This window comes from Microbispora sp. NPDC004025 (assembly GCF_053604425.1).
Genome location: NZ_JBSGHN010000024.1, coordinates 1 through 56,224, shown reverse-complemented (window position 1 = coordinate 56,224; position 56,224 = coordinate 1). Strand labels below are relative to the sequence as shown.

At 71.5% G+C, this 56,224-nt stretch carries 55 protein-coding genes (1 of these 55 cut by a window edge); 26 read left to right on the top strand and 29 right to left on the bottom strand.

The genetic code is table 11. The features are described 5' to 3' along the window. The 3 genes in view from ACWEQG_RS37230 to ACWEQG_RS37220 are tightly spaced (at most 41 nt apart) and all read right to left on the bottom strand, a layout consistent with a single transcriptional unit that may run on beyond the window. Positions 1–74 carry the 5' portion of a YlbL family protein gene (locus tag ACWEQG_RS37230; protein WP_452292135.1) on the bottom strand. The gene continues 973 nt to the left of window position 1, outside the view, so 74 of the gene's 1,047 nt are visible here — the first part of the coding sequence; its start codon is at positions 72–74; its stop codon lies off the left edge, out of view. Between the two features lie 28 nt (positions 75–102). After that, complete coding sequence (locus ACWEQG_RS37225) at positions 103–528, bottom strand: molybdenum cofactor biosynthesis protein MoaE (protein WP_452292133.1); 426 nt, start codon at positions 526–528, stop codon at positions 103–105. A gap of 41 nt (positions 529–569) precedes the next feature. Further along, positions 570–1,640 (bottom strand): NAD-dependent epimerase/dehydratase family protein, encoded by a 1,071-nt coding sequence (locus tag ACWEQG_RS37220; protein WP_363465065.1) that lies wholly within the window; start codon positions 1,638–1,640, stop codon positions 570–572. 82 nt (positions 1,641–1,722) lie between these two features. On the opposite strand from ACWEQG_RS37220, the gene ACWEQG_RS37215 reads away from it, so the two are divergent. The 3 genes from ACWEQG_RS37215 to ACWEQG_RS37205 all read left to right on the top strand — a co-directional run bounded on the left by ACWEQG_RS37215 (position 1,723) and on the right by ACWEQG_RS37205 (position 4,650). Beyond that, entirely contained in the window at positions 1,723–3,012 is a 1,290-nt protein-coding gene (locus ACWEQG_RS37215; RefSeq protein WP_452292131.1) for a zinc-dependent metalloprotease, read from the top strand. Positions 3,013–3,042: 30 nt separating this feature from the next. Beyond that, positions 3,043–3,585, top strand: coding sequence for an NUDIX hydrolase (locus tag ACWEQG_RS37210; protein WP_363465062.1), 543 nt, complete (start codon positions 3,043–3,045; stop codon positions 3,583–3,585). 66 nt (positions 3,586–3,651) lie between these two features. Then, on the top strand, positions 3,652–4,650 hold the full coding sequence (locus ACWEQG_RS37205; protein ID WP_452292129.1) for an endonuclease/exonuclease/phosphatase family protein: 999 nt from the start codon (positions 3,652–3,654) through the stop codon (positions 4,648–4,650). Position 4,651: 1 nt separating this feature from the next. On the opposite strand, the gene ACWEQG_RS37200 is transcribed toward ACWEQG_RS37205, so the two are convergent. Beyond that, complete coding sequence (locus tag ACWEQG_RS37200; RefSeq protein WP_363465057.1) at positions 4,652–5,227, bottom strand: glycosyltransferase family protein; 576 nt, start codon at positions 5,225–5,227, stop codon at positions 4,652–4,654. Continuing rightward, positions 5,224–5,739 carry a M48 metallopeptidase family protein gene (locus ACWEQG_RS37195; RefSeq protein WP_452292127.1) on the bottom strand — a complete coding sequence of 172 codons (516 nt, stop codon included), beginning with the start codon at positions 5,737–5,739 and terminating at the stop codon, positions 5,224–5,226. Before ACWEQG_RS37195 ends, ACWEQG_RS37200 begins: the two co-directional genes overlap by 4 nt. A 200-nt stretch (positions 5,740–5,939) precedes the next feature. Between ACWEQG_RS37195 and ACWEQG_RS37190 the strand changes: the two genes are divergently transcribed. After that, positions 5,940–6,998, top strand: coding sequence for a ThiF family adenylyltransferase (locus ACWEQG_RS37190; protein ID WP_452292125.1), 1,059 nt, complete (start codon positions 5,940–5,942; stop codon positions 6,996–6,998). Between the two features lie 131 nt (positions 6,999–7,129). Then, positions 7,130–8,473 carry an ABC1 kinase family protein gene (locus ACWEQG_RS37185; RefSeq protein ID WP_363465048.1) on the top strand — a complete coding sequence of 448 codons (1,344 nt, stop codon included), beginning with the start codon at positions 7,130–7,132 and terminating at the stop codon, positions 8,471–8,473. 3 nt (positions 8,474–8,476) lie between these two features. Here ACWEQG_RS37185 and ACWEQG_RS37180 read toward each other — a convergent pair whose 3' ends face one another. From ACWEQG_RS37180 to ACWEQG_RS37155, 6 genes are all read right to left on the bottom strand, one after another. Further along, positions 8,477–8,947: a hypothetical protein gene (locus ACWEQG_RS37180; RefSeq protein ID WP_452292123.1), complete on the bottom strand. Its 471-nt coding sequence runs from the start codon at positions 8,945–8,947 to the stop codon at positions 8,477–8,479. Between the two features lie 297 nt (positions 8,948–9,244). Then, a complete protein-coding gene (locus tag ACWEQG_RS37175) occupies positions 9,245–9,427 on the bottom strand; it encodes a hypothetical protein (protein WP_169987078.1) in 183 nt (60 codons plus the stop codon). Between the two features lie 41 nt (positions 9,428–9,468). Continuing rightward, the gene (locus ACWEQG_RS37170; RefSeq protein ID WP_055480724.1) at positions 9,469–9,732 is read right to left on the bottom strand and encodes a WhiB family transcriptional regulator; all 264 of its coding nucleotides are present in this window, start codon (positions 9,730–9,732) and stop codon (positions 9,469–9,471) included. A gap of 121 nt (positions 9,733–9,853) precedes the next feature. Further along, on the bottom strand, positions 9,854–10,135 hold the full coding sequence (locus tag ACWEQG_RS37165; protein WP_452292121.1) for a hypothetical protein: 282 nt from the start codon (positions 10,133–10,135) through the stop codon (positions 9,854–9,856). A 119-nt stretch (positions 10,136–10,254) separates the two neighbouring features. After that, entirely contained in the window at positions 10,255–11,151 is an 897-nt protein-coding gene (locus ACWEQG_RS37160) for an acyl-CoA thioesterase (RefSeq protein WP_363465037.1), read from the bottom strand. A gap of 24 nt (positions 11,152–11,175) precedes the next feature. After that, positions 11,176–13,242, bottom strand: a complete 2,067-nt coding sequence (locus ACWEQG_RS37155; protein WP_452292119.1) for an ATP-dependent DNA helicase UvrD2 — start codon at positions 13,240–13,242, stop codon at positions 11,176–11,178. 147 nt (positions 13,243–13,389) lie between these two features. On the opposite strand from ACWEQG_RS37155, the gene ACWEQG_RS37150 reads away from it, so the two are divergent. Together ACWEQG_RS37150 and ACWEQG_RS37145 are read left to right on the top strand one after the other, a co-directional pair. Then, the gene (locus ACWEQG_RS37150) at positions 13,390–14,382 is read left to right on the top strand and encodes an alpha/beta hydrolase (RefSeq protein ID WP_452292117.1); all 993 of its coding nucleotides are present in this window, start codon (positions 13,390–13,392) and stop codon (positions 14,380–14,382) included. Positions 14,383–14,458: 76 nt separating this feature from the next. After that, the gene (locus tag ACWEQG_RS37145; protein ID WP_452292115.1) at positions 14,459–14,698 is read left to right on the top strand and encodes a mycoredoxin; all 240 of its coding nucleotides are present in this window, start codon (positions 14,459–14,461) and stop codon (positions 14,696–14,698) included. 20 nt (positions 14,699–14,718) lie between these two features. Here ACWEQG_RS37145 and nudC read toward each other — a convergent pair whose 3' ends face one another. Next, a complete protein-coding gene (gene nudC / locus ACWEQG_RS37140; RefSeq protein ID WP_452292173.1) occupies positions 14,719–15,618 on the bottom strand; it encodes an NAD(+) diphosphatase in 900 nt (299 codons plus the stop codon). 127 nt (positions 15,619–15,745) lie between these two features. Here nudC and ACWEQG_RS37135 point away from each other — a divergent pair, with 127 nt between their 5' ends. The 4 genes from ACWEQG_RS37135 to ACWEQG_RS37120 are packed head-to-tail and all read left to right on the top strand — an operon-like array spanning position 15,746 to position 21,272. Then, complete coding sequence (locus ACWEQG_RS37135) at positions 15,746–16,909, top strand: ATP-grasp domain-containing protein (protein ID WP_452292113.1); 1,164 nt, start codon at positions 15,746–15,748, stop codon at positions 16,907–16,909. After that, positions 16,894–18,513 (top strand): IucA/IucC family protein, encoded by a 1,620-nt coding sequence (locus ACWEQG_RS37130; RefSeq protein ID WP_452292111.1) that lies wholly within the window; start codon positions 16,894–16,896, stop codon positions 18,511–18,513. The genes ACWEQG_RS37135 and ACWEQG_RS37130 overlap by 16 nt, the downstream gene beginning before the upstream one ends. A 3-nt stretch (positions 18,514–18,516) precedes the next feature. Further along, positions 18,517–20,181: an IucA/IucC family protein gene (locus ACWEQG_RS37125; protein ID WP_452292109.1), complete on the top strand. Its 1,665-nt coding sequence runs from the start codon at positions 18,517–18,519 to the stop codon at positions 20,179–20,181. Continuing rightward, complete coding sequence (locus ACWEQG_RS37120) at positions 20,178–21,272, top strand: type III PLP-dependent enzyme (RefSeq protein ID WP_452292108.1); 1,095 nt, start codon at positions 20,178–20,180, stop codon at positions 21,270–21,272. Before ACWEQG_RS37125 ends, ACWEQG_RS37120 begins: the two co-directional genes overlap by 4 nt. A gap of 3 nt (positions 21,273–21,275) precedes the next feature. Here ACWEQG_RS37120 and ACWEQG_RS37115 read toward each other — a convergent pair whose 3' ends face one another. After that, complete coding sequence (locus ACWEQG_RS37115; RefSeq protein WP_452292106.1) at positions 21,276–22,007, bottom strand: hypothetical protein; 732 nt, start codon at positions 22,005–22,007, stop codon at positions 21,276–21,278. A gap of 440 nt (positions 22,008–22,447) precedes the next feature. On the opposite strand from ACWEQG_RS37115, the gene ACWEQG_RS37110 reads away from it, so the two are divergent. Next, the gene (locus ACWEQG_RS37110; protein WP_452292104.1) at positions 22,448–23,185 is read left to right on the top strand and encodes a Uma2 family endonuclease; all 738 of its coding nucleotides are present in this window, start codon (positions 22,448–22,450) and stop codon (positions 23,183–23,185) included. Here ACWEQG_RS37110 and ACWEQG_RS37105 read toward each other — a convergent pair. The 3 genes from ACWEQG_RS37105 to ACWEQG_RS37095 all read right to left on the bottom strand — a co-directional run bounded on the left by ACWEQG_RS37105 (position 23,160) and on the right by ACWEQG_RS37095 (position 30,540). Then, the gene (locus ACWEQG_RS37105) at positions 23,160–26,417 is read right to left on the bottom strand and encodes an ATP-dependent helicase (protein ID WP_452292102.1); all 3,258 of its coding nucleotides are present in this window, start codon (positions 26,415–26,417) and stop codon (positions 23,160–23,162) included. The genes ACWEQG_RS37110 and ACWEQG_RS37105 overlap by 26 nt on opposite strands. Beyond that, positions 26,411–29,569, bottom strand: a complete 3,159-nt coding sequence (locus ACWEQG_RS37100) for an ATP-dependent helicase (protein ID WP_452292100.1) — start codon at positions 29,567–29,569, stop codon at positions 26,411–26,413. Before ACWEQG_RS37100 ends, ACWEQG_RS37105 begins: the two co-directional genes overlap by 7 nt. Before the next feature lie 131 nt (positions 29,570–29,700). Further along, positions 29,701–30,540, bottom strand: coding sequence for a helix-turn-helix transcriptional regulator (locus ACWEQG_RS37095; protein WP_452292098.1), 840 nt, complete (start codon positions 30,538–30,540; stop codon positions 29,701–29,703). Between the two features lie 108 nt (positions 30,541–30,648). Here ACWEQG_RS37095 and ACWEQG_RS37090 point away from each other — a divergent pair, with 108 nt between their 5' ends. Further along, positions 30,649–31,410 carry an SDR family oxidoreductase gene (locus tag ACWEQG_RS37090; RefSeq protein ID WP_452292096.1) on the top strand — a complete coding sequence of 254 codons (762 nt, stop codon included), beginning with the start codon at positions 30,649–30,651 and terminating at the stop codon, positions 31,408–31,410. A 251-nt stretch (positions 31,411–31,661) separates the two neighbouring features. On the opposite strand, the gene ACWEQG_RS37085 is transcribed toward ACWEQG_RS37090, so the two are convergent. From ACWEQG_RS37085 to ACWEQG_RS37040, 10 genes are all read right to left on the bottom strand, one after another. Continuing rightward, a complete protein-coding gene (locus tag ACWEQG_RS37085; RefSeq protein ID WP_363462190.1) occupies positions 31,662–31,886 on the bottom strand; it encodes a hypothetical protein in 225 nt (74 codons plus the stop codon). A gap of 213 nt (positions 31,887–32,099) precedes the next feature. Further along, a complete protein-coding gene (locus ACWEQG_RS37080; protein ID WP_363462188.1) occupies positions 32,100–32,522 on the bottom strand; it encodes a DUF6010 family protein in 423 nt (140 codons plus the stop codon). Positions 32,523–32,702: 180 nt separating this feature from the next. Further along, positions 32,703–33,197, bottom strand: coding sequence for a signal peptidase II (locus ACWEQG_RS37075; RefSeq protein ID WP_452292094.1), 495 nt, complete (start codon positions 33,195–33,197; stop codon positions 32,703–32,705). Between the two features lie 74 nt (positions 33,198–33,271). Then, positions 33,272–36,169 carry a CDP-glycerol glycerophosphotransferase family protein gene (locus tag ACWEQG_RS37070; RefSeq protein ID WP_452292092.1) on the bottom strand — a complete coding sequence of 966 codons (2,898 nt, stop codon included), beginning with the start codon at positions 36,167–36,169 and terminating at the stop codon, positions 33,272–33,274. A gap of 239 nt (positions 36,170–36,408) precedes the next feature. Beyond that, positions 36,409–36,720: an MGMT family protein gene (locus ACWEQG_RS37065; RefSeq protein ID WP_452292090.1), complete on the bottom strand. Its 312-nt coding sequence runs from the start codon at positions 36,718–36,720 to the stop codon at positions 36,409–36,411. Further along, positions 36,717–37,085, bottom strand: a complete 369-nt coding sequence (locus ACWEQG_RS37060) for a hypothetical protein (RefSeq protein ID WP_363462180.1) — start codon at positions 37,083–37,085, stop codon at positions 36,717–36,719. The genes ACWEQG_RS37065 and ACWEQG_RS37060 overlap by 4 nt, the downstream gene beginning before the upstream one ends. A 118-nt stretch (positions 37,086–37,203) precedes the next feature. After that, positions 37,204–38,373 (bottom strand): S8 family serine peptidase, encoded by a 1,170-nt coding sequence (locus ACWEQG_RS37055; protein ID WP_452292088.1) that lies wholly within the window; start codon positions 38,371–38,373, stop codon positions 37,204–37,206. Further along, the gene (locus ACWEQG_RS37050; RefSeq protein WP_452292086.1) at positions 38,367–39,272 is read right to left on the bottom strand and encodes a hypothetical protein; all 906 of its coding nucleotides are present in this window, start codon (positions 39,270–39,272) and stop codon (positions 38,367–38,369) included. Before ACWEQG_RS37050 ends, ACWEQG_RS37055 begins: the two co-directional genes overlap by 7 nt. 9 nt (positions 39,273–39,281) lie before the next feature. Continuing rightward, positions 39,282–40,550: a S8 family peptidase gene (locus ACWEQG_RS37045; protein WP_363462174.1), complete on the bottom strand. Its 1,269-nt coding sequence runs from the start codon at positions 40,548–40,550 to the stop codon at positions 39,282–39,284. After that, positions 40,544–41,263, bottom strand: a complete 720-nt coding sequence (locus ACWEQG_RS37040; protein WP_452292084.1) for a hypothetical protein — start codon at positions 41,261–41,263, stop codon at positions 40,544–40,546. The genes ACWEQG_RS37045 and ACWEQG_RS37040 overlap by 7 nt, the downstream gene beginning before the upstream one ends. A gap of 151 nt (positions 41,264–41,414) precedes the next feature. Here ACWEQG_RS37040 and ACWEQG_RS37035 point away from each other — a divergent pair, with 151 nt between their 5' ends. Next, entirely contained in the window at positions 41,415–41,879 is a 465-nt protein-coding gene (locus ACWEQG_RS37035; protein ID WP_452292082.1) for a hypothetical protein, read from the top strand. Beyond that, complete coding sequence (locus ACWEQG_RS37030) at positions 41,879–42,190, top strand: winged helix-turn-helix domain-containing protein (protein ID WP_363462169.1); 312 nt, start codon at positions 41,879–41,881, stop codon at positions 42,188–42,190. Before ACWEQG_RS37035 ends, ACWEQG_RS37030 begins: the two co-directional genes overlap by 1 nt. A 68-nt stretch (positions 42,191–42,258) precedes the next feature. On the opposite strand, the gene moeZ is transcribed toward ACWEQG_RS37030, so the two are convergent. After that, a complete protein-coding gene (gene moeZ / locus ACWEQG_RS37025; protein WP_363462167.1) occupies positions 42,259–43,437 on the bottom strand; it encodes an adenylyltransferase/sulfurtransferase MoeZ in 1,179 nt (392 codons plus the stop codon). A 98-nt stretch (positions 43,438–43,535) separates the two neighbouring features. After that, a complete protein-coding gene (locus ACWEQG_RS37020; RefSeq protein WP_452292080.1) occupies positions 43,536–44,450 on the bottom strand; it encodes an alpha/beta fold hydrolase in 915 nt (304 codons plus the stop codon). Between the two features lie 392 nt (positions 44,451–44,842). Between ACWEQG_RS37020 and ACWEQG_RS37015 the strand changes: the two genes are divergently transcribed. The 6 genes from ACWEQG_RS37015 (at position 44,843) to ACWEQG_RS36990 (ending at position 51,101) form a co-directional block, all read left to right on the top strand. Next, entirely contained in the window at positions 44,843–45,433 is a 591-nt protein-coding gene (locus tag ACWEQG_RS37015) for a hypothetical protein (protein ID WP_452292079.1), read from the top strand. 404 nt (positions 45,434–45,837) lie between these two features. Then, the gene (locus ACWEQG_RS37010) at positions 45,838–46,443 is read left to right on the top strand and encodes a hypothetical protein (RefSeq protein ID WP_452292077.1); all 606 of its coding nucleotides are present in this window, start codon (positions 45,838–45,840) and stop codon (positions 46,441–46,443) included. An 808-nt stretch (positions 46,444–47,251) separates the two neighbouring features. Further along, a complete protein-coding gene (locus tag ACWEQG_RS37005) occupies positions 47,252–47,722 on the top strand; it encodes a hypothetical protein (protein WP_452292075.1) in 471 nt (156 codons plus the stop codon). Between the two features lie 703 nt (positions 47,723–48,425). Beyond that, positions 48,426–48,959 carry a hypothetical protein gene (locus tag ACWEQG_RS37000; protein WP_452292073.1) on the top strand — a complete coding sequence of 178 codons (534 nt, stop codon included), beginning with the start codon at positions 48,426–48,428 and terminating at the stop codon, positions 48,957–48,959. A 649-nt stretch (positions 48,960–49,608) separates the two neighbouring features. Further along, a complete protein-coding gene (locus ACWEQG_RS36995) occupies positions 49,609–50,157 on the top strand; it encodes a hypothetical protein (RefSeq protein ID WP_452292071.1) in 549 nt (182 codons plus the stop codon). A gap of 638 nt (positions 50,158–50,795) precedes the next feature. Continuing rightward, a complete protein-coding gene (locus ACWEQG_RS36990) occupies positions 50,796–51,101 on the top strand; it encodes a hypothetical protein (protein ID WP_452292069.1) in 306 nt (101 codons plus the stop codon). A gap of 249 nt (positions 51,102–51,350) precedes the next feature. On the opposite strand, the gene ku is transcribed toward ACWEQG_RS36990, so the two are convergent. After that, a complete protein-coding gene (ku, locus tag ACWEQG_RS36985; protein WP_452292067.1) occupies positions 51,351–52,274 on the bottom strand; it encodes a non-homologous end joining protein Ku in 924 nt (307 codons plus the stop codon). A 104-nt stretch (positions 52,275–52,378) separates the two neighbouring features. On the opposite strand from ku, the gene ligD (ACWEQG_RS36980) reads away from it, so the two are divergent. From ligD (ACWEQG_RS36980) to ACWEQG_RS36960, 5 genes are all read left to right on the top strand, one after another. Beyond that, positions 52,379–53,308, top strand: coding sequence for a non-homologous end-joining DNA ligase (gene ligD / locus ACWEQG_RS36980; protein ID WP_452292065.1), 930 nt, complete (start codon positions 52,379–52,381; stop codon positions 53,306–53,308). Continuing rightward, complete coding sequence (gene ligD, locus ACWEQG_RS36975) at positions 53,305–54,186, top strand: non-homologous end-joining DNA ligase (protein ID WP_452292063.1); 882 nt, start codon at positions 53,305–53,307, stop codon at positions 54,184–54,186. The genes ligD (ACWEQG_RS36980) and ligD (ACWEQG_RS36975) overlap by 4 nt, the downstream gene beginning before the upstream one ends. 80 nt (positions 54,187–54,266) lie before the next feature. After that, the gene (locus tag ACWEQG_RS36970) at positions 54,267–54,467 is read left to right on the top strand and encodes a hypothetical protein (RefSeq protein ID WP_363462149.1); all 201 of its coding nucleotides are present in this window, start codon (positions 54,267–54,269) and stop codon (positions 54,465–54,467) included. 72 nt (positions 54,468–54,539) lie between these two features. Continuing rightward, entirely contained in the window at positions 54,540–55,160 is a 621-nt protein-coding gene (locus ACWEQG_RS36965) for a TetR/AcrR family transcriptional regulator (RefSeq protein ID WP_169948767.1), read from the top strand. A gap of 94 nt (positions 55,161–55,254) precedes the next feature. Then, on the top strand, positions 55,255–55,485 hold the full coding sequence (locus ACWEQG_RS36960; RefSeq protein WP_363462147.1) for a DUF3107 domain-containing protein: 231 nt from the start codon (positions 55,255–55,257) through the stop codon (positions 55,483–55,485). Positions 55,486–56,224 lie beyond the last annotated feature (739 nt).

The window sequence follows — 56,224 nt, the reverse complement described above, 5'->3', positions numbered from 1 at the left end:
AGCATGGCGCCGAGCACGGCCAACGCGAGCGCGAGGAAACCCGCGACCAGAAGGGTCAGAGCGCGTCGGGACATGGACGAACTCTATGCGTTCCGCGTCGCGCTAATCGCAGGCGCCGACCCACTCGGCGCCCCCGTCGGCGAACACCTGGTGCTTCCAGATGGGCACCTCGTGCTTGAGATCGTCGATCAGCCTGCGGCAGGCCTCGAACGCCTCGCCGCGATGCGGGCAGGCGGCCGCCACGACGACGGCGATCTCCCCCAGGCGCAGATCCCCCACCCGGTGGACGGCCGCGAGCGCCGTCACCCGGTGGTCGGCCGCCACCTTCTCCGCGACCCTGCGCAGCTGCTCCTCGGCGGACGGGTGCGCGGAGTACGACAGGAGCGTCACCGGCCTGCCGCCGTCCTGCTCGCGCACTGTGCCGACGAACACCGCCGTGCCTCCCGCGGCGTGGTCCTCCACCGCGCCCAGCACCTCGTCCACGGACAGCGGGGTGTCGCGAATGCTCAGCAATCGGATGACGTCCACGGTCCGAGGTTAATGCCTGAGCCCGATCAGATGCGGCGCGGTCAGGTGCGGCGCTTGCGGCGGGCGGCGCGCACTATGGCCGCCGTGCCGATCACCGCGACGGTAGCGCCCGCGGCGGTGATCGTGGCCTCCTTGCCCGACAGGCGGCGGCCGACGACCGCGTGCCTGCCCGCGGACAGTTCGAGCAGTTCCCGCAGGACCGCCTCGTTGGTCCAGGCCGCCTTCCAGCCCGCCTCCCGCAGCGCCACACCGTCGACCACCCAGGGGTAGACGACGTAGTGCAGGTCGGTCGCGGCGGTCGGCGTGATGCCGAGCCGGTGCAGCCGCTGCGCGGTGCCGAACGTCACACCCGCCGGCAGCTCGAACCGCTTCAGGCCGGAGATCTCCTCCACCTGCTCCATCTCCAGCCAGCCCTCCGAGCCGACCGCCACGACCCCGCCGACCCTCCCCAGGGCGGCGGCCTCCAGGGCGGAGACCAGGTCGTCGACGTGGCAGAACTGCCAGCGCGGCAGGCATCCCTTCACCACCAGCAGCCGGGGCGCCTCGAAGTGGCGGGTGATGACCGTGTCGACACCCGGCCCGACCAGGGCGGCGGGCCGCAGCACGGTCACCTCCAGGCCCGGATGCGCCCGCAGCGACCGCCGTACCAGCGCCTCGATCTCCAGGTGGTCGCCCACCAGGCCGGTGTCGGGCTCGGCCGCGACCGGGGCGTCCTCGGGCAGGGGCACCGGGTTGTCGGCGGCGGCGCCGTACACCATCGCGCTCGTCACCAGTACGACCCGCCGCACCCGGGCCGCGGCGCAGGCCGTGAGCACGGTCTGGGCGGCCCGCAGGTTGTAGCGGCGGCGCTCGGCGGGGTCGCTGTCGAGCGACTCGTCCGTGCCGAGATGCACCAGGACGTCCACATCGGAGATCCGGTTCGCCAAGAGCGGATCACGAATGTCGAGGACCCGCCAGGTGACGTCCGGGACGTCGCCGCGTTGTTCGTCGATGGCCACCACACGGCGGAATTCCGCAGACGAGGCCACCTTCGCGAGGAACGCCCGGCCGAGACCGGAGGCGGCGCCGGTGACGGCGACGACGGGGGGACGCAGGCGTTTCGAGGTAGGCACGAGGTCCTCACTTTGCACTGATCCGCCCCACGGCGGATAACGTGGCGGATGTGGACTCCTCCATCCTGCACGAGGTGGCGCGGTGACTGACCTGCCAGGTCGCGAAAACGACCCCAACGACAATCCGTTCGCCATGTTCGGCAGCCCGGAGCAGATCGCCGCGGCCATGCGGCAGTTCGCCGACATGCTGTCCGCCTCCCCGGAGGCCGGGCCCGTCAACTGGGACATGGCGAAGAACATCGCACGGCACGCCGTGGTCGCCGAGGGCGATCCGAGCGTCATGGAGGGCGAGCGACGTCAGATCGTCGAGGCCCTCAACCTGGCCGACCTGTGGCTCAACGAGGTGACCACGCTGCCGAGCGGCGTGACCGTCCCGCAGGCCTGGAGCCGGTCGGAGTGGATCGAGAAGACGATCCCGGTCTGGAAGCAGCTGTGCGATCCCGTCGCCGCCCAGATGGTGGAGACGATGGGCGGCACGCTCGGCGGGGCGGGTCTGCCGCCCGAGGCGCAGGCCATGGCCGGGCCGCTCATGGGCATGCTCAGGCAGATGGGCAGCATGATGGTCGGCCAGCAGATCGGCCAGGCCCTCGGCTCGCTCGCCCGCGAGGTGGTCGGCTCCTCCGACATCGGCCTTCCCCTGTCCGACACCGCCGCTCTGCTGCCCGGAGGCGTCGCCGCCTTCAGCAGCGGCCTGGAGACGCCCTCGGACGAGATCCGGCTCTACCTGGCGCTGCGCGAGGCGGCGCACCACCGGCTCTTCCAGCACGTCCCGTGGCTGCGGGCGCACCTGCTCGGCGCGGTCGAGGAGTACGCCCAGGGCATCACGGTGGACGTGTCCGCCCTGCAGGACAAGCTGCAGGGGCTCGACCTCAGCGACCCGGAGCGGATCCAGGAGGTCCTTGGGGGCGGCGAGCTGCTCAAGCCCGAGGAGACCGAGCGGCAGAAGGCCGCGCTCACCCGCCTGGAGACCGCGCTCGCGCTGGTCGAGGGCTGGGTGGCCACGGTGGTCGACGCCGCCGCCGAGGGCAAGCTCCCCTCCGCCGTGGCCCTGGCCGAGACCCTGCGGCGCCGCCGCGCCACGGGCGGCCCGGCCGAGCGGACCTTCGCGACGCTGGTGGGCCTCGAACTGCGCCCGAGACGGCTACGTGAGGCGGCCGCCCTGTGGAAGGCCCTGGGCGACGAGCGCGGGATCGAGGGCCGGGACGCCGTCTGGGGTCACCCCGACCTGATGCCGACGGCGGACGACCTGGACAACCCCGAGTCGTTCGTGAAGGGCGAGGCCGAGTTCGACCTGTCCGCCCTGGACGAGCCCGGTGAGCCCGGTGAGCCCGGTGAGCCCGGCGAGCGGGGCCCGGAGGAGACCGGCAAGTAGGACTCCGCCGGCTGTCGGTAGGCTGCGCCGGTGAGCCTGCACCGTGACGCGCACGCCGTACTGGCCGATTGGGTCGCGCCCACCCCCGAGGAGGAGCGGCTCCGCGAGGAGTTCCTCACGCACCTGCGCGACCACGACGACGCGATGTGGCGGGAGTGCGCTCCCGGCCACCTCACGGCGACGACGGCCGTGCTGTCGCACGACGGCGAACGGGTGCTGCTGACCCTGCACCCCAAGGCCGGGATGTGGCTGCCCATGGGCGGGCACTGCGAGAGGTCCGACACCACGCTCGCGCAGGTCGCCCTGCGCGAGGCGACCGAGGAGTCGGGCATCCCCGGGCTGGTCCTGCTGGACGGGCCGCTCGCCCTCGACCGGCACAAGGTCTGGTGCCACCCGCCGCACAGCTGGCATCTCGATGTCGAGTACGGCGCGGTCGCGCCGCCGGGGGCCGAGGCGGTGATCAGCGAGGAATCCCTCGACCTGCGCTGGTTCCCGGTGGAGGAGATTCCGGAACTGAGCGACGAGGCCACGCGGCGCCTGGCCCGCCGCGCCAGGTCGCTGTGCCGCGCCTGACTTCTGCACGGTTCGTGCACGTCTCCCGCACACCGCGCCGCACACCCGGTGGCTAGGGTCACCCCCATGACGAAGCTGGACGTGGGCGGCGAGATCGTCTCTCCCCCGCGCCGGAGGCTGCGGGTGCCGCCGCGCCTGGCGTGGGTCGCGGCGGCGCCGTTCGCGGTCTGGGCCGCGGCCCGGCTCGCCGGCGCCGATCGCCTCGGAGGCGCCGCCGTGGCGCTGATGACGGGCACGCCGTACGTCGCGGCCGCGTCGCTCGTGGCGGTCCTGGCCGCGCTGACCGCCCGGCGGCCGGCCGTGATCGCGGTGGCGGCGGCGTCGTCGGTCCTCCTGGCGGCCGTGGTCCTGCCCCGCGCGGCCGGGTCGGCCCCCACGGCCACCGGGCCGACGCTGCGGATCCTCACGGTCAACCTCTTCTTCGGCGCGGGCGACGCCGCGACCGTGGTGGACCTCGTACGCCGGCTCGAACCGGACGTGCTCACCACCCAGGAGCTCACTCCCGAGGCCGTCGGGGCGCTGGACGCGGCGGGCCTGGGGAGGCTCCTGCCGTACCGGCACCTGGAGGACGGGCCCGGGCCCTCGGGCAGCGGGATCTACGCGCGTCATCCCCTGACGGAGGCGCCCGGCTTCGCGCCCGAGGGCGGTCACAAGATGCCGAGGGCCCGGCTCGCCCTGCCGTCCGGGCCGCCGGTGGAGATCGTCGACGTGCACACGCTCGCGCCGCTGAGCGATGACGACGTCGCCCAGTGGACCGCCGAGCTGGCGACGCTCCCGGCCGCCTCCCCCGGCGTCGTACGCGTCCTGGCAGGCGACTTCAACGCGAGCCTCGACCACGCGGCCCTGCGCGCGGTGCTCGGGCGGGGATACGCGGACGCGGCCGACGCCACCGGCGACGGCCTGACCACCACCTGGCCCGCGAACAGGCGGCACCCGCCGTTGATCACGATCGACCACGTGCTGTACGACGAGAGGGCGTCGGCTGTGCGGACCGGGGTCCACACGGTCCCGGGCAGCGACCACCGGGCGTTGTCCGCCGAGCTCCGCCTGCCCAACCGCCTGTGAGTCAGGTCAGCAGGGCCCGGGTGTTGTCCCAGCCTTCGAGGCCGGGGTCGAGACGGGCCACGTCCTGCGGCTTCCTGAGCCGGTGCCAGCCGGGACCCGTGGCGACCATGCGGGGACCGGGCGCCCTGCGGCGCATCGCCGCGACGACGTCGGGCTCGTCGAGATCCGGCGCGGCCCAGCCGGGGACCGGCAGTCGCGCCGCCACGGCGACCGCGCCGCCGCCCTCCGCCGGGCAGACCGCGAGGTGCGCCCGGCCGAGCTCCCGGAAGAGCTTCCCGATCAGCAGGGGCGGCAGGTCGGGAGCGTCGGCGCTGACGACCACCGCCTCCTCCCCCGGCGGAAGCGCCGCGAACGCGTCGGCGGGAGAGGCGATCGGCACGACGGGCGTGCCCGGCCAGGCGATGTCCTCGAGCCCCGGCACTCCGGCCGACAGGATCACCGGCCGCACCAGTTCGAGCCCGGCGACCATCTCGTAGGTGTCCTCGGCGATCGCCGTCAGGAACGCGGCCGGATCGACGCCGGGCGGAGCCGCGTCCGCCATCCCCGGCGTGACCAGCACCGCGACGATCCGGGTCAACACTCCTCCGGGGCGCCGTTGGCCGCCATCGAGAAGCCCTCCAGGAAGCCCCTCGCGCGTTCCGCCCGGGGATAGCGCTCGACGAGGGCCCAGAACCGCGGGCCGTGACTCGGCACGAGCAGGTGGACGAGCTCGTGGATGATGACGTAGTCGACGACCCAGGCCGGCATGCCCCGCAGCCGGGCCGACAGCCTGATCGTGCCGTGGTCGGGCGTGCACGAGCCCCACCTGTGGAGCTGGTTCTCCACCCACCGCACGCTGGCCGGCACGGCATTGCCGTCGAGGTAGCGCGCGGAGAGCTCCATCGCCCGTTCGAGCAGGTCGTCGTCGCTCGGGCGTCTTCGCTGCTCCTTCGCCGCAAGGCGGTCGAGCATGCGGCGTACCCATTGCTCCTCGTCGGTCGTGCTCAGACCGGCCGGAAGCAGCACGATGGTCTTGTCTCCATCGCGGTACGCGGAAACGGTTCGCCGCCGTCGTGCGCTCCGACGAACCTCGACTGTCTCGGGGGGCACATATGAAAGGTAGCCGACACGCGCCGAATTCCACAGGGGGTGATACACGTTCTCCCTGGTCAATCGGGCGAACGTGACCTTGCGGGCGTGAAAACTACGGAGTTGCGGATATTCACCAACCACGAACACCCCGGTAATTATCCACAGCCCCACCGGTTCCGGCGCCCGGCCTGGCCGGCGTATGGCATGGTCTGGCGACTATGAGACCTCGCCTGAAGCCCGTCCTGCGCCGGGTCGAACGGGACGGCCGCACGCTGCAGTTCGGCGTCCATCCGCTGCGGGCCGTCGTGCTGACCGGTGTCGAGCCGCCCGTGCGCCGCCTGATCGACGGCCTGGACGGCACCCGCACCCTCCGGCAGGCGGTGGCCGGAAGCGGCCTCGACGAGGCCGCCGCCCGGGAGGTGGTCGCCCGGCTCGCCGCGCACGGCCTGATCGAGGACGCCGCGGCCCGTCCGGAGCCCCTGGCGGACCTGCCTCTGGCCGACCGGGACCGCCTCCGTCCCGACCTGGACAGGCTGTCCCTGACCGCCACCGACGGCGGCATGAGCGCGCTGTCGGCGCGCCGGGCGGCGCGGATCCGTGTGTACGGCGCGGGCCGGGTCGGCGCCCGGATCGTCAGCCTGCTCGCCGCCGCCGGGGTGGGCCACATCTGCGTGGTCGATCCCTGCACGGCCACCGCGGGCGACGTGGTCCCGGGCGGAATCGGCCGCGCGGAGACGGGGATGACCCGCGAGGAGGCCGCCGTGGTCGCGGCCCGGAGGATCTCCCCCGCCGTCAACGCCTGGCCCGGCCGGGCCGCCTCCCGCCTGTCCGACGGCGGGGTGCGCCCGGATCTCGTGATCCTCGCGCCCGCCGCCCCGCTCGACGCCACGCTGGTCCACGAGATCGTCACCGAGGGGGTGGCGCACCTGCTCGTCTGCGCGTTCGAGGGCCACGGATCGGTGGGGCCCTTCGTCGTCCCCGGGCTCACCCCCTGCCTGCGCTGCCTCGATCTCACCCGCCGCGACCGGGACCCGTCCTGGCCCCTCGTGGGCGCCCGGCTCGGGGGTTACCCGGCGGGCGAGATCGCCTGCGACGTCGTGCTGTCCTGCCTCGTGGCCGCGCAGGCGGCCGGTCAGGCTCTGGCCTATCTCGACGAGGGACGCGTGCCGGAGGGCCTGCTGGAGGTGTCGCCCGGATGGCGCTGGCGGCACCGCCGCCTGGACGCCCACGACGGGTGCGACTGCCTGCCCGGCGGCGTGTCGGGCCGCACCGCGTGACGGCGGACGGCGGTGTGAGGAAGAACACACTTGACGCAATCCCCGGCTGCCGTTGACGTCGCCGCCCGTCACGTAGGGATCAGAACAGTAAATTGTGGTCGAAAGTCCACGCCATCGCTAAGAATGGTCGAGTGAGTGACCTTCCCCACCGTGCCGTGACCCGCTCGGCAAAGCTCGCCACGCTCCCTCTCGGGTTCGCCGGCCGCACCGCGCTCGGACTGGGCAGACGGCTCGGTGGCGCCTCCGCGGAGATCGTCACCCAGGAGATCCAGCGGCGTACGGCCGACCAGATCTTCAAGGTGCTCGGCGAGCTCAAGGGCGGGGCCATGAAGCTCGGGCAGGCCCTGTCGATCTTCGAGGCCGCACTGCCGCCCGAGATCGCCGGACCCTACCGGGCGACGTTGACGCGCCTGCAGGACGCCGCGCCGCCGCTTCCGGCCGCCACCGTCCACCGGGTCCTGACCGAGCAGCTGGGCGACGACTGGCGGGAGAACTTCCTGGAGTTCGACGACCGGCCGAGCGCCGCGGCGTCCATCGGGCAGGTGCACCGCGCCGTGTGGCACGACGGCCGCCCGGTCGCCGTGAAGATCCAGTATCCGGGGGCGGGCAAGGCCCTGATCTCCGACTTCAACCAGCTCGCGCGGCTCGGCAAGCTCTTCGGCGCCATGTTGCCGGGCCTGGACATCAAGCCGGTCCTGGCCGAGCTGAAGGAGCGGGTCGCCGAGGAGCTCGACTACCTCAAGGAGGCCGAGGCCCAGCACGCGTTCGCCGAGGAGTTCCGCGACGATCCGGACTTCCACGTGCCCGCCGTGATCGCGGCCAACGAGCAGATCCTGGTCACCGAGTGGATGACGGGCACCCCACTGTCCAAGATCATCACCGATGGCACACAGGAGGAGCGCAACCACGCCGGTCTGCTGTTCGTCCGCTTCCTGTTCTGCTCCCCGGCCCGGGTCGGAATGCTGCACGCCGACCCCCACCCCGGCAACTTCCGGCTGATGGAGGACGGGCGGCTCGGCGTGCTGGACTTCGGCGCGGTCAACCGCATGCCGGGCGGCTACCCCGTCGTGTTCGGCAGGCTCACGCGCATCTTCAACCAGGGCGACATGGACACCGTCGTGCGCGGACTGCGCGACGAGGGGTTCATCCGCCCGCACATCGAGGTCGATCCCGACGCCCTGCGGGCCTTCCTCGCGCCGTACGTCGAGCCGACCCGGGTCGAGGAGTTCGCCTTCAGCAGGGAGTGGTTGCGCGAGCAGGCGGCGACGGTGGCCGACCTGCGGCCGAACAACGTGGTCCGCCAGCTCAACCTGCCCGCGTCGTACGTGCTGATCCATCGCGTGCACGCGGCGGGCGTCGGCGTGCTGTGCCAGCTCGGCGCCACCGCCCGCTTCCGCGACGAGGTCGTGCGCTGGGTGCCCGGCTTCGGCGACGAGGCGGGCGAGTCGGAGGACAGCGCGCTCACCCTGAGCTGAGCGTCATCTGCCGGCGCCGCCCCGGCTCTCCACCGTCTTCAGGGTCTGGTTGATCACGCAGCGGTTGATCCCCTTCCTGCAGTTGCCGTTGAGGGTGTTGGTGAAGACGCTGACGCTCGACACCTGCTGGACGCCGGCGAAGGTGACGGCGCTGTTGGCCGCGGGCGCGTTCACGTTGCGCCGGCCCGCCGATATCTGCTTGACCGGGCTTTTGATGGAGGGCGCGTTCGAGGTGTCGGTTCCGCCGCTGGTCTGGGTCCCGCCGTGGCCGTCACCGTGGCCGTGGCCGTTGGCATAACGGGCCCGGAGCGCTCCGGGCATCGGCGCGGCCTCGGCTCCCGGCGCGGCCGTCCCCCACAGTGCCGTCACGATGCCGATCACGATGCCGATCACGAGCCCGATCACGAGCGCGGTGGCGGCGGGCCGTCGCGCGCCCGCCGCGTGATCAAGCGCACCTGGCGTCCGCTCGCCCATCCAAGTCCCACCCACCGCTCGCGCGTCGCTCCGCCCGCCCCGTATGGCCGTGCGGCCCGGGACGCCCGGGCTCATACCCCGCGATCTCGGTGGTCTCTCAGGGCAGGCGATCTTCTGTGCGTCCGGTGATCGCTTCTTTACCTCGGGGTCGCGGCCAGGCGTTGGGCGGTTCGTGCCTCGACGTGAGGAAGAGCGGTACCACCCACAGCGGGCCCACGACACGACGATGGGCGGTCCCGTGGGGGACCGCCCATCTCAACGAGCTGTGGACGAATCGACGCGGTGGACGCTATCGCGTCACATGCGCGCCAGCGCGGAGCTCAGCCGCCGGGACGCGCGCTCGGCCTGCCGGCGTGCCCTCTGCACGCTCCTGATCCGGCCGGCCAGCCGCTCCTGCGCCGCCTCCTCGTGCAGGGTCCGTATTCGCTCGTGCGCCAGTTCTTGATTCAGATACATGGCGGTGGTCGGGGAGATGCTCATCTGGATCGGTTCCTTCCGGAAAATTTAGCTGGAATTGCTGGTCAGGCTGCGACGGGAGTCTTGCGCGGGCGCCCACGGGGACGCTTGCGGGGCACGACGACCCCCCTCAGGATGAGCTCCCCGCCCCAGACGCCCCACGGCTCCTCGCGCTCCAGCGCGCGGGCCAGGCAGGCCTTCTGGATCGGGCAGCCGCCGCAGAGCGCCTTGGCGAACTCCACGTCCTCGGGGGACTCGGCGAACCACAGGTCGGGGTCGGTACGACAGGGGATTTCGGCTTCGATCAGGTCCATGACCGGGGCCGCCATCTGCGTCACCTCTTTGAATGATTTGGTCTGGGTGTCCTCGTTGTGGGGTGTGGATTCGTGGCCGACAAACAAGAAGGCCGCGGATCCTGGTGCGGATCCGCGGCCTGGAGGTGGAGACCGGTCAGGGTATGACTGGTCCTCTCCAGGCGTCGTGCGGACCCTGCGCACCGCCGCGAGCGGCGGTGCGGATCTGCTCATCGCTCATCGGCCGGTTCACATAGACCGGACGGTGGGCGGGGTTGCCGTGGCTGGCCGGGCGTGCAAAGGCGCCGAAGGCGGCCGAGCCCGCGACTCCGGTGATCAGAGCCTGGGCAGGGGCGGCCTCGCCACGCCGCAGTTTCGTCGGCGTGACAATGGCGGCCGGGCATGCGGAGGCGAGCCACAGCGTGCGGGACGTCGTCATGTTCCTCACTGGACTCACCTCCATTTCAGTGCGCTCGCCGGACCGAAGCGTCCGGCTGACTTGTCCAAGACCCTAAACCGCCGCGGCAGGGCGGGCAACCTATTTTCTACCTGCGATTTTCACGACTTCGTGACATCGGGATGGAGCGCGGGCGACACCCGAACCAAGCATTCCTGAACCACGGAGACGGCCAGGTCTCCGGCGGCGGTGAACATCTGCCCCCGGGCGAGCCCGCGTGCCGCCCCGGACCAGGGCGACTCCTGGGCGTAGAGCAGCCAGTCGTCGGCCCGGAAGGGCCGGTGGAACCACATCGCGTGGTCCAGCGACGCGCCGGACACCGCCGAGGATCCCCAGGCGAGGCCGTGGGCCAGCAGCACGGTGTCCACCAGCGTGAAGTCGCTGGCGTAGGCCGCGAGCACGACGTGCAGCAGCGGATCGTCGGGCAGGTCGGCGTCGTACCGGAACCAGACGTTGTTCTCGGCGGTGACCAGGGTGGGGTCGTGGGCGGCCTCCCAGGTCAGCGCGTTCACGTACCGCGCGTCGACCGGGCGCGGCCTGGCCAGCAGCTCACGCCAGCCCGGCTCGTCGCCCACGATGTCGAGCATCCGGTCCTGGAACGTCGGCAGGGTCTCGGGGGCCGGCACCTCCGGCATGCGGGCGGCCTGGTGGCTCACGCCCGGCTCGTCGATGTGGAACGACGCCGACATCGAGAAGATGGCCTTGCCGTGCTGGATGGCCGTGATGCGCCGGGTGGTGAACGACCGCCCGTCGCGCACCCGCTCCACGTTGTAGACGATCGGGACGGCCGGGTCCCCGGGCCGGATGAAGTAGGCGTGCAGCGAGTGGACCATCCGGTCGGACGGCACCGTACGGCCGGCCGCCACGAGGGCCTGCGCCGCCACCTGGCCGCCGAAGACCCGCTGGATGCGCTCCTCCGGGCTGCGCCCCCGGAAGATGTCGAGCTCGATCTGTTCGAGATCGAGCAGGTCCAGCAGCTCCTTCAGGGCCGAATTCACGGGAGCCTCCAGCACGCGCGGATATTACTCGTCAGTAACACTATCGGGAACACTATCGGCGCCGCGGCAGAGCTCGAGGACCGCGTCGCCGTACCGCTCAAGTTTGACGCGTCCGATTCCGGCGATCGAGAGCAGGTCCTCCTCAGAGGTGGGCACCCGCTCGGCGATGGCCTGGAGGGTGACGTCCGTGAAAACGACGTACGCGGGGACCTTCTGCTCCTTCGCCGCCGCGGTGCGCCACGTCTTGAGCCGTTCGAGCAGGGCCTCGTCGTAGTCCGCCGGGCAGGTCGCGCAGCGGCCCAGCTTCTGCTCGGCCGCGGCGGCGAGGGTCCGGCCGCAGATCCGGCAGTGCAGCGGCGCCGCCGACCGCTTCGACCGCCCGCCCGAGCCTCCCTGCCGCTCGGCCCTGGCCGGACTCGCCGTACGCGGGGACAGCCCGTCGAGGAAGCGCGACGGCCTGCGGGCGCGGCGTCCTCCCGGCGAGCGGGCGAGCGCCCACGACAGGTGCAGGTGCTCACGGGCCCGGGTGATCCCGACGTACAGCAGCCGCCGCTCCTCCTCGACCTGGTCCGGCGTCTCCGCGTAGACGATCGGGACCATGCCGTCGGTGAGGCCGACGAGGAAGACCGCGTCCCACTCCAGGCCCTTGGCGGCGTGCAGCGAGGCGAGCGTCACGCCCTCGACCGGCGGCGCGTGCTGCTCCATCGCCCTGCGCTCCAGCTCGCCGACGAAGCGGGGAAGGTCGGCGCCCTCGGCGGCCATGTCCTCGGCCAGGTCGGCGAGCGCCTTGAGCGACTCCCACTTCTCCCTGGCCTTGCCGCCCCCGGGCGGCTCGGCGGTCAGCCCGATCCCCGACAGGATCGCGTGCACGGCGGGCGCGAGCGGCTCGTCGCCCGCCGAGCGGGCCGCGCCGCGCAGCAGCACCACGGCCTGGCGCACCTCGGGCCGCTCGAAGAACCGCTCCGCCCCGCGCAGCAGGTACGGCACGCCGGCGTCGGTGAAGGCCTGCTCGTACGCCTCGGACTGGGCGTTGACCCGGAACAGCACGGCGATCTCGCGGGTGGGCACGCCGTCCGCCATCAGCTTCTTGACCGTGAGCGCGACGCCGAGCGCCTCGGCCTGCTCGTCGTCGTACTCGGTGAACACCGGCTCGGGTCCGTCCGGCCGCTGGGCGACCAGTTCCAGCCGGTGGGGTGAGCGCGTCATGACGCGGTTGGCCAGCGTGACCACCTGCGGGGTCGAGCGGTAGTCGCGCACCAGCCTGATCACGGCCGCCGAGGGGTGCTCGACGGCGAAGTTGGTCAGATAGTGGGGCGTCGCGCCGGTGAACGAGTAGATGGTCTGGTTGGGGTCGCCCACCACGCACACGTCGTCACGCCCGCCGAGCCAGGTGTCGAGCAGCAGCTTCTGCAGCGGGTTGACGTCCTGGAACTCGTCGACCACGAAGTAGCGGTACTGCTGGCGGATCTGCGTCGCGACCTCGCGGTGCTCGGTCATGACGGCCGCCGTGAGCTCCAGGATCGTCTCGAAGTCGATGAGGTTGCGCTGGCGGCGCAGGCTCTCGTATCCCTCGTACAGCCGCGCCACCTCCTCGGGCGCGATCGGCGGGGTGCGACGGGCCTTCACGGCGGCGGCCGGGTAGTCCTCGGGGCCGACCTGGGTGACCTTCGCCCACTCGATCTCGCTCGCAACGTCGCGCAGCTCGCCGCGGTCGGGGTTCCTGCGCAGGCGCCGGGCCGCCTCCACGAGCAGCGGCAGCTTCGACTCGACCACCTGCGGCGGGTCGCCGCCGACCACCCTCGGCCAGAAGTAGCTGAGCTGGCGCAGGGCCGCCGCGTGGAAGGTCCGCGCCTGCACGCCTGGCGCCCCGAGCCCGCGCAGCCGCTGCTTCAGCTCGGCCGCCGCGCGGGTGGTGAAGGTCACGGCGAGCACGCCCTGCGGCTCGACGACCCCGGTCTGCACGGCGTACGCGATGCGGTGCGTGATGGCGCGGGTCTTGCCGGTCCCCGCCCCGGCGAGCACGCACACCGGTCCGCGCACCGCCTGGGCGACCTCACGCTGCTCGGGATCCAGACCCTCGAGGACGTCCAAGGAGCGGCTCCTGACATGCGTTGCGGACGTTGTTACTGGCATCATCCTTCCAGCAGCCGACCGAGCGTGTCCCGGCGACCGGTCGGCGCACGACGCTACATCGGGGAGGAACACGCCGTGGCCACCGCGGTCCGATCTGCTTTAGGCATGGGCACCGCCGCCCTCGCCGCCCTCATGCTCGCCCCGTCCGCCGCCCAGGCGGCCCCGGCTGGCGACCCCGTCCGCCGCCCCTCCGCTTCCCCCGCGCCGTCCCCCACGACCTCCGCGAGCCCGTCGCCCTCGCCGTCCCCGTCGGCCTCCGCCTCGCCGTACGGTCCGAGGATCCGCACCTACGCGTACGGCTCGCACGCGCGCCAGATCATGGACGTGTGGTGGCACACCGCCGGTCCGCGGCGCCCGATCGTGTTCGTGATCCACGGCGGCTGGTGGTCCGCGGGCGACAAGAAGTACATGACCTCGATCACCCGCAGCTACTCCGAGCTCGGCTACACCGTCGTCAACCTCGACTACCGCCTGTCGGGCGACGCGGCCTGGCCGGCCCAGCGCACCGACGTCATGTCCGCCGTCAGCGCCGTGCGCAGGCACGCGGCGATGTTCAACGCCGATCCCAGCCGCTATGTGCTGCTCGGCTTCTCCGCCGGCGGCCACCTCGCCACCGCCGTCGGCGCGTACGGCGACGGCCGGCCGGGCCTGCGCGGGGTCGTCGGGATCTCGCCGCCCGTCTCGCCGCTGTCGGCGTTCGCGGACGGCAGCGCGTTCGGCACCAAGGAACAGCAGAAGCTGCGCAAGGCGGCCATCAAGCTGGCCGGCGGCTGCCTGCCCGCCAAGTGCCCGCGCGTCTGGTCGAGCATGGAGGTGCCGTTCCACGCCTCGGCCGGCGACCCGCCCATGCTCACCATCCACTCGTCGGAGGAGTTCGTCCCGCCCTACCAGAGCGAGATGCTCAAGGAGTCGCTGCAGACCGTCGGGGTTCCGATGCTCGTCAAGACGATGGCGGGCACCCAGCACAGCGCGCCGCTGTACCGGGAGCCGGGGGTGGCGGAGACCGTCCAGGCCTGGATCATCGCCAGGCTGGGGCGCGTCGCGGCGCCCGCGGCGTCGCCCGCAGCGTCGCCCGCCGTGTCCTCGCCACAGCGGTAGGCGGGAACACCCGGCGCGCCGGCGATGTTGCCATGACTGCTCTCGGCAACACTGATGCGCACGAAAGGGACGACAGATGGCGCTGACGGTTTACACCACGAGCTGGTGCGGGCCCTGCAAGCGGCTCAAGGGCCAGCTCACGCGGGAGGGCATCCCCTTCAGCGAGGTCGACATCGAGCGTCACCCGGACGCCGCCGATTTCGTCGCGAGCGTGAACAACGGCAACCAGGTCGTCCCCACCGTGGTGGCGGACTGCCACACCATGACCAACCCCTCGGTCGCCGAGGTGAAGCGGCACCTCGCGGGCGCCTGCTGAGATCGCCGGCGCTGCTGGGATCACCAGCCGGTGTCGGGGATCGGCGCGCCGTACCAGGTCTCGATCAGCCGCCGGGCGATCGAGACCTGGCCGGGCAGGACCAGCTCGCCCGAGCGCACCTGGATCTCCAGCTCCTCCCGGGACAGCCAGCGGGCCTCGGCGATCTCCTCCCGGTCGGGGCGCAGGTCGGTGGTGACGGCTCGGGCGAAGAAGCCCAGCATGAGGCTGCGCGGGAACGGCCAGGGCTGGCTGCCGAGGTAGCGCGGCGCGGTGACGGCGACGCCCACCTCCTCCAGGACCTCGCGGACCACGGCGTGCTCCAGCGACTCCCCCGGCTCGACGAACCCGGCGAGCACCGACATCCGCCCCCGGGGCCACTCCGGGCCGCGCGCGAGCAGGATCCGGCCCTCGTCGTCGTGCACCAGCATGATCACCGCGGGGTCGACGCGCGGGAAGTGCTGGCTGCCGTCGCGCGGACACACTCGCATGTGGCCCGACGCGGTGACGTCCGTACGGCTGCCGCATCTCGGGCAGTACTCGTGGCTCGCGTGCCACGCCTCCAGGGCCACCGCGTAGACGAGCAGCCCGGCGTCGCGGTCGTCGAGCAGCACCGCGGCCTCCCTGAGGCCCGCGACGTCGCCCTCGGGCAGGGTGGCGTTGACCGCGAAGTAGGCCACGCCGTCCTCGTCCACGCCCAGCAGGTAACGCGTGCCCTCCGGCGCCTCGGCCGGCGAGGTGAGCACCAGGGCCGCGCCGTCGCTGAAGCGGCGCACCAGCGTGCGGCCTTCGTGGATGAGGAAGACTCTCGTCTTGTCCGCCTCCCACGCCCGCCGCAGCCAGTCCTCGTCGCCGCGCAGGGCCGCCGAGCGGTCGATGGCGCTCCTCGCCAGGAGCAGGGGGCCGAGCAGTCCGTCCGCGATTTCCACGCCGTCATCCTTCCACCGGCGCCGCCCCGGCAATCTCCCCTCCCGTGGCGTTCGCCCGTCAATTGATCGACGTCGGGACTAGGATGCTCTCACTTAGGTTAGCCTTACCTATGGAGGGCCGGTGCGGCTGTACCTCACCACGCTCAACCCGACCGATTCCGTGACCGGCGGGTTCCTTCCCGCCGCGGCCGCGCTGGGCTGGGACGTGACGATACTCACCGACCAGCCTGATCGGTATCCGGGGTACGACGTCGTGGCGGCGGACGTCCGCGACCCCCGGGCCGTCATCGACGCGGTGGCCGCCCATCACCGGCCGGATGTGATCTTCTCCAACTCCGACCACCTCCAGGCCGCCACCGCGCTCGCCGCCGGGTATTTCGGCCTGCCCGGCAAGGACTGGCGGGCCTGTGTCACCGCCAAGAACAAGGCGCTGACCCGCCGCGCCCTCGCCGCCGTCGAACCGGTCGGGTCCGTACGGATCCCTCCCGGCGCGGACCTCCCCGAGGACCTGCCGTACCCGGTCGTGGTCAAGCCCGCCCAGGGCGTGGCCAGCGAGGACGTCGTGCTGGTGGACGGGCGGGAGGCGCTGGCCGACGCGGTCGCGGCGATCAGGCGGCGGCGCCCGGAGGAGATCCTGGTCGCGGAGGAGTTCCTCGAAGGGCCGCTCCGCACGTTGGAGACGCTGGGCGACGGCGCCTCCCGGCGGGTCCTCGGCGGGTTCGCCACCACGCTCGGCCCGCTGCCGCACTTCGTGGAGGAGCGCCTCGACTGGCGGCCTCCGGACGCGGACCACCTGCCCCACCTGACCGCGGCGCTCGACGCGGCGGGGGTCGGCTTCGGGATCTGCCACACCGAGTACGCCGTCACCCGGGACGGCCCGCGCCTCATCGAGATCAACTATCGGCTGATCGGCGACAACTGCGACTTCCTGCTGGCGGATCTCCTCGGCGTGCCCCTGCACCAGTGGATCCTGCGCGTCCACGCGGGCGAGCCGCTCTCCGCCTTCGGCCTCGACGCCCTTCGCGCCGCGTACGGGTCCGTGGTCAGCCTCGTGGCCGAGCGGTCCGGCACGGTGACCGCCGCGCCGCCGGACCTTGCCCTGCCTCCTACGGACGGCGGCGTGCGGCTGTGGCACCGGGCACTGCGCGAGATCGGCGATCATGTCGAGGTGACGGGGACCAACCGCGACTACCTCGGCCTGCTCCGCGCCGCCGGCCCGGACCGCGCGAGCGTCGACGCCGCCGTCGACGCCTTCAAGAAGGAGCATCCTTGGGTGCTCACATGATCCGGGCGGCTCGCGATCACCGGGGGGCCACGGACCGGGAGCACTACCTGGCCGCGCGGGTGCTGAACGCGCTGCTCCGGGAGGACTACGCCGGGATCTCCGCCAGGGTCACCCACGACAGGGACGGGGTCGCGATCGTCCTCGCCTCCGGGCGGCGGGTCGGGCTCGCGGCGGGCGACCCGTTCCAGGACTTCGCGACCGCGCCGCACGAACGCCTGCGCCTGGCGGAGGTGCTGGAGACGCTGGAGGCCGTCGCCCACCCCGCCGACGCCGAGGGGGTCGCCGCCTTCGAGCGGGAGTGCGACGAGGCCCTCGCGGCCCTGGAGACCCACCACCGCATGCGCGGCGAGGTGGCCCGGCGGCTGCGGGGGCGTCACGGCCTCATCCGGTACGAGTCGCTGGCCGCCGCGGTGGACCATCCGCTCTATCCGACGGCCCGCTGCCGCCTGGGGGTCTCCCCGGCCGGCCTGGCGGCCCACGCCCCGGAGTTCGCCCCCGAGTTCGCCATGCGGTGGACGGCCGCGCCGCGCGAGCGGGTGACGCTCTCCCGGCCGGACCTGCCCGGCTGGTGGCCCGTTCCCGGGGACGTCGGGCTGCCGTCCGATCTGGCCCGCACGCACGTGCTCTTCCCCGTCCACCCGCTGACGGAGCCGCTGGTGGCCGGGCTGCCCGGCCTGGTTCCCGGGCGGGAGCCGTACCTGACCGTGCGGCCGACCCTGTCCACCCGTACGGTCGAGGTCGGCGAGCGCGTCCACCTCAAGGTGCCGCTGGCGGCCAGCACGCTGGGCCTGCGCAACCGCCGGTCGATCAAACCGGGCACGTTGAGAGACGGCGCCCTGGCCGAGTCGCTGCTGCGCCGGATCCTGGCCCGCGAGCCCGGCCTGCGCGTCGCACTCGCCGACGAGCAGACCTACGGGCACGCGGAGCACGAATACCTGGGCTGGCTCGTCCGCCGGCTGCCCCAAGGGGAGATCGTCCCGGTCGCGGCCCTGCTCGCGCCGCTCCCGGACGCGGACGGGCGGCTCGTCCTGCACGAGGTGGCCGAGCGCCGATACGGCGGCGACGCGGAGGCGTTGCTGCGCGACTACCTCGCGGCGCTGCTGGAGTGGAACGTCAGGCTCTTCGTCCGGTACGGCGTCGCGCTGGAGGCCCACCAGCAGAACCTGGCGCTGCTGTTCGGCGACGGGCCCATGCGGCTGCTGGTCAAGGACGACGACGGGCTGCTGGCCTCGCCGCGGCGGCTGCGCGCGGCGGGGATCGAGGCGCCCGGCTTCGGCGACGAGCGCATGCTGACCGACGACCCGTACGCGCTCGCCGACGTCTTCGTGACGATCACCCTGCACCTGGCCGCCATGGCGGTGGCCCACGGCGCGCTGCCCGGCTCGGGCGCCACGCTGGTCGCACGGGCCCTGCGGGCCGCGCTCGAGCCGTACGGGGACGACCCGATGGCCCGGCTGCTGCGGGCCCGCACGCTGGACGCCGCCCGTCTCACCGGCAAGTCGATGGTCGTCGCGGGGACGCTCGTGGCCAAGGACCGCACCGGGGCCGGGGACGTCAACAAGTTCTACGGCACGACCGGCCCCAACTATCTGAGGGGTGCCTGAGCCATGGAGGGCCTCCTGCTGGACCCGCACGCCGCCCCGGCCGAGGAGGCCGCGCTCGGGGCGCTGCTGCGCTGCTGGCTGCGCGAGGTCGGCGGCCCGCGCGGCGACGTGCGCGCCGCCGGGCCCCACCTGACGCTGCGGGTGGCAGGCACGCCGGTGCGCGTACGCGTGCGCGGCGGCATCGCGCTGCGCTTCGACGGCCCGCCCGAGCAGCTGGCGGAGGGGCGGTGGCGGCCCCTGGACCTGCCCTCGCTCGTCGCGCTGGTGGAACGGGAGCTGGACGGCGGCAACGAGGAGTTCGCCGCCCAGGTCCGCGCTGGACGCGAGGCGGTCGCGGCGATCCTCGCCGCCCGCGCGCGGGCCGTCCCGCCCGCCGACCCGTGGCTCGCCTCGGAGCAGGCGCTCGTGGCCGGGCACCCGTTCCACCCGGCGCCCAAGGCCCGCGAGGGCGACGGCTGGCTGGACTACGCGCCGGAGACGCACGCGCGGTTCGCCCCGCGGCTGCTCGCTGTGCGCGCCGACCTGGTGGCCCAGGAGGGCGACACGTCGGCGCTCGACGCGTTCTGCGGCGCGCCGGAGGGGTACGTCGCGCTGCCCGCCCACCCCTGGCAGCTCGACCTGCTCGCCGCCGACCTGCGCGGGCCGCTCGCGGACGGGCGGCTCGCCGACCTCGGGCCCGGCCCCCGCGCGGTCGTGCCCACGTCGTCGGTCAGGACGGTCTACGACCCGGGCACCGGCATGTGCCTGAAGTTCAGCCTGGACGTGCGGATCACCAACTGCGTGCGGAAGAACGCGTGGTACGAGCTGTCCGGCGCGGTCGAGCTGACCCGGCGGCTCGGGCCCGTCTTCGACGGGCTGGCCCTGCGCTTCCCCGGCACGCGGTGGCTGCCGGAGCCCGGCTACCGGTCGGCCGCCCTCGGCACCCGGCTGCTCGAAGGGCTCGGGGTGATCGTCCGTACCGGCCCGTGGGCGGTGTGCGGGCCGGGGACCACGCCGGTCCTCGCCGGCGCCCTGGCCGCCGGCGCGGACGGCGTCCCCCAGGCCGTCCTGGCCCGCCGGGCGGCCGAGCCGGTCGCGTGGTGGGAGGCCTACGTCGAGCGCGTGGCCTATCCCGTGCTCGACGCCTTCTTCCGCCACGGCGTCGCGCTCGAAGCGCACGTGCAGAACGTGCTGGTCGGCTTCGACGCCGGCGGATGGCCCGTCGAGGCGGTCTTCCGCGACCTGGAGGGCACCAAGCTGGTCGCCGGCCGGCACGACCTGACCGGCCTGCCGGGCGCGGTGGCGGACCCTCTGTCGTACGACGCCGCGCGCGGCTGGAACCGGGTCGCCTACTGCCTGTTCGTCAACCACCTCGCGGAGGTCGCCGCCACGGTGGCAGACACGGTGGCAGACACGGTGGCAGACACGGTGGCTGAGACGGTGGCAGACACGGCCGACGGCGTTCTGCGCGCGTTGTGGGCGGCCGCCCGTGCGACTTTGAGCCGCTATGTGGAGGACCACGCCCCCGGTCCGGCCGAACCCCTGACGCGGCTGCTGGCCGGGGCGCCGCTGCCGGCGAAGGCCAACCTGGGCGTGCGCTGGGCGAGGGCGGCCGACCGGGCCGCCGGTTACGTGCCCGTCCCGAACCCGCTCGGCGCGGAGTTCGTGGCGGAAGGAGAGCGCCGATGAGCATCGAGGTTCCGGCGGGCGTGCGGAAGGTCGCCGAGTCGCTGGACGACGTCCCCGCCTACGTCTACGACCTGGCCGGGCTCGCCCGCCACGCCGCCGGCGTACGGGCCGCCCTGGCGGGGACGGAGATCTGCTACGCCGTCAAGGCCAATCCCGACACCGAGGTGCTGCGCGCGCTCGCGCCCCACGTGGACGGCTTCGAGGTCTCCTCGGGCGGCGAGTTCGCCCACGTCAGGGCGGTGCTGCCGGAGATCCCGCTGAGCTTCGGCGGGCCAGGGAAGACCGCCGCGGAGCTGGCCCTCGCCCCCTCGGCGTACCGCTGGCACGTCGAGAGCCCGGCGGAGCTGCGGCGGATGCGGGAACCGGCGGACGTGCTGCTGCGGGTCAACCTCGACGTCGACGTCACCGGCGCGGCCCTCACCATGGGCGGCGGGGCCACACCGTTCGGCATGGACCCCGGCGGAATCGCCGAGTGCCTGGCCCTGCTCGAGTCATCGCCGGTGCGGCTGCGCGGCCTCCACGCCCACCTCGCGAGCGGCCTGGCCGCGCCCGGCCTGCTCGCGCTCGCCGAGGCCGTCCTCGCGTACGGCAGGAGCCTCGGCCTGCGCGAGTTCAACCTGGGCGGCGGCATGGCCGTCTCCTACACCCGGCCCCGCGATCGGTTCGACTGGGCGGCGTACGGCGCGGGCCTGCGGAGGGTGGCGCTGCCGGGCGAGACGCTGCGGGTGGAGCCGGGACGCGCCCTGACGGCCTACTGCGGGTGGTACCTCACCACCGTGCTCGACGTGAAACGCGTCCACGGGGAGCGCTTCGCCGTCCTGTCCGGCGGCACGCACCACCTGCGGACGCCGGTGACGAAGGGACACGACCAGCCGTTCGCCGTGCTCCCGAGGGGCGGCGAGGGTGAGGACGGGCCGGTGACCCTGGTGGGACAGCTGTGCACCCCCAAGGACCTCTTCGCCCGCCGCGTCACCGCCGCACTCGCCGTCGGCGACGTCGTCGCCTTCGCCATGGCCGGGGCGTACGCGTGGAACATCTCGCACCACGACTTCCTCATGCACCCGAAGCCCGTGTTCCACTACCTGAGGTGAGGGCTACCAGGACAGCGTGAGCGTGCCGTCGAGGACCTTGGCGGAGTTGGCGAGGCGGGCCTGGTTGAGCGCCTTGACGACGTCGAGCCGGGCACGGTCGCGATCGATGACCCGCCTTTCGGCCTCGGCGAAGACCGCGCGGCGCACGTCGGAGTAGCCCGTCTCGGCCCGGCACTCCGCGTCCGCGACCGCGGTGTCGATCTCGGCCCGCGTGCCGCGCGGCTTGGGGGTGTGGCCGATCGAGTCGTCGTTGACGGTCACCGCCCAGCGCGGGTCTCCGAAGGCCTGGTCGGTGCTCCGGTAGTCGAAGCCCTCCGACCTCATGCAGTCGCTCCACTCGCGCTCGGCCGCCGCGATCCGCGGGTCGCTCAGGGCGATGTCGGTCGCGCTGTCGACGAAGCGCGGGACCTCGTCGTCGTCGAACCTCTTGCCGGCATCGGCCGGGCCCACTCCCCGCGCACCCCGGTTCAGCAGGGCGTCCGCCTTGGTCATGCACCCCCCGGGCGGCACCGTCCGTCCGTGGAACCGCCGGACCTTCCCTTCCAGCACGGAGAACTCCTGGTCCGTCACGGAGTACGACGGAATACCCGTCATCTCATCCGGATTTCGCCTCTCCCCCAGATATCCGGATTCGGCAGCCTGGTGGGGATCGAGCCATCGGAGGAGATCGACGTTGCGCAGGTCGGTCACCGGCGCGACGGCGGGCAGCCGGAAATCGAGCCCCATATGACGCATGCATTCCTCCATAAGCATGAACCGGGCTCGTATCACCTGGGCACGGTCTTTCGCGCCGAGACTGTAGGCGTCCAGGGGAAGGGTGAGATCCGGAGGATTCGCCGCCGCCGACGCCGAACATCCGGTCACCGCCGCGACACAGGCCGCCGCCATCGCCATCCGCAAACCCGACATAGGGCATTCATAGCCGATCATGAACAGCCCGCGGCGGCGAAAGAGGTAATCACTCTCGCAGAAAAGTCCGATCCCGTCGCGAGACATTTGCTGCAGGTACGTCGCCTATGACTGATTCACAGAGCCGGTTTTCCTCTCCCCAGGAGGGCTTTCCTTCACCTTCTCGCCCCTACCGAGAATCTCCCTCCCACCATCCCGCTGCTACTTTCCGTGACGATCCGGAAACCTTCCGTACCATCGATGGAGGAGCAGGAGAGGATGGCGACATGGCCCTCACCAAGCCGATCAAGCACGGCAGGCACGATCATCCCGTCCCGTGCAGGCAGGACGGCCCCGTCCCCGACGATGTCGTCTCGGACGAGCACGAGCCCCCAGACGCCGGACAGCCCGAAGAGTCCCAAGAGCTCCCTGACGAGGTGCTACACCTGTGCGTGCAACTCCACGACGCCGGTTTTCGGGCGGAGATTCGTCTCGGGCAGGTCGTCGTGACGCCGCCCGCGGGAAGGGAGAGCACCTACATCGTCGACAGGCTCTGCGATCTGCTGATCCCGCTGAAGCTGGCGAACGGCTGGCGGTACCACCAGACCTGGGGGGTGCACATCCCGCCGTATCAGGATCTTCGACTGCCCGATCTCATAGTCGCCCCCGACGAGGTCGAGCAGTTCGACGACATGCGCATGCGCGGGCGCTGCGCCCTGCTCGTGGTCGAGGTGTGCTCGCCCGGGACGTACAAGGTCGACTGGCGAGAGAAGCCGCTCGACTACGCGCGGGCGGGCGTGCCGCTCTACCTGATCGTGGACCACGTGACGTCTCCGCGAAGGGTGACGCTGATGAGCGATCCCCTCTCCGACCTGAAGCCCTTCGACTACCACCGGCAGGCGTACCGTCAGATCGTCACCGCCGAAGAGGGCGACGTCCTGGAGCTACCCTGGCCGTTCGGGATCAAGATCGAGACGAGCGCGCTCTTCGGTCAGGCGGTCACTCCTGAGGAACCCGCTGAATGAGCGTGGTGAGGCCGTCCGCGTCGAGGAGATCCACCGGGCGGACGGTCTCGTTCGAGCGGACGTAGTGGAAGGCCGCCCCGACCTTCTCCAGCGGCACCCCGGCCAGCGAGGCCCAGGCCACCCGGTAGGCCGCGAGCTGCACCGACGCGGTCTCGGCGGCCCTGCCGTGCGGCCGCTCACCGGTCTTCCAGTCGATCACCACGTAGCCGTCGCCCTCGCGGAACACCGCGTCCATCCGGCCGCGCAGCAGGCGGTCACCGATCATGGTCTCGAACGGGATCTCCAGGTCGACCGGCTCACGCGCGGCCCACTCGCTCTCCTCGAACCGCTCCTGCAGCTCGGCGAGCTGGACCTCGGTCTCCGACAGCTCGTCGGCGGCGCCGGGCAGCTCCAGGTCGTCGATCAGGCGCTGCTGGCCCCAGCGCGACTCCAGCCAGCGGTGGAAGGTGGTGCCCCTGCGGGCCAGCGGAGCGGGCTTGCGCGGCACCGGCCGCCGCACCTGCCGCGCGAACGCCGCCGGGTCCTGTGCCAGCGTGACCAGCGACGACACCGACAGCCGCGACGGCAGCTCCACGACCGCCCCGGCCCGCCGGCGGTTCGTCTCCCGCTCGCGCAGCAGCAGGTCGGTGTCGCGCGCCCAGGCCCGCATCCGCTCCGACTCCCAGTCCCGGACGAGCGCGTGGTCGCCGGCCGCCGGGGGCGGTGCGTCGCCCATCATCGCCTCCTCCACGAGGCGGGCGCCGTCGAGGATCGCGTCGCGTACGGTGACGGACGGCCACTCGGCCACCGGCGGCTCGGCGAGCAGGGGATTGTCCGGGCTCTCCGGATCCTCGGCCCAGCGGGCGACACGGGCGCCCGCCTCGCGGATCTCCCGGAGGAACTCCGACGGCTCCAGCGGGCGGGACGAGGTGCCCCAGCGGTAGCCGGAGGCGATCAACAGGTAGTGCGCCCTCGTGACCGCGACGTACGCCAGCCGCCGCTCCTCCATCAGGTCGCGGTCGCGGCAGCGCTCCTCGAACGCGCCCAGCGCCTCCCGGTCCAGCCCGGCCAGCTCGGGCAGGTCCGCGCTGTCCCCCCGCAGCGGGTACGGCAGCTTACGCGGGTTCTCCGTCCACCGGGAGTTGGTGACCGGGGTCGCGGGGAACATGCTGCCCTTGATCAGCCCGCCCTTCTGCGAGGTGAGCTGCGACAGGCCCGGAACCACCACGACCGGCCACTCCAGCCCCTTGGAGGCGTGCACGGTCATCAGCTTCACGGTGTTGCTGTCGCCGACCCGCCCGGCCTCCAGGCCGAACTCCTCGCTCTCGGCCGCCTTGAGGTACGCCAGGAACGCGCCGAGCGTCGGGTCCTCCGAGTCGCCGGCGAACCGGGAGGCGGCGTCGAGGAAGGCGTCGAGGTCGGCCCGGGCGGCCATCGGGCTGCCTCCTCTGGCGGCGACCTCCACATCCAGGCTGAGGCGGCGTTCGATCTCGCTGATCAGATCGGGCAGCGGCTGCCCCGCGTGCGCGCGCATCTGGCGCAGCTCCCGGGCGACGGCGGGCAGCCGCATCCGCGCGAGCGGGGAGAACCGCTCCAGCCAGTCGGGCCGGTCGGGCAGCTCGTCGAGCGCGTCGATCAGGCTGCCGCGCTCCTCGGCGAGGTCGGTGACCACCTGGTCGAGCGGGTCCTCCGGGCGCGGCCCGCCCCTGGCCGCCCTGATCTCCTTGTTGAGCTCGCGGGCCAGGTCGCCGAGCACCTTGAGGTCGGCCGGGCCGATCCGCCAGCGCGGCCCGGCGAGCAGCCGGACCAGCGCGTCCCCGGCGGTCGGGTCGTACAACGCGCGCAGGGTCGCCACGATGTCGGCCACCTCGGGCACGGTGAGCAGCCCGCCGAGCCCGACGACCTCCACCGGGACGCCCCGGGCCTCCAGGGCGCGCCGCAGCGCCGGGAACTGCGACCGCTTGCGAGCGAGGATCGCGACGTCCTGCGGCTGTAGGGCGGGGCCGCGCTTGGCCCGCTCGCCCTCACCCCAGGGCAGGCCGTCCGGGGCGCCCTCGCCGTGGAGCATGCCCGCCAGCCCTTCGGCGATCCACTCGGCCTCGTCCTCGGCCGTCTCGTGGAAGGCGCACAGCACCCGCCCCCGGCCCACCCGGTTGCCGCCCGGCACCAGCACCGGCACCTCCCGGGCCTCATGGCGCAAAGGCGCCTGGATGCGGGCGGCGACGCCGAGCACGTGCTCGCCGTTGCGGAAGCTGACCGACAGCCGGCGCACCTGCGCCGGATCTCCGGACGCCGCCGGGAAGTCCCCGGGGAACCGTGAGAGATTGCCCGCACTCGCGCCACGCCAGCCGTAGATCGACTGGCAGGGGTCGCCGACCGCCGTGACCGGGTGGCCCCCGCCGTACAGCGAACGCAGCAGCACGAGCTGGGCGTGGCTGGTGTCCTGATACTCGTCCAGCAGCACGACCGAGAACCGGGACCGCTCGGACGCGCCGACCTCCGGATGCCGGGAGGCGATCCGCGCGGCCAGCGCCATCTGGTCGCCGTAGTCGATGACCTCCCGGGCGCGCTTGAGCCGTTCGTACGCCTCGACCATCGGCAGCAGCTGCTCCCGGACGGCCTGGGTCTCCACCGGCTTGCGCTGGTCCTTCACGATCCGCCCGGTGAGCGAGGCCAGGCGCTCGCGCAGCCAGTCGCCGGTCTCGCGTACGTCCGCCGGTTCGCGCAGGTGCTCGGCCAGCTCTCCGGCCAGGTCCAGCACGGCGGCGGTGACGCTGGGCGGGGACAGGTCCACCCGGTCCATCGGCCCGTCGTACTGGCCGACCACCCGGGCCGCCATCTGCCAGGCGACAGCGGGCGTGACCAGCCGCATGGTGGGCTCGAGCCCCTCCCGCAGCGCGTGGTCGGTCACCAGCCGGGCGGCGTACGCGTGGTAGGTGGAGACCGTCGGCTCGGAGTCGAGCAGCTCGGGCTCGACCAGCCCGGCCGCCGCGAGCCCGGCCAGCCGCCGGCGCACCCGCTCGGCCAGCTCCGCGGCGGCCTTGCGGGTGAAGGTGAGGCCCAGGATCTGCTCGGGCCTGGCCAGGCCGTTGGCCACCAGCCAGACCACCCGCCCGGCCATGGTCTCGCTCTTGCCGGACCCCGCCCCCGCCACGACCACCATCGGCTCCAGCGGCGCCTCGATGACGGCCGCCTGCTCGGGGGTCGGCGGGAGGATCCCGAGCCGGCCGGCCAGCTCACCGGGCGTCAGCACACCTGTCCTCCGTTGTCGTTCACAGGGCAGGCGATCTTAGCGGCACAGGTGCGGCAGCCGTCGTTGACCGTGGCGACGAACACTCCTGCGGACATGCCGGTCGCGACCGTCTTGACCAGGTTCTCCGCCCAGTCGGGCTCGGAGTCGTCGGCGAGCGCCCGCTGCGCCTGCTCCCTGGCGTCCGTCCCCTGGCCCGCGGCCTTGCCCAGGTGCAGCAGGGACGCGCCGCCCGGCTGGACGAGGCCGTGCCGCTCGAACGCGCCGAGCGTCGTCGCGAGCTGGTACACCCCGAGCTGCGGATGCCGGTCGATCTCGGTGTCCTTGGGCCTGCCGCTGCCGGTCTTGATGTCGATGATCACGGCCCGGCCGGCCTCGTCCCGTTCGACCCGGTCCACCCGGCCGGTGATCTGGATGTCGTGCCCCGGCACCCGTACGGTGAACGCCTCCTCCACGGCGACCAGGTCGCGGGGTTTGTCCTTCTGCCAGCGGACGAACCTGTCGACCATTTGCTCGGCGACGCGGCGCTGCTTGCGGTTGAACCACAGCCCGCCGAAGTCGAACTGGTCCCAGATGTCGTCGAGCCGCTTGACGTAGTCGGTGCCGTCCTCGGTGGCCATCGCGGCGATCGCGTGGACGACCGTGCCGAGGCTCTGGGTGACGTTCGAGGACCCGGCCCCGACCGCGGTCTCCAGCATCCAGCGCAGCCCGCACTTGGTGAAGCTCTCCACCGACGACGGCGAGATCTGGACGACGTCGTCGGGCCAGCCGAGCGGCCGGTCGTCGGAGATCGGGGTCAGCGCGTACCACTCGCCGGGGTTGGCGCCGGGCACCCCGGCCTGGGCGAGCCTGGCGAGGTGCGCGGCGGCCTCGCGGCGCACCGCCTCCGGCCTGGTCGTGTCGCACACGGCGGCGCGCAGGTCCGCGACCAGCGCGGGCATGCTGAGCCACCGCGCCCGGTCGTCCACGGTCGCCTCCTCCACGCCGCCGGGCAGCAGCTCCGTGAGGAACCGGGAGGGCCGTTCGTCGGTGTCCTCACCGCCGACGGCGGTGACGACGAGTTTCCCGCGGGCGCGGGTGGCCGCCACGTAGAACAGCCGCCGCTCCTCCGCGAGGAGCTTGGACGCCAGCGCGGCCGTCGCGGCCTGGGTGGTGTCCAGCGCCGAGCCGCCCGCGAACTCCACCAGCGCCTCGGTGCCGAGGAGCGAGCCGCGCAGGCGCAGGTCGGGCCACAGGCCCTCCTGCACGCCCGCGACCACCACCACGTCCCACTCCAGGCCCTTGGACCGGTGCGCGGTCAGGATGCGTACGGCGTCGCCCTCGGGGGCGGACTCTGCCAGCGTGTCGCCGGCGATCTCCTGGGAGGTCAGGTCGTCGAGGAACACCTCGACCCCGGCTTTGGGCAGCCGGTCGGCGAAACGGGCCACGTGGTCGAACAGCGCGACGACGGCGTCGAGGTCGCGGTCGGCCTGCGCTCCTCGCGCCCCGCCCGCGAGGCTGGCCTCCGTCCAGCGGTCCGCGAGCCCGCTGGCCTGCCAGATCTCCCACAGCGTCTCCTCGGCGCCCCGGCCGTGCCGTACGGCTTCGCGGGCGGTGGCGATGAGCCGCGCGAGGCGTTCCGCCGGCGCCGCCACGTGCGGCTCGACACCGGTCAGTTCCCGGGCGTCGCGCAGCGCCGCGACCAGCAGCTCGTCCGACGAGCGCGGATTGAACGGCAGCGCCGGCTGGCCTTCCTCCTGATTCGCGGCCTCGGCGGCGACCGCCTCGTGCTCGGCGATCCGCAGGGCGCGGCGCAGCCGTCGTACGCCGATCATGTCGGTGCCGCCGAGCGGGCCGGTCAGCAGTTCCTCGGCGGTCGCCACGTCGAGCGCGGCCGGCGCGACGGCGATCCGCAGCAAAGTGATCAGTGGCCGGACGCCGGGCTCCTGCACCAGCGGGAGCTCGTCGCCCGCGACCACCACGGGCACCCCGGCGGAGACCAGCGCCCGCCGCAGCAGCGGCACCTGCCGGACGGCGCTGCGCACCAGCACCGCCATCCGCGACCACGGCACCCCGTCGAGCAGGTGCGCCCGGCGCAGCGTGTCGGCCACCACCGCGGCCTCCTGGGTGGCGCTGTCGGCCAGCAGGACCTTCACCTCGCCCGGATCCGCGTCCTCGACCGGAATCAGGTCGCGGTGGCCGCCGGCCCTGTTCTCGTGACCCGGTACGGCCGGGAGGCGGTAGGCGACGCGGCGGGAGGCCTCCAGCAGGGCCGGGCCGCTGCGGCGGCACACGCGCAGCGCGACCACCGGGGCCGGATCGCCGTGCGGCGTCCTGAACCGGTCGGGGAACCGCAGGATGCCCTGCACGTCGGCGCCGCGGAAGCCGTAGATGGACTGGTCGGGGTCGCCCACGGCGATCAGGTCGCGGCCGTCCCCCGCGAGCTGCCCGAGCAGGAACTCCTGCGCCGGGTCGGTGTCCTGGTACTCGTCGACCAGCACCAGGTCGTAGGCGTCCCGCTCGCGCCGCCGCACCTCGCCGTCGGTCAGCAGGCCGGCCGCCTCGCGGATCAGCTCCGAGTAGTCCAGGGCGGGCACCGGATCGAGGTCGAACCGGTCCTGGTAGCGGTAGGAGAACAGCCCGGCGGCCTCCCAGTCGGGCCTGCCGTGCTCGCGGCCCAGCCGCACCAGCGCGTCGCCGTACAGGCCGCGCTCGGCCGCCCGTGACAGGAAGTCGCGCAGCTCCTCGGCGAACCCGCGGGTCTTGAGCAGCTCCCGCATGTCCGGCGGCCAGTGCCGCGCGCCGTCCTCCAGCTCGCCGTGCAGCAGCCGCCGGATCTCCAGCAACTGCTCGGGACCGGTGAGCAGGCGCGGCGGCGGCTCACCGGCCAGCACCGCCTCCCGGCGCAGCAGCGCGTACGCGTAGCTGTGGAAGGTGAGGGCCAGCGGGGTCCTGGTGGTCCTGCGCATCCTGGCGGTGATCCGCTCGCGCAGCTCGCCGGCCGCCTTCCGGCTGAACGTGAGGACGAGCACGCGCTCGGGGTCCACGCCCCGGCGCTCGACCCGGTCGACGACGGTCTCCACGATCGTGGTGGTCTTGCCGGTCCCCGGCCCGGCGAGCACGAGCAGGGGCCCGCTCTCGTGCCCGACGACGGCCCGCTGATGTTCGTCAAGCACGGGAGCCGAACGCCGCCCCACCCCGCCACGCCGTACCAGACGGTAGTTCTGACCACTCACAACACAGCATTCCACCAGATCACTGGTGCAGATCGTGCCCGAATGCCCACTCCGCGTCCTGCTCGGGCGGATCAGACGGCCGCCGCCGCCTCCCGTACGCCCGGTTCGCGGGCCTCGCGGAGCCGGTTCAGTACGCGGCCGGTCGGGGAGGCCGGATCGGCGGTGTACATGACGACCAACAGGTCGGGGTCCCCGGGCAGGACCAGGGTCTCGTACGCGAAGTCCAGGTCGCCGAGCTCCGGGTGGCGCAGCAGCTTGACGCCGAAGGTCTTCTCGGCGACCGGGTGCTCCTCCCACAGCCGGGCGAAATCGGGATCGGCGGACAGGTCGGCGACGAGCGGGCCCAGCAGCGGGTCGTCCGGACGCCTCCCGGCGTACAGGCGCAGATAGGAGATGGTCTCGGCGGCCACGGCCGCCCAGTCGCGGTAGAGCGAGCGCGCCCGCGGCATCAGGAACGTCTGGCGGGCCATGTTGCGCTCGCCGGCGGGCATGTCCGAGAAACCGGTGATCGCGTCGGCGAGGGCGTTCCAGGCGAGCACGTCCATCCGGGGCCCGAGGACGAACGCCGGAACGGAGTCGGCCGCGTCCAGGAGCATCCGCACCCCGGGCCGGACATGGCCGAGGGGAGCCCGCCGGTCGTCCGGTGGCCGGAGGAGGCGGCGCAGGTGCGCCCGCTCGGTGCGGTCCAGGCGTAGCACCCGGGCGACCGCGTCGAGCACCTCGTCGGAGACGTTGCGGACGCGCTCCTGCTCCAGGCGGATGTAGTACTCCACGCTCATGCCCGCCAGCAGTGCGACCTCCTCACGCCGCAGCCCGCTGACACGCCGTCGCCCGTGCGCCGGGAGGCCGGCGTCCTCGGGCCGGATCCGGGCCCGGCGAGAGCGCAGGAACCGTCCCAGATCACCTTCCATAAGGGCCAAGCCTAGTACTGCCGTTACCAGTAAAAGGCGTGCGCTGGGTAGGCCGGGCCCACCCCGCCAGAGTGGCTCTCGTCGAACCGCGAACGTGAAGGAGTCACGATGAGCTACGAGAACCTGGCCGGACGCGTCGCCGTGGTCACCGGGGCCGCCAGCGGCATGGGAGAGGCGACGGCGCGGCTGCTGGCCGCCTCCGGCGCGAAGGTCGCGCTGCTCGCCCGCCGCGCCGACCGGCTGGAGGACCTGGCCCGGAAGATCGCCGCGGACGGCGGCACCGCGCTGGCCGTGACCGTGGACGTCACCCGGGACGACAGCGTGGCCGCCGCCGTCGACCGGATCCACGCCGAGTTCGGCCCCGCCGATCTGGTGGTGAACTCGGCGGGCGTGATGCTGCCCAACCCGATCGACGACGGCCGCGTCGACGAGTGGACGCGGATGCTCGACACGAACATCGCGGGCGTCCTGCGGATCACCAGGGCCTTCACCCCCGACCTGCTCGCGGCGGCGGCCGACGGCCGGACGGCCGACCTCGTCAACATCTCGTCGATCGGCGCCCACCTCGTCTTCCCCGGCTACGCCGTGTACGGGGCGACCAAGGCCGCCCTCAGCCACCTGTCCGCGAACCTGCGCGCGGAGTTCGGCCCGCGTGGCGTGCGGGTGACCAACATCGAGCCGGGCCTGACGGCGACGGAGCTGGGCGACCACGTCGACAGCCCGGAGCTCGGAGGGCAGCTGGCCGGGATGTACGAGGTCATCACGTCCCTGACCGCCGAGGAGATCGCCGACCTGATCGCGTACACGGTCAGCCGGGCCAGGCACGTCAACCTCCGTCAGGTCGTCGTGCTGCCGACGAACCAGGCCTGAGGTCGCGGCGCGCCGGGCGTCCCCCGTCTCAGCCACGCTCAGATGAGCGGCGTAACGGAGACCCCGATCGAAGGAAATGACCTATTGTTCTCGACACGCAAGCGCCCCTGCGCCGCGAATCGCGAGGGCAGGGGCGCTCGTGTGAATCAGAAGTCGAACTCTCCGCTGTTCACGCCGGTGATCAAGGCGCTCCACTCTCTCGATTTACCGACGTCCCAGACCAAATGCGGAAGGAATGCCGTCGGCCGACGTCAGGCCCACAACGCCCAGGTCGGCCCGTAGGTGTTGTTCAGGTAGGAGCAGCTGTAGGAGGTCCACCATCCCCACTGGATGCCGAGGTTTCCGCCATTCAGGCAGTCGGAGTAGAGGTAGTAGACGTACCTGATGCTGTCGGCCTGCGCGGGGGCCGTCCCCACCGACAGTGTCAGACCGGCGGCCAGCGCCGCGGTGACGGCCAGCGATCGAGCTTTGCCCATCGAATCTCCTCGGAATTCGTGACGGACATCTCAGAAATCATGACAGCGCCGCCCGCTCCCGACGAGCCTCCAAGTTTTCGCGGCCCTTCGACGGAATGGTGAGCCTGCTACGGACCACCGGAAAGCCTGGGGATCGGTGAAACATTCACGTGTAGGACGCCGATCCAATACGACGAGCGCCCGGGCCGGTCGTGGTGAAAGAAAGCACACCCGTTAGGAGGAAACCGTATCCGGGGTGCGCGGCCGGGTGACTCGGGCCCGGACGAGGCCGATGAGCGAGGGACCGCCCCGCAAGCACCACAGGGCGATGACGGGATCACAGATGGCACAGCCGAAGGACGAGTCATGGGCGAAGGGAATGATCGGGCTGCCCTTGAGGTGATGCAGGATGTCCCATCCGGTGTGCAGCAGCCAGGCGATCCCGATGAACGTCCACGACTCCAGACCGCGGTAGGCGCAGTACGCGACGAGGGCGGTGAAGGGGAACTCCCAGCCGCCGAGGCCCCCGCCGCTGAGGTAGGCGGCTCCCGCTCCGGCCACCATGATGGCGTTGAAGCGACGGCGATGCGGTTCGGGGATCAACGACATCAGCACGGCGTAGGCGAGGCCGATCAGGATCGGCATGACGAGACTCATGATCGTGCGGCTCTCTGAAGTGGCTGTCGTGATGGCGCGAGCGGACAGCCGGCACCGCGGATGGTGACGGCGGACCCGCGTCGGAAAGCCAACCAGTCAGCCGGCGCGTCTCCCCAGAGGTATTGGCGCCAGATGCCGACGGGATATCGCCAGGCGTCGGGGCACCCCCGGAGTGGTCCGCTACGCGGAGGGACGCGCCTTGTCGGCTACGCCCCCGAGGGGGACGTCGCGCAGGCTCAGCAACAGGAGGAAGGCGCAACCGCCCACGAGCGCGATGTCGGCGACATTGCCGACGAACAGGCCGCCGTAGTCGATGAAGTCCACGACATGGCCCCGGGCGAAGGCGGGCGGGCGGAAGAGGCGGTCGAGCAGATGGGATGTGGCGCCCCCGAGCAACGCACCCAGCACGACGGTCCAGGCCGGCGACCCCAGCCGCCGCCCGACGTGCAGGATGCCGGCGACCGCGGCGGCCGCCGTCAGGGTGAACACCCACGTCACACCCTCGCCGATCGAGAAGGCGGCGCCAGGGTTCAGCAACAGCCGCAACCGGATAAGCTGCGGGATCACCGTGATGCTCTCACCGTTCGAGAGCGCGGAGATCGCCCAGAACTTGGAGACCTGGTCCAGGAGAAGGACCATCGCGGCCAGGACGAGCATCCGCCCATATGGCCGCATACCTGGTCTCATCTCCTGCGAACCTCGTCCGTCCGACACCCTTACCCCGCAATCCGCGACGTTCTCGGCCTCGCTCAGGACGTGAAGACGTGGTCGATGACGCGCGCGGTGGCCTTGCCGTTGTCGTGCGGCGCGTAGGTCCGCACGAATGCCGCGTAGCGATCGGCCAGCTTGGCGGTCACCGTGTCGATGTTCCGCAGGGCCTCGACGACCTCGGGCGAGGTCTCCAGGCGCGGCCCCGGACGCTGGGACTCCAGGTCGAGGTACAGCCCGCGGGACGAGCGGTACTTGCCCAGGTCCGGCGTGAACAGCACGACCGGCCGCCCGGTCGCCACGAAGTCGAACATCACCGACGAGTAGTCGGTGACGAGCACGTCGGCGATCAGCAGCAGGTCGGCGGTGTCGGGGTAGGTCGTCACGTCGATCGCGAACCCGTCGTGCGCGTTGACGTGCGGGAAGGCCTGCATCATGTGGCCGCGCACCAGCACGACGTGGTCGGCGCCGAGCGCCCGCTTCGCGTCGGTCAGGTCGAGCTTGACCACGGCGTTCCTGCGGTCGTAGTCGCGATAGGTCGGCGCGTACAGGACGACCCGCTTGCCCTCGGGGATGCCGATCCGGCGCCTGATCTCCGCGGCCAGCGCGTCACGGTCGCCGCAGACGAGCAGGTCGTTGCGCGGGTAGCCCGACTCCAGGATCTCACCCTCGTAGCCGAAGGCCTTGCGCAGCACGCCCGACGCCCACGGGCTCTGCGACAGCAGCACGTCCCAGCCGCGCACCTCCACGGCCTGGCGGTGCCACACCGGAGGCCGGGGCTCGCGCTTCATGTGGGCCTGGTCGCGGCCGATGTGCTTGACCGGCGTGCCGTGCCAGGTCTGCAGGCACACCTGGTCCTCGCGGGTGCGGAACCACTGCGGCAGGAAGCCGTTGGAGACTACGTAGCGGGCGCGGGCCAGCGCCTCGTAGTGCTCCCGGCTGCCCTCGCGGACGACCGTGGGCGTCACGCCGTCGCCGAGGCCGAGCTCGCGCGAGCCCGGCGGCACGAACGCGCCGTCCCTGACGACCCAGATGTGCTCGCTCTCGTCGCCGCGCCGCACCCGCTCCTCGTAGATGGCACGCGGATTGTCCGAGTACGCGCGGCCGTCGAAGGAGACGTAGACGGTGGCCTCCCGCAGCGGCCGGGCCCGCTCGGCGGGGTAGAAGGTGCGGCTGAGCGCCCACACGCCCGCCGCGCTCCGCTCGTCACCCGGCCGGTCCTCGGCCGCCAGCAGCACCGGCACGTCGTAACGGGTGGCGACGAACCGGTAGACCCGGCCGCCGATGGTCCGCGGGCTCTCGTCCAGGGCGTCGAGACCGGCGTGGTCGAACCGGGCGGGCACCATGGCGGGCCCGTACCTGCCGGGCGGGGCCAGGGAGATGTTCCAGCTGCCCTCGGCCAGCGGCACGGCCGACCCGAAGCGGGGCATCGCGCCGGGCGACAGCCGCACGGTGAACCGCTCGCCGTCGCGCTCGACCGGCACGCGGATCGTGAGCCCGCCCCGGTGCCGCAGCACGAGCTCGCGCGGGCCCTGATCGGGGTCGGGATAGCGGCCGGTGAGCGTGATCGACTCCTCGTGCCACTCGGCCGCGGTGATGACGGGCAGGATCTTGTGACCGGAGATGACGACCCGGTCGCGCCGGTCGCCCTGCACCGTGACCTCGCGCTCGCCCACGAGGAGACGGGTCTCCTCCGCGCCCTCCAGCATCACGGCCGCGGCCGGATCGCCCTTGGGCTCGACCCACAGCCGCCGGGACTCCGCGTTGAGCAGGGTGCCGACCGCGAGCGACAGGGAGAAGCGGCTGCCGCCCTCGACCGGGGTGAAGTCGGCCGACATGCGGTGTCCGCCGACGCGGGCCTTGCCCTTGGTTATGGGCCGGCCCGGCAGGAAGCCGGTGAGCTCGACGCTGTCGCCGTTCAGCCGCACACCGGTCAGCTGGGCGCGGGTCGGCTGGTAGACCACCTGCAGCGCCTTGTCGGAGGTCCACACGGGCCGCACCCACCAGCGCGAGCGCACCTGCAGCCCGGCCGGGCGCTCGGTGCGGCCGATCACGGGACCGCGCAGCACGCCCTTGGCGCGGGCGGCGCGGCTCCAGATCACGATCTCGGCCCGCCAGGTGGTGGTGTCCTGGACGATGTGGCGGCGGCGCAGCACCCGCTTCGTGCCGCGCACCAGGGCCCGCACTCCGGCACGCCAGCGCAGGGCGAAGGGGTGGACTTCGGCCGTGAAGCCCGCCCAGTCGTAGTTGCACCCGGGCTCACGGGCCGCGTGGGTGGCCTCCGGGCGGTAGGTCCTGCGGGTCCTCATCCGGACCCGGGGCAGCCACCGGGGGCCGTGCAGCACGACCGTGGCGCGGTTGAAGCGGCCGCTGCGGACCGACAGGCCCGCGATGTAGGCGTGCCCGGTCACCCGCAGGCGGTTGCCCGCCCAGGTGATGTCGTCGATCTGCGTGACCGGCACGAGGTCGGCGGCCCGCAGGCGCAGCAGCGAGGGGTCGGCGACCTCGACCGGCAGGTCGGCGTACCACCGCAGGCCCCGCCGGACCCGGCGGGAGGGCTCGGCCGCCGCGGCGGCGAGCTTGCTCAGCGCGTCGCTCTCGGCGAGTTCGCCCGGGTCCTGGGTCTCGATCAGATGGCAGGCCACCCGGCGCCCGACCGGAAGCTCGCGCTTGACCTTCGGGTCGACCTCCGCGAGGTATGGCCGGAGCACGTCGATGGCCTGACGGCGGCGGGCGGGCCCGCGCTTGGCCGCGGCGTCGAGGCGCAGACCGAGGGGACCGGCGATCGCCTCACGGTCGACCTCCCGGCGCTGCGCGGGGCTGAGCCCCTCCGCTCGTACGAGCGCGACAAGCGCGTCTATCGGCTCGCCCCGGTCGTAAAGCTCCTGGACAGCCCGCAGTCGCTCGGCGACGGCATCGCTCGTGGGTGCGGGTGTCATACGGGAGGCACCACCCTTCGCCAGACCTGTGTTCAGAAAATGGTAATGCCCTCTGAACACTGCCGGACCTGACTCGGGCAAGCCTGTGGATTTCCTGTGAATCACCGGGTGACACCCCTGTGGCACGGGGTGACGAGCGGCACTACGCGGGGACGGAGAGGGTCGTCCGACCGATCACGGTGCGGCTTGTCATGCCACCGGTAAGGGCCGCGGGAGGGCTACGGTGACGACCACGACGGTCAGGCGCGGCCGTCCCAGCGCGCCGCGCGCATGTCGGCCCTGGCGCCGCGGACCGGGGTGCCTTCGTCGCGCCAGCGGGCCAGGCACTCGGCCTCCAGACCGGCGGCGGGGGTGCCGTCGGCGTGGATCACCCGCCACCACGGCACGGCTCCGCCCCACAACGACATGACACGGCCGACCTGCCGGGGGCCGCCCTCACCGAGATACTCGGCGACGTCCCCGTACGACATCACCTTGCCGCGCGGGATCCGCTCGACCAGGTCGAGCACCCGCTCCGCGTACGGCGGCGGCTGGCCGCGGCCGTCTCTCAAGCGCTCCACTCTGTGGGCCCGGCCGCGATGATCTCTTCGAGCTTGCCGAACTCGTACGTCGACGATCCGTTGATCTGCTCGACGACGCCGTTCCTGATGCCGTACGCCTCGCCGTCCTCGCCCAGGAGCCGGGCGCCCATGAGGTCGGTGAGACGGGCCAGCTGGGCGACCTGCCAGTCCGATCCCGGCTGGCCGAAGAGCCGGCCCGACCAGGTCGCGACCGGGTGCACGGAGTCGCCGTGGCGCGCGACGATCTCGCCCGCCTCGTGCGACCCGCGCAGCTCGAATCCGGCCTGCGCCGAAACGCTCGCGAGTTCGGCGTAGGCGAGCGGTGCATCACGCTCTACGCGCAGCTCGTACCCCATGAGCCGCGACCTTAGCGAAACTTGACCCGGCCGTGTCACCGGAAACAGCAACATCGGGAGTACCGCGTCCGAAATGCTGCGAAACGGCTGCCAACATGTGATCACCGGCGACATCCGGTCATCGGCGCAGCAGCGCGAGCGCGCCGAGGCAGAAACCGCCTGTTCCAAGCAGAACGGCGATGCCGTAGATCCAGAGCCTAACCGGATCCGGCCCCGGGCGCGCGGGGCCCTGCGATACCGGGCCCTTGCCGAAGTGCGCGTCGTCCTGGACCGCCGAGGCGGGACCGTATCCGGTCAGCTCTCCGGCCTTCCGCAGGGCCGCCGCCGCGTCCACTACGCCGAATCCGATTTTGTCGTCATAACCCGCGGCCGGGTGGGGCCGGGATGTCGAGGTCAGCGCGCGCGACACCAATTCCGGCGGCAAATCCGGATATTTAGCCTTTATCAGTGCAATAGTTCCCGCGACGATCGCGCTGGCCACTCCGGTCCCCGAAACGGTCCCGTGGCGGCCGCCGGCGAGAGCGGCCGGCACCCGGTCTCCCGGCGCGGCGACCAGGACCGAGAGGTTGTCGCTGCTGCCCGCGGTCTTGGCGCCCCGGCGGTCGGCGGCGGCGACGCCGATGACCCCGGGGTAGCCCGCGGGAAAGCCCCAGTAGGAGGTGCCGTTCTGCCGGGCATAGGGCGACCGGCCCGCGTCCCCCGCGGCCGCAACGAGCACGACGCCCCTGGCCAGCGCGAAGGAGACGGCGTCCCGCTCCGCGCGGTCCACGGCGTACACAGGGACGGGCAGGCAGATGACTTTGGCTCCCCGGCCGATCGCGTAGCGGATGCCGCGCGCGATCGGGCTGTCCTGCGACTCCCCCGCCGCGCCCTCGGGATCGACGGAGCCGCCCTGCGGCCGCCGGGCCACCACGGGCAGGGACAGCACCCGCGCCTCCGGCGCGACTCCGGAGATCCCCCCGCCGCGCCCGCTCCCGGCGATCACGGAGGCCATCGCGGTCGCGTCGTCGCCCGACTGCGCAGTCTCGTCGCCGAACGTCGTGCCCGTCATGTCCGGCCCGCGCTCGGCCCGGCCGCCCAGCTCGGGCACGCCGGTGTCGGGCTGCCCGGCGCCGAGCAAGGCGACGGTCACGCCCGCGCCCTTGCTGACCTTCCACGCGGCGGCGGCGCCGACGGCGTCGAGCGCCCATGTCGCGTCCTCGCCGCCCGGCGCCGCCGCCCAGGCCGCCGGCCCGGCCCCCAGCAGGACGGCCGTCAGCGCCGCGCAGGCGGAGGCCGGCCTCAGCACACGTTCCCCTGAGTGCAGCGGGGAACGTCCGGGGGCTCTCCGAGGGCGCGCGCGATGCGCCCGGCCACGGTCTCGGCCGCGGGCCACATCTCGCTGTTCACCTGTTCCTCCAAGGGGACGGAGGCACGAGTCCTGCCGTCGGTGTACCCCGCCGTGGAGAAGACGATGTACGGCCCCGCGCCCACCCATCCGGTGCGCTGGCGCTGGGCCGCGCCGAAGGTGTCGGTGACCGTGCCGGGGAAGGCCACCGGCCGTACGCCCACCCGGTCGTCCACGGGCAGTTCGCCGGCCGCGTCGGTGCGGGCCTGCTCGCTCGGCAGCACGGCGACGCCCACGGTGACGGCGAACGTCGAGGTCTGGTCGACGTAGGTGGCGCGCAGCATGGTCTGGCAGCCGTACTTGCGCAGCACCGACGCCACCGGCGAGTCGGCCGCGGCCCCGCACGCCGCCTCGGGGGCGATGCCGACCCGGTGCGCGTACTGCTGCGCGCGGCCGAGCGCCGTGTAGGGAAGTTCCTCGGGGAAGACCATCCCGGCGGGCCACGCGCGCCATCGCCGGGCCACGTCCTCGGCCACGTAGCGGGCGCGCTCGGCGTCGGTGAGCGGCCGGGACCTGTTCTCCTGGATCAGCCCGACCGATCCCAGCAGCACGTTCACCGCCGCGACCGCGAGCACGACGCCCATGATCGTGAGATAGAGCGAGCGGAAGCGGACGCCGCGCTCGAGTTCGGCCCGTTCCCTGGCCGCCAGTGCGGCGGCGGCGCGCCCTCTGGACGCCGTCCAGGGCCGCGCTCGGGCGCGGCGGGCGGACGCGCCGAGCGGCAGTGCCCGCGGGCCCGCCCGCCGGAGACCGGACGGCGTCCGTGCCGTCTTCGGGGTGCGGGACTGCTCGGGCGGCATACCTCGATGCTACGTCGGCAGGCCCGTCGGCCAAGGAGCCGGCGGCAGCGCGTCGTCCTCCTCCCGCTGCCGTCTGCGCGCCCGCCGCGTGAGCACGAGCAGGACGGCCACACCCGCGCCGGAGCCGGTGAAGGCGCCGAGCGCGATGCCGCCGTAGAGGAGGATCGCGCCGGTGTCGCGCTGGACGACCATGATCGGGTCATGCTCCTCGGCTGCGGAGCGGACGGGACGCGAGGGACTCTGCACACCGGCCCCCGACGCCGTGGCGCTGTGGCGGGCGAGGGTGGCCGCGACGCTCAGCGCCCGGTACGCGTTGACGACCCCGAATCCGGTGCCGGTGTTGTACGGCCCCCGGCGGGCCGGCGACGACGTGAGCGCCTGCGCGACGAGGGCGGGCGACATGCGGGGGTAGCGCGACTTGATCAGCGCGGCGACGCCGGAGACGAGCGCGGTCGCCTGGGAGGTCCCCCGGCCGACCCAGTACTCGTCGCCCGGCCCGGCCCCGAGGACGTCGACGCCCGGGGCGGCCACCATGACCGAGGAGTTGCGGTTGGAGAACGAGGCCCGCCGCAGCGTGGACGTGACGGCGGCCACCGAGATCACACCGGGGATCGAGGCGGGGTAGGAGTACGGCGCAGTCCGCTTGCCGGCACCGTCGTTGCCCGCCGCCGCGACGAGGACGACGCCCTTGGAGATCGCGTAGCGGATCGCCGTGCGCTCGTCCTTCGTGGGCATGTCCTTCGACAGCGACAGGTTGATGACCTTCGCGCCGTGGTCCACGGCGTACCGGATGCCCTTGGCGACCACGGCCTCGTACCGCGTGTCGGAGTTGAACGTGCGGAACCCGGGCTCCTCGTCCTCCAGGATCACGCGTACGGACAGCACCTTGGCCTCCGGCGCGATGCCGATGATGCCGTCGGCGCCGCCCGGGCCGTGCCCGTGCCCGGCGATGAGCGAGGCCATGTACGTGCCGTGCAGGCGCACCGGCTGCACCCCGCGCGGGTTCGCCCCGACGGTGAAGTCCCTTCCGGTGACGACCGACCCGGCGAGGTCGCGGTGGTCGGGATCGACGCCGGAGTCCAGGACCGCGACGGTGACGCCCCTGCCCCTGGTCAGCCGCCAGGCGTCGTCGACGTCGAGGGTGCGCAGCACGTCCTGCTGGCTGAGCCGTACGTCGTCGGCCCCCGCCGGGCCTGGGGCGAGGAACGCGCCGGCGGGCAGGGCGAGCAGCGCCGCGGCCGACGCGGCCAGGGCCTTGCGCCGCAGCGCGGTCAGCATCGCCACTCCTTGGCGGTGCAGTCCGGGGACGCCGGGGCGGTGAGGATCTCGCCGACCTTCTCGGCCAGATCCTCGGTGAACGAGAACATGGTGTCCCGCTGCTCCCCGAGCGCACGTGCCGGACGCCCGTCGACCTGCCCCGCCGTCGTCATGACGAGGTACGGCCCGGCCGCCCGCAGGGTCAGCGCCTGGCGTCCGCCCGCCGTGAAGCGGTCGGTCACCGTGCCGGGGAACGCGAGGGCGCGCAGCCCGGGGGCGGCCGACCCGTCGCTCGGGAAGATGGGGATGGCCGAGCGCGCCCCGAGCGCGTCGGGGAAGGCCGCAACGCCGATCGTCACCACGATGCCCTGCAGGGCGTCGAGGTAGGTGGCCCGCAGGATCGCCCGGCAGCCGGCCGCTCTCATCTGGCCGGCGATGGCCGCGTCGACGGCGCCGCGGCAGTCGGTGCGCGAGGAGATGCCCACCCGCCGCGCCAGCTCACGCCCGCCCTGCTCGCTCGTGTAGACCAGCGTGGCGGGGAAGATCCGGCCGGCCGGCCAGCGCTCCCATCGCAGCGCCGTCTCGGCCGCCTGGGCCTCGCGCAGCTCGGCGGCGCTCGGTCCTCTGGTCAGTTCGGCGACGGCGGCGCTGGCCGCGATCCCGCCGACGATCGCGAGGACGAGGGTGATCGCGGAGGCCACGGCCACGGCCGGCCAGGTCCGCGTCTCGCCCACTGCGCCTCCGTTCCCGTCGTGGCCTCCCTCCTTCAGTGACCTTAACGCGACCTACCGACCGGCATCCCCACAAATGTCATGGAAAGTACTTGACGCTTCGGAAAGTAGAAAGTACTTTCCATGATGGAAAGTGAAGCGAGAGGAGCCCCCCATGAACCCCGAGGAAGCGGCTCAGAGCCTGGCGGCGATCCGGCAGACCCAGGCGAAGGCCGTCAGATCCCAGCCCTGGTTCCCGGCCTGGTACGCCGTCGGGGTCGGGCTGTTCGTGACCGGCGTGCAGTTCGTCACCGAGCCGGGCACTCCCGTTCCGGTGACGGTGATCACGGGTGTCCTGCTGTGCGCCGGCATGGGCGCGCTGATCGCCGTCTTCATCCGGACGCGCACGATGACGACCCACCGCAGTCTCATGCGCGCGGACGCCCTCGCGGTCTTCGCCGTCTGGCTCTTCGTGAGCATCGGGATCTGCCTGGCCGTCGCCTTCCGCCTGAGCGCGGCCGAGGTGGCCTACGCCCGCACCTACGGCGGCCTCGCCATGACGGGGTTCCAGCTCGTCATCGGGCCCTTCGTCGGGCGCTGGGTCTCCGCGCTGCTCGCCCGCGGGATCGAGAACCGCTGATGGAGCTCGATCCGGTCATCCACGCGCCGACCCGGCTGCAGATCGTCTCGCTGCTCGCGGCGGCCGAGGAGGCGGAGTTCGGGTTCGTCCGCGACACCGTCGGCGTCAGCGACTCCGTCCTGTCCAAGCACGGCAGCGCGCTGGAGACCGCCGGGTACGTCACCGTACGCAAGGGCTACGTGGGCAAGCGGCCCAAGACGTGGTTCAAGCTCACGGAAGAGGGACGGGCGGCCTTCACCGCGTACGTCGAGAACCTGCAGCGCCTCGTCGCGCCCAGCGGCCTCACGGTCGTGCCGGACAGGCACGAATAGCACGAAGACGGCGCGTCACGACGACGGCCGCCGCCTCGCGCAGAGGCGGCGGCCGTCGTCGGTTCGCGTCAGTAGGTCGGCAGGCTGGGGTCGACCGTCTTGATCCAGCTCAGCACGCCGCCGCCCACGTGGACGGCGTCGGAGAAGCCGGCGTTCTTGAGGACCGCGAGGACCTCGGCCGAGCGGGCGCCCGACTTGCAGTGCAGCACGATCTTCTTGTCCTGCGGCAGCGTCTCCAGGGCCGAACCGTTGAGGAACTCGCCCTTGGGGATCAGCACGGCGCCGGGGATGTTGACGATCTCGTACTCGTTCGGCTCGCGGACGTCGATGAGCATGATCTCCTCGCCCCGCTCGCGCATCGCCACGAGCTCGGCCGCGGTGATCGTGCTGCCGGCGGCGGCCTGCTGCGCCTCGTCCGAGAGCGTGCCGCAGAACGCCTCGTAGTCGATCAGCTCGGTGATCGACGGGTTCTTGCCGCACAGCGGGCACTCGGGGTCCTTGCGGACCTTGACGTCCCGGTACTTCATCTCGAGGGCGTCGTAGATCATCAGGCGGCCGACGAGCGGCTCGCCGACGCCGGTGATGACCTTGATCGCCTCGTTCACCTGGATGGAGCCGATCGACGCGCACAGCACGCCGAGGACGCCGCCCTCGGCGCAGCTCGGGACCATGCCGGGCGGCGGGGGCTCGGGGTAGAGGCAGCGGTAGCAGGGACCGTGCTCGGCCCAGAAGACGCTGGCCTGCCCGTCGAACCGGTAGATGGACCCCCACACGTACGGCTTGCCCAGCAGCACCGCCGCGTCGTTGACCATGTAGCGGGTGGCGAAGTTGTCCGTGCCGTCCACGATGAGGTCGTAGCCGGAGAAGATGTCCATCACGTTGTCGGTCGTGAGAGCGACGTTGTGAATGATGACGTTGACCAGCGGGTTGATCTCACGCACGCTCGCGGCGGCGGACTCGGCCTTCAGGCGGCCCACGTCCGACTGCCCGTGGATCACCTGGCGCTGCAGGTTCGACTCGTCCACGACGTCGAAGTCGACGATGCCGAGCGTCCCGACCCCGGCCGCGGCCAGGTACAGCAGCGCGGGAGAGCCCAGGCCGCCCGCGCCCACACACAGCACCTTGGCGTTCTTCAGGCGCTTCTGACCCGCCATGCCGACGTCGGGGATGATCAGGTGGCGCGAGTAGCGGCGCACCTCGTCGACCGTCAGCTCTGCTGCCGGCTCTACCAGCGGTGGCAACGACACAGTTCCACTCCCGTTTTCGTGCCAATGTCGCGCTCGGCTCCATGGGCCCATCACAAGCTCTTCTCACAACTTAACCGGGGTGGCCCCGCATTCCCCAATCAGGCTGTTCGGCGCAGAGATTCCCTGGTGTAGGCCAGCAGGCGCCGCGCCTCCCGGGCCACGAGCTCGGGATACTCCATCTGCGCCACGTGACCGGCGTGCGGAAGTGTGACCAGGCGCACGTCGTGGAAGACCCGTCCGGCCCGGTGCGCCATGCGGGCGTGGACCAGCCGGTCGCGCAGGCCGTACACGACGAGGGTGGGCGCGGAGACCCGCTCGGCCTGCCGCCAGAGGTTGTCCGGGCCCAGGCGGAAGTACTCCCGCACGATCGCGCGGGCGCAGCCCACCATGGCCGCCCCCGCGTGCGGCAGCCCGTCGCGGCGGCGCAGTTCCTCGACCGCCTCGCGCAGCCGCTCCGGGTGGACCCGCCCGACGTCGGCGTAGCACATGCTGAGTGTCGCGTGGATGCGCCGCTCCGGCGGCAGCGCGCTGAGCCAGCGGGCGGCCAGCTCGCCCAGGCGCGGGGCGGCCGACATCGCGATCCTGGCCGGGCCGTACCTCGGCAGCAGGTCGGGCAGTGCCGGCGAGACCAGCGTCAGCGACCTGACGAGGTCGGGCCGTGTGGCCGCGACCCGGACCGAGACCGCGCCGCCCATGGAATTGCCGAGAAGGTGGACGGGCCCCTCTCCCAGGGCCTCCACCAGACGGACCACCGCTCCGGCATGGGCGGGAAGCGAGTAGTCGCCGTCCGCCGGCTCCGGGGAGTGCCCCGCCCCGGGCAGGTCGACGGCGACCCCCCGCACGTCGTCGGCGAGCTCGCCCATGAGGTCGGTCCAATTGGTCGCCGAACCCGCCAGGCCGTGCACGTATACGGCGGTCTCCGGCGGCCCTTCCGGGGTCGTCCGCACGTGGATGCGCGTGTCCCCCAGATCGATGAGCCGGCCGGGCCACGGTGGAATCGGCTCGACACCCACGCGTCCTCCCCTGTTCGCCTCGCGTTCTCGACCATAACCCCGCCCGTACGCCACCTCGGCGGGCACTCCCGCTACCCCGGGGGCACGGGATCGATCATCCGGGTTCGCCCCGATCGGCGAGAGCGACATAGGGCCAATATCACCCCTATTCGGACATTTCGAAATGCGGATAGGAATCACAATTCGGACCAATGCGATGCTACCGGTGCCAACGATGCCAATAAAGAGATAAGTGAATGGCAAAAGCCGCCGATCGCCGTTTGTCGCTCGGACGGTGAGGAAAACAAGACAATGCAGGGATGATCCACCAAGGATCATCAGTAAGGGCATTTTCCGAGCGACTTGGAAAACGCCGGAGTGTCGGGGCAACAATCCTTCAAGGAGGACATGAAATGCCCAAGTTCAACAACCTGGCCGGGATCCTCGCGATCAGCGCCGCGCTCACCGGCGGTGCCGTAACCCTGGGTACCGCTGTCGCCGCCACCAGCGCGAACGCCGCCACCGTGATGGGCGGCTACGTGGGCGGGGGTGGCTACTACCCCTACGCGAACTACAACCGCAACCGGAACGGGCAGCGGCAGAAGAACAAGGCCCTGAACGGCAACAAGAACAAGAACAAGAACAAGACGAAGCAGTGGCAGCACGAGCGGCAGAACCAGGGACAGCACCAGTTCCTGCTGCGTGACTTCACTCTCGTGCTCACGCCGTTCCAGAAGACGGACACCGACGCGCGGGCGCTTCCGTACAACTGGCAGTACGGCAGCACGCAGTCGTACCCGTACACGCGAACGAACAGCGTCAGCGACCAGTTCAACAACCCGCGTCAGGCCCAGGACACCGTGGACCAGCCGAAGACGAACACGGCCACCGAGGTCAACCCGCGCATCAAGAAGAAGGACATCGACGCGGACATCGACGTGGACGTGGAGAAGGAGAAGAAGTTCGAGAAGAAGGGCATGGACCAGCCGGAGATCGTGCCCTGACGGAATCCGCACGAGCGGCCTCGGTGAACGTCCCGGCCACGGCGGGTGACGCGGAAACCGACGGCCACCCGTACTCGTGACCCGCGGTCTCGTCTGAGCCGCGACCCGCGAGCGACGCACGGCACACGCGCGTGACGGAGCGGCGGACACCGCCCTGCGGGACGGGCGGCGACCGGATGACCGTGAGACACGGCGCCGGCGCCACCCGTTCGCCGCTCCGTCCGCGGTCCAACGAGCAGTTGAGAGAGCAGAGCACCGGCGGCGTGTTTCGAGGAGAGGGCCGCCGGCGCCGGCCCAATGCATCGCGCCGCGTCATACACGACGGCGCCGAACCCACTACCACCCGCCCTGGTCCCCTCACCGGATCGGGCCGGGGTCGCGATATTCAGAGGAGAAACACCCAAATGTCCGCGTTGAAGAACATCGCCGGGCTTCTCGCCCTCGGCACCGCGCTGAGCGGCGCGGCCATCGCGCTCGGCGGCGCCACCGCCGGCACGGCAAGCGCAACGACCGTCATGGGCGGGTACGTTCCCGCTCCGTCCGGCGGCGTCCGCTACGTCCGGCCGAGCTACAACCGCAACTACAACACCAACCGGCAGGCCCAGGGGCAGAAGGGCCGTAACAAGAACAAGAACAAGAACAAGAACAAGAACCACGAGTGGCAGCACGCTCGTCAGTCGGAGAACCAGAGCCAGTTCCTCCTGCGTGACTTCACGCTCGTGCTCACGCCGTTCCAGAAGTCGTCGAACGGCTCCGCCGCGGTTCCGTGGAACTCCCAGTGGTCGCAGAACTCCACGATTCCTTACACCAGCACCAGCGACTTCAACCAGCTGCACAACCGGCCCTGGCAGGACCAGTCCTCGCAGACCGAGCCTCGCACGAACACGGCCACTCAGCTCAACCCGCAGGCCAAGACCAAGGATGTCGACATCGACGTCGACGCCGACATCAAGAAGGAGGAGAAGAAGAAGGTGTCGAAGCCCGTCGTCACGACGACGCCGATGCCCTGATCCGGGATCTGCCTCGTCGCCGGGCGACCGGCCACGATGACACCCCAGCCATGGGCTTGGGAATCGAAATAAGGGGCGCCCGTGCCCGCCGCGTCCGTGGACCAGTGTCCACGGGTCCGCGGGGAGCACGGGCGCTCCGCGCGTGCCCGCATCTCCGGTCCCCCCTGTACGGCCGCGGGGCGCCCCTGCGGGGCGGACTACAGACACGTTTCTCCGACCACCCGGTCCGGCCGCGCGGCGTCCGCGCGCGCGGACTTCAGACACGTGCCCGGCGGACCACAATCCGGGGCCAGGCCGCCTCGCGGCTCTCTCCGATCGGCACGGCGCTCGCCGGATGCGGCCGCCCCGCCTCCGCCCCGCCTCCGCTCCGCCCCCGGCCCGGGCCCCGCCTTTCACCCGTCCGCCGCGCGGCTTCGCGCCCGTCGTAGGTACGCCGGCGTCGGCCGGCTCCACGAGCCGCCCCGGTTGTGTCCCCGCTCCCCACTTCCCCGCGCCCGCGTTTCCGCCGGGAACGTCCGCACGCGTCCGGCGTTCACCTCGCCTCGGCACGCCGTCCGTCTCTGCCACCGCCGACCCGGGCCGAAAATCGGACATTCTGGGACAAGTCGCCCTTTATTATTCTAAGTCCCGCCATAAAGCACTAATAGCTGATCAAAAGCCACAGAGGTGTGTTTGTCGGCCTCGCCCCTCGGACATCAACGTATCGCAGGAACCCGGCCCACGGGGGCCATAGAGATATTTCTCTCGTATCTCCAGCGAGAAATATCGAAGGATGCGGGGAATTCCAATTCTTTCAAGGGGGACAGCAATGCCCAAGTTCAAGAACGTTCTCGCCGGCCTCGCACTCGGCACCGCGATCGCGGGTGGCGCGATCGCCATGAGCGCCACAGCCGCGAGCGCCGGCTGCGGAGACGGCTTCTTCGGTCTCGGCGGCATGCCGCCCCAGAACAACAACTTCGTTCCCATCGGCCTGAACAACAACAACAATTGCGGCAACGGGTTCAACAACAACTGCAACAACAACAACTTCTGCAACAACAACCAGAATAACAACTTCTGGAACAACCAGAGCTTCTGGAACCAGAGCGCGTTCTGCGACAACCTCGACAGCGACTCCAACTTCGCCATCGTCGGCCCCTGCGCCACGATCGCCTTCAGCGACAAGACCAACCGCGAGAGCAACTGGTTCAACAACGGCTGGTTCCAGAACAACAACTGGTTCAACAACAACCAGAACAACTGCTGGAACAACAACAACAACAACAACTTCTGCAACTGAGAAAGGCGGGGCCGGCAACGGCCCGCGAGACGACCGCGCCGCTCGGAATCCTGGCAGGTGAAGGGATGACGGAAACGGCCGGCCGCACCGTCCTCCACCGCCTCGACAGGAGAACGGCGCCCTGAGGCGCAGTCACGTTCCCGCGGCGTCGCGAGCTCCGTGAGCACTCCACGCTCCGGGAACGGCCGTTCGATCCAGCAGAGACAAGGGCTCCGGCGAGACTCTCGCCGGAGCCCTGACTTTTTTCCCATACGGCTTTCCCGTACGGCGGACTCGGGCGCGGCACCCGAGGCGACGAACTCGTATGCCGGGCTCCGGCATGCGAGAGGCGCCAGGACGCCTCTCCCGGCCCGGCCGAGTGGGCCGGAGCAGTGCCGGTGGCACGGGCCCGACGACGCTCCACCGCCACATCCGCTCCGGTCGCCGCCTCCGCTTCGCTCTCCCCGCCGAGCTCTGAGGCGCAAGCGCTCCATCCACAAATCGGTCAATCGAGACATTTCTCTTTCAATGCCTCTATGTCAGTCCATAAGACTCTAACTAGTGATCAAAAGCCTCAGATACTCGTTTGTCCGGCCAGCGCGCTGGAAATCATGACAGCACAGGAAGTTAGGGCCCAATTGGGGGCCCGAAGGACATCTCTCATAATCAAGAGAAATGGCCTAAACAAATTCAGGGCTACTGAATCCTGTCAAGGGGGACACGCATGTCCAAGCTCCACAAGATCATCGCTGGTCTCACGCTCAGCACCGCCGCCGTCGGCGGCGCGCTCGCCCTGGGCGCCGGCGCCGCCGGCGCCGCGACCAGGACCGGCGATGTCGACCGTCCCATCGTCCGAGACGGCCTGGCCAACGGCGTCGACGACAGCACGGGCGGCATCGCCCAGGGCAACCGGGGCATCGGCGAGCGCGGTGATCGGGAGAACGTCTTCCCTGTCTTCTTCAACCCGAACAACAACAACAACAACTTCGATCGCAACGACCGCAACCTGAACCAGAACCAGAACAACAACAACAACTGGTGGAACAACCAGAGCTTCTGGAACCAGGGGGCGTTCGCCGACCGGCGCGACGACTTCTCCGGTTTCGGGCTCGTCGCCAAGGACGTCGCGATCGGCTTCCAGGACAAGACGAACAAGGACAACACCTGGTTCAACAACGCCTGGTGGCAGAACAACAACTGGTGGAACTGCAACGACAACAACTGGTGGAACAACAACAACAACGACCGCGTGAACTGAGAAGGCAGGTCCAGCGGCTCCTGCGAGACGATCACGCCGTTCCTATGAGGTGACGGATCCGGAGAACCTCCCACGAGGTCTCCGACCCCGGCACACGGACTGGCGCCGTTGAATGCAGAGACACGTTCCTCGACCGGCCGGCCGCTCGCTCAACGAGCGACGGCAGCCTGAACGGGGACGGCCGTCAATCCTCCTACAGTGACAACCAAGGGCTCCGGCGGGAAGGTTCCGCCGGAGCCCTGCTCTTTGCCCTGGCCGCCGTCACCGCCGCCACAGGCTTCCCTCCGCGCTTTTCCCCGCCCCGCGATCGCAGCCGCTCCCGGACCTTCCCGACCAGCCCCACCGCATCGCGATGCGGAAGACCGGCACCCCGGCCGCCGGACGTCAGAACCCGGCCACACCAGAGGGGCAAATCGTACCTATCACTACATAAGGCGCATTATCCATCGAATCAAGCCTATACGCAGCTAATCATTAACTAAAAGCAGCAGGCGTCAGTTTGTCGGGCCGCCCGGCAGGAAATCACCACTAGCGTCGGAAGCAAGGCTCGATAAGAGCCACGAAGGAATTTCTGTCCACAGCAGGCGGACGGGAAATGCCGACAGACGCAGGGCAATTCGAAATCGAATCCTGTCAGGGAGGAACAATAATGCCCAACCTCAAGAAGATTTTCGCAGGGCTCGCGCTCAGCACCGCCGTCGTCGGCGGGGCCGTCGCCATGGGTGCCACGGCCGCCAGCGCCGACGACAACCCCTTCTTCTTCAAGAAGAACGACAGCCCCATCGTCAAGGACGGCGCGGCCAACGGCGTCGACGACAGCACGGGCGGCATCGCCCAGGACAACAAGAAGGGGAACGACTTCCCGAACGCGTTCTTCCCGAACAACAACAACAACCGGGAGCGCAACGACCGCAACCACAACATCAACGACCGCAACCAGAACAACTGGTGGGACACCAACAACTGGTGGGGCCAGAACCTCTACAAGGACGACAAGGCTGAGCACGACGCCTTCGGCCTCGTCGCCAAGGACGTCGCCTTCGGCTTCCAGGAGAAGGACGACCGGGCCTTCAACTGGCTCAACAACAACTGGTGGGCCGACCAGAACTGGTGGGACAACAACAACAACGACTGGTGGAACCGCAACGACCGCGAGCACAACAACAAGAACAACAACAACCACAACAACGACGTCTGATCCGCGAGGCCTGACGCCTCGCGCGACACCGCGCCGTCCGGTCGGATGACAGAGCCCGGTGGGCGGGGCCTACGAGGTCCTCTCCGCCGCCGGCTGGGGACGACGGCGCAGATGAGTGCAGCCAGGTGTTTCCGGCGCCTCCGCGCACCAAGCGACAGGAAGCCCGGGAACGCCGTCCACCGGATGGCATGAGACAAGGGCTCCGGCGAGATCCTCGCCGGAGCCCTGACCTTTGCGCGCCCGGTCCCGCCCCGCCATCACCTCACCAGGCCGGTGAACCGGCTCGCACCGTCCCGCCCCACACCCCGCCGTGCCAGTCCCGAACCAGCGGCACAGCAGGGACGAAGTGCACGAGAACCGGGGATTGGGAACACCGCGCCGCGGACCGGGAACCCGCCCTACCCCGCATCCCGCCGGAACGCGTCAGACATGAACGTCGATCAGGTAAGCGATCACTCAACGCGAGGCGTCGCAGCACAACGCCGGCCCAAATCCCCTACGGCCGAGTTTGCCGGCAGGCCACATCGGCAATTAAGACGCCACGGGCGATAGTCGGACATACAGGACATCGCTCGGACATTTCCGACAGACCCTGGAAATGTCGTACTCGGGCACTCCATCCTTCGAGGAGGACCTCAATGCCCAAATTCCGGAACGTCATCACCGGTCTGGCGGTCAGTACGGTAATGGCCGGCGGCGCGCTCGCCCTGAGCGCCACCACCGCGCACGCGGCCGCCTCTGGCACCCCGACCATGACCAGCAACTGGGGCCACGGTGACCACTACGGACGTCGCGGTCGCGGCTGCCGTAACGCGGCCGTCAACCGCAACGACTTCCGCGTCTTCAAGCTCAAGTACGAGAAGGAGAAGAAGGTCAACCGGAAGAACGTGGCCTTCGCATCCGGTGACGCCGTCATCGAGATCGACGGCGACGACGACGACTGACACTGACGGGTGACACCCACGCGTACGGGGCCGTCGGCGCGAAGCCGCGGTGTCCGGGCTCGCCCTGATCACGCCTCCGCCACCTTCGTGGCGATCGGGCGGCGGTGAACGGGCGGCCGAGAGCTCACGGCCCTGTACGGATCGCCCACTTCCGTACCGTGAAGAAAGCCCCGGCGGACCAGTCCGCCGGGGCTCCTCGAACAGCTACAACAGCCTCGGACAGCTGCACGACAGCTCAGGACGGCCGGTTCACGCGGACCGGCGGGTCTTCCGCTTCTTGGGCGCCTTCTCCTCCTCGTCCGCGCCGTCCGACGCGGCCTTCCTGGCCGCGCTTCCGGAGGAGGCCGCGGCCTTGGCCTTGGCGGCCCTGCCGGGCGCCTTGGCCTCCGTGGCGCCCTGACGCTCCCGCTTGGCCGCCTCGACACTGGCCCGCAGCGCGGCCATGAGGTCGACGGCGGGGCCGGCCTCCGCGGGGGTCTCGGGGGCGACGAGCTCCTTGCCGGCCACCTTGGCCTCGATGACCTGCTGCAGCGCCTCCCGGTAGGCGTCCTTGTACTCGGTGGGATCGAAGTCCGCGACCATCGTCTCGATGAGGGACTCGGCCATCTTCAGCTCCTGGGGACGTACGTCGACGTCCTCCTCCAGGAACCCGAAGTCGGCCTCGCGGATCTCGTCGGGCCAGAGCATGGTCTCCAGCACGAAGACGCCGTCACGCACGCGGAGGGCGGCCAGCGACTCGCGCTGCCGCAGGGCGATCTTCACGACCGCCACCTGTCCGGATCGCTCCAGCGCGTCCCGCAGCAGCACGTACGGCTTGGCGCCCTGCCCGTCCGGCTCCAGGTAGTAGGACTTCGCGAAGTAGATGGGGTCGATCTGCTCCGCTGGGGTGAACTGCAGCACGTCGATCCTGCGGGAGGTGGTCAACGGCAGGTCGGAGAAGTCCTCGTCGGTCAGCACGACCATCTCGCCGGTCGCGAGCTCATACCCCTTGGCGATGTCGGAGTACGGCACCTCTTCCCCGTCGACCGAGCAGACCCGCTTGTACTTGATCCGCCCGCCGTCCTCCCGGTGCACCTGGTGGAACGCCACGTCCTTCTGTTCGGTCGCCGAGTACAGCTTCACCGGGATGGTGACCAGACCGAACGAGATCGCGCCTTTCCAGATGCTGCGCATAGCCACATTCTCGTCTCTGTGTTCGAACAACGCTATGGTGGGATTCAAGGGAGTTACCTGATGGGCAGGTACCCACTATGGCGGTGCCGTATCCGATCGAGCCGATGCTTGCCATCCCAGGAGAAATCCCCCTCGACCCCGAGGCGTACGCGCTGGAGGTGAAGTGGGACGGCATCCGCGCGCTCGCGTACGTCGACGGCGGCGTGCGGGTGACCGGGCGGCACGGCGCCGACTTCACCTCCCGGTATCCCGAGATCTCGGCCGCCATGGCGCCGCTCGCCGGCCGCAGGGCGGTCGTCGACGGCGAGGTGGTGGCCTTCGACCCCGAGGGCCGGCCCAGCTTCGCCCGGCTGCAGAGGCGCATGCACATCACCGATCCCGCCGGGGCCCACCTGCTCGGCCGGCTGCCGGTCTCCTACCTGCCCTTCGACCTGCTCCATCTCGACGGGCACACGCTCCTCGATCTGCCGTACCGGGACCGCCGGGCGCTGCTCGACTCGCTCGGCCTGGGCGCGCCGCCGTGCTTTCCCTGTGAACCGGCCGTGCTGGAGGCCACCAGGCGGCAGGGGCTGGAGGGCGTGGTCGCCAAGCGCCTCGACTCGCCGTACCGGCCGGGACGCAGGGCGGACTGGTGGATCAAGGTCAAGAACCTGCGCACCGCCGAGGTGGTCGTCGGCGGCTGGCGGCCCGGCAAGGGCCGCCGCGCGGGCGGCGTCGGCTCGCTCCTGGTCGGCGTGTACGCCGGGACCTCCCCGGCCGAGTTCCGCTTCGCCGGCCACGTGGGCACCGGGTTCACCGACGCGACGCTCGGCGACCTGCTCCGGCTGATTGAGCCGCTCGAGATCGGGCAGAGCCCCTTCTCGGACGGGCTGCCGAGGGAGATCTCCAGGAACGCCCGATGGGTCCGGCCGGAAGTGGTCGGCGAGGTGGCGTTCACCATGTGGACGCGCGACGGGCGGCTGCGCAACCCCGTGTGGCGGGGCGTGCGCGCCGACAAGGTCCCCGCGGACGTGCGGCGGGAGGAGCAGGAATGACCGAGAAGGTGCGGGTGAAGGTCGAGGGCCGCCTGCTGGCCCTGACCAATCTGGACAAGGTCCTCTATCCCGACGCCGCGTTCACGAAGGCCGAAGTGATCGACTACTACACCCGGATCGCGCCGGTCCTGCTGCCGCACCTGAAGGGGCGCCCGCTCACGGTCAAGCGTTACCCGAACGGCGTCGAGGGCCAGTTCTTCTTCGAGAAGAACGCCCCGGAGCACACGCCCGACTGGGTCCGTACGGTGACCCTGCCCGCGCCGGGCAGCACCAAGAACCGCGAGGAGATCGACTTCGCGGTGGTGGAGGACCTGCCGACCCTGGTCTACTACGCCAACCTGGCCGCCCTGGAGATCCACGTGCCGATGTGGCGGGTGGCCAAGGACGGCGAGCCCCAGCCGCCCGACACCCTCGTCTTCGACCTCGACCCGGGCGCCCCTGCCACCATCGTCGACTGCTGCCGCGTCGCCGTCCTGCTGCGGCGGGCCCTGGCGGACGACGGCCTGGACGGCTTTCCCAAGACCAGCGGGCAGAAGGGCATGCAGCTCTACGTCCCCTGGGACCGGGGACCGGGGACGTCCGAGTACGCCAAGGCGCTCGCCCGGCGGATGCAGGCGGAGCACCCGTTCGTGACCAGCGTGATGGCGAAGAAGGAGCGGCCGGGCAAGGTCTTCATCGACTGGAGCCAGAACAACCCGGCCAAGACGACCGTCGCGCCCTATTCGCTGCGCGCCGCCGGACGGCCGACCGCCTCCACTCCCCTGCGGTGGGAGGAGGTCGAGGCCTGCGACAGCCCGGACCAGTTGGTGTTCACCGCTCCTGACGTGCTGGAGCGGGTGGCGGAGCACGGTGACCTGTTCGTACCCCTCACCGCTTAGCCCTGCCGCTTAGTTCCGCCGCCGCCCTGGCCGTAGTGTTGGACCTGTCGCAGCCGACCTTCGAACGGAAGGACACGCAGATGCCCGAGATGGACCCCCTCGACGAGACGGTCGAGGAGATCTCGATCGAGGCGCCGGAGGCCGACGCTGTCGAGCAGCACCAGCTCGTCAAGGTCCCCGACGACCGGCGCTGGCCCGAGCGCGTTCCGTTCGACGCCGACCCGGCCGACGTGGTCGAGCAGGAGCGCACGGTCGACCTCGACGACGACGACTATCGTTGACCCGAGTTACCCACGCGTAGGATGAGGCCCCGGGGCGGGAGCCCCCGATGCGCATCTTCCAAGGAGACTGCCGTGACCGCTACCCCGGACGCCAAGCCCCGGGGCACCCGGCTACCCCGGATGGCCCGCCGCCGCCAGTTGCTGAGCGCGGCACAGGAAGTGTTCGTGGAGAACGGCTACCACGCGGCGGCGATGGACGAGATCGCCGAGCGGGCCGGTGTGAGCAAGCCGGTGCTCTACCAGCACTTCCCGGGCAAGCTGGAGCTGTATCTGGCACTGCTGGACCTGCATGTCGACGACATGGTGACCCGGATCCGGCAGGCTCTCGAGTCCACCAGTGACAACAAACAGCGGGTGCAGGCCGCCATCGGCGCCTTCTTCGACTTCGTCTCCAGCCAGGGCGAGGCGTTCCGGCTCGTCTTCGAATCCGACCTGCGCAACGTCGCGCCCGTACGGCAGCGGATGGAGCGTTCGCTGCACGAGAGCGCCGAGGCGATCAGCCAGGTCATCCAGGAGGACACCGGCTGTTCCAGTGACGAGGCGCACCTGCTCGGCGTCGGCCTGGTGGGCATGGCCGAGGTGAGCGCGCGCTACTGGCTGAGCAGCCACGGCTCGATCCCCAAGGAGGCGGCGACCCAGCTGATGGCGCGCCTGGCCTGGCGTGGCATCAGCGGTTTCCCGCGCACCGGCTGACCGGAATCCTGTTCGCTTCACGCGATCACAGGGCTCACCGCTCCCCGGGGGGACGACGATGGGTAGGGACCAGCCCTCGCGAAAGGGGAGCCCGATGGAAATCAAGATCGGTGTGCAGTCGGTGCACCGTGAGCTCGTCGTGGAGACCGACCTGTCGGCCGAGGAGATCGAGGAGGAACTCCGCAACGCGCTCGCCTCGGAGAAGGGCGTCTTCACACTCACCGACACCAAGGGCCGCCGCGTGGTCGTCCCCGTGGCCTCGCTCGGGTTCGTCGAGATCGGCGAGGACGAGACGCGCCCCGTCGGCTTCGGCGGGACTCTCTAACCCACCGCGACAGCCCACCGACAGCTCTCCGAGGCCGTCACCGGCCGGCGGCGGCGCGCGCCCACCACGCGCGCCGTCCCGGCGGCTGACCGTGAGGTCCGATGCGGGCTCCGTCGATCGGTTGTCCGGGAATCGCCGCGGGCTCAGGTGCGTCCGTAACCGCATCCGCGGGGACGGCGGGTCAGATCCGCGCGATGGGGATCCCGCCTCCCGCTGATCGTCGGACAGCCCGCGCTTCCTCTCCGCAAAATCGCACGCGGAGTCCAGGTGTTCGGCCCACATCTCGTCAAGGAACTGCCGTAGCGGCGCGAGGCCCTCATGCTCGCACCGTACATCCGTTTGGCACGTGCGCGACCCATGAACGCCGGACCGGCCGCCGCGCGGGGCCGCCTGCCGTACCTCCCGGCCCCCGCAGTCCCAGGAGTCTCGCCAGGTCAGCGGACCGGCAGGCGCACGGCATCGGCGCCCGCGACAACCGCGGAACCCGTGAAGACTACGGGCCCGGTGTGAGGCCGAGGGCCGCCATCCGCTTGCCGTGCTCCTCGGTCAGCCTGGCGAACATCCGCCCGACCTCCGCCAGGTCCTCACCGTTCTCGCCCACCAGCAGGGCGGCGAGCTGCGGCCGGGCCGCGGGGGGGGGGGGGCCCCCGGGCCCCCCCCCCCCCCCCCACCGCCGGGCCCCCCCCCCCCCGCGGCCCCGCCCCCCCCCGGGGGCGGGCAGGCCCCCGCGCCCCCCCCC

Coding starts and splice junctions, on each gene's coding strand:
- ACWEQG_RS37180 (WP_452292123.1), bottom strand. CDS start 8,947: ATGGGCGAGCGGACGCCAGGTGCGCTTGATCACGCGGCGGGCGCGCGA.
- ACWEQG_RS37085 (WP_363462190.1), bottom strand. CDS start 31,886: ATGGGCAAAGCTCGATCGCTGGCCGTCACCGCGGCGCTGGCCGCCGGT.
- ACWEQG_RS37150 (WP_452292117.1), top strand. CDS start 13,390: ATGGGCACCGCCGCCCTCGCCGCCCTCATGCTCGCCCCGTCCGCCGCC.
- ACWEQG_RS37115 (WP_452292106.1), bottom strand. CDS start 22,007: ATGCGTCATATGGGGCTCGATTTCCGGCTGCCCGCCGTCGCGCCGGTG.
- ACWEQG_RS37190 (WP_452292125.1), top strand. CDS start 5,940: ATGAGACCTCGCCTGAAGCCCGTCCTGCGCCGGGTCGAACGGGACGGC.
- ACWEQG_RS37000 (WP_452292073.1), top strand. CDS start 48,426: ATGTCCAAGCTCCACAAGATCATCGCTGGTCTCACGCTCAGCACCGCC.
- ACWEQG_RS37170 (WP_055480724.1), bottom strand. CDS start 9,732: ATGGCGGCCCCGGTCATGGACCTGATCGAAGCCGAAATCCCCTGTCGT.
- ligD (WP_452292065.1), top strand. CDS start 52,379: ATGCTTGCCATCCCAGGAGAAATCCCCCTCGACCCCGAGGCGTACGCG.
- ACWEQG_RS37060 (WP_363462180.1), bottom strand. CDS start 37,085: ATGGGGTACGAGCTGCGCGTAGAGCGTGATGCACCGCTCGCCTACGCC.
- ACWEQG_RS36995 (WP_452292071.1), top strand. CDS start 49,609: ATGCCCAACCTCAAGAAGATTTTCGCAGGGCTCGCGCTCAGCACCGCC.
- ACWEQG_RS37205 (WP_452292129.1), top strand. CDS start 3,652: ATGACGAAGCTGGACGTGGGCGGCGAGATCGTCTCTCCCCCGCGCCGG.
- ACWEQG_RS37030 (WP_363462169.1), top strand. CDS start 41,879: ATGGAGCTCGATCCGGTCATCCACGCGCCGACCCGGCTGCAGATCGTC.
- ACWEQG_RS37075 (WP_452292094.1), bottom strand. CDS start 33,197: ATGCGGCCATATGGGCGGATGCTCGTCCTGGCCGCGATGGTCCTTCTC.
- ACWEQG_RS37110 (WP_452292104.1), top strand. CDS start 22,448: ATGGCCCTCACCAAGCCGATCAAGCACGGCAGGCACGATCATCCCGTC.
- ACWEQG_RS36970 (WP_363462149.1), top strand. CDS start 54,267: ATGCCCGAGATGGACCCCCTCGACGAGACGGTCGAGGAGATCTCGATC.
- ACWEQG_RS37045 (WP_363462174.1), bottom strand. CDS start 40,550: ATGCTGACCGCGCTGCGGCGCAAGGCCCTGGCCGCGTCGGCCGCGGCG.
- ACWEQG_RS37015 (WP_452292079.1), top strand. CDS start 44,843: ATGCCCAAGTTCAACAACCTGGCCGGGATCCTCGCGATCAGCGCCGCG.
- ACWEQG_RS36990 (WP_452292069.1), top strand. CDS start 50,796: ATGCCCAAATTCCGGAACGTCATCACCGGTCTGGCGGTCAGTACGGTA.
- ACWEQG_RS37125 (WP_452292109.1), top strand. CDS start 18,517: ATGGAGGGCCTCCTGCTGGACCCGCACGCCGCCCCGGCCGAGGAGGCC.
- ACWEQG_RS37120 (WP_452292108.1), top strand. CDS start 20,178: ATGAGCATCGAGGTTCCGGCGGGCGTGCGGAAGGTCGCCGAGTCGCTG.
- ACWEQG_RS37145 (WP_452292115.1), top strand. CDS start 14,459: ATGGCGCTGACGGTTTACACCACGAGCTGGTGCGGGCCCTGCAAGCGG.
- ACWEQG_RS37035 (WP_452292082.1), top strand. CDS start 41,415: ATGAACCCCGAGGAAGCGGCTCAGAGCCTGGCGGCGATCCGGCAGACC.
- ACWEQG_RS37080 (WP_363462188.1), bottom strand. CDS start 32,522: ATGAGTCTCGTCATGCCGATCCTGATCGGCCTCGCCTACGCCGTGCTG.
- ACWEQG_RS37050 (WP_452292086.1), bottom strand. CDS start 39,272: ATGCCGCCCGAGCAGTCCCGCACCCCGAAGACGGCACGGACGCCGTCC.
- ACWEQG_RS37095 (WP_452292098.1), bottom strand. CDS start 30,540: ATGGAAGGTGATCTGGGACGGTTCCTGCGCTCTCGCCGGGCCCGGATC.
- ACWEQG_RS37175 (WP_169987078.1), bottom strand. CDS start 9,427: ATGAGCATCTCCCCGACCACCGCCATGTATCTGAATCAAGAACTGGCG.
- ACWEQG_RS36960 (WP_363462147.1), top strand. CDS start 55,255: ATGGAAATCAAGATCGGTGTGCAGTCGGTGCACCGTGAGCTCGTCGTG.
- ACWEQG_RS37165 (WP_452292121.1), bottom strand. CDS start 10,135: ATGACGACGTCCCGCACGCTGTGGCTCGCCTCCGCATGCCCGGCCGCC.
- ligD (WP_452292063.1), top strand. CDS start 53,305: ATGACCGAGAAGGTGCGGGTGAAGGTCGAGGGCCGCCTGCTGGCCCTG.
- ku (WP_452292067.1), bottom strand. CDS start 52,274: ATGCGCAGCATCTGGAAAGGCGCGATCTCGTTCGGTCTGGTCACCATC.
- ACWEQG_RS37010 (WP_452292077.1), top strand. CDS start 45,838: ATGTCCGCGTTGAAGAACATCGCCGGGCTTCTCGCCCTCGGCACCGCG.
- ACWEQG_RS37090 (WP_452292096.1), top strand. CDS start 30,649: ATGAGCTACGAGAACCTGGCCGGACGCGTCGCCGTGGTCACCGGGGCC.
- ACWEQG_RS37005 (WP_452292075.1), top strand. CDS start 47,252: ATGCCCAAGTTCAAGAACGTTCTCGCCGGCCTCGCACTCGGCACCGCG.
- ACWEQG_RS37070 (WP_452292092.1), bottom strand. CDS start 36,169: ATGACACCCGCACCCACGAGCGATGCCGTCGCCGAGCGACTGCGGGCT.